The organism is Actinomycetospora aurantiaca, assembly GCF_037401875.1.
Lineage (GTDB): Bacteria > Actinomycetota > Actinomycetes > Mycobacteriales > Pseudonocardiaceae > Actinomycetospora > Actinomycetospora aurantiaca.
In genome coordinates, this window is record NZ_JBBEGN010000009.1 from 1 (window position 1) to 57671 (window position 57671).

The 57671-nt window shown below is 73.8% G+C and carries 46 protein-coding genes, 1 tRNA gene and 3 pseudogenes (1 of these 50 running past the window's edge); 20 read left to right on the plus strand and 30 right to left on the minus strand.

Annotation, left to right across the window (positions count from 1 at the left end; all coding sequences use genetic code 11):
* Positions 1–40: 40 nt before the first annotated feature.
* From WCD74_RS18105 to WCD74_RS18125, 5 genes are read right to left on the minus strand one after another with little or no spacing between them, the layout of a single operon-like run.
* Positions 41–796 (minus strand): maleylpyruvate isomerase family mycothiol-dependent enzyme, encoded by a 756-nt coding sequence (locus WCD74_RS18105; protein ID WP_337696269.1) that lies wholly within the window; start codon positions 794–796, stop codon positions 41–43.
* 16 nt (positions 797–812) lie between these two features.
* Entirely contained in the window at positions 813–1139 is a 327-nt protein-coding gene (locus WCD74_RS18110; RefSeq protein ID WP_337696270.1) for a Rieske (2Fe-2S) protein, read from the minus strand.
* Entirely contained in the window at positions 1136–3697 is a 2562-nt protein-coding gene (nirB, locus tag WCD74_RS18115) for a nitrite reductase large subunit NirB (protein WP_337696271.1), read from the minus strand. The genes WCD74_RS18110 and nirB overlap by 4 nt, the downstream gene beginning before the upstream one ends.
* Positions 3697–4044: a molybdopterin oxidoreductase gene (locus WCD74_RS18120; protein WP_337696272.1), complete on the minus strand. Its 348-nt coding sequence runs from the start codon at positions 4042–4044 to the stop codon at positions 3697–3699. The genes nirB and WCD74_RS18120 overlap by 1 nt, the downstream gene beginning before the upstream one ends.
* Complete coding sequence (locus tag WCD74_RS18125; protein WP_337696273.1) at positions 4041–6143, minus strand: molybdopterin oxidoreductase family protein; 2103 nt, start codon at positions 6141–6143, stop codon at positions 4041–4043. The genes WCD74_RS18120 and WCD74_RS18125 overlap by 4 nt, the downstream gene beginning before the upstream one ends.
* Before the next feature lie 244 nt (positions 6144–6387).
* Between WCD74_RS18125 and WCD74_RS18130 the strand changes: the two genes are divergently transcribed.
* A complete protein-coding gene (locus WCD74_RS18130; RefSeq protein ID WP_337696274.1) occupies positions 6388–7923 on the plus strand; it encodes a Re/Si-specific NAD(P)(+) transhydrogenase subunit alpha in 1536 nt (511 codons plus the stop codon).
* Positions 7920–9323 carry a Re/Si-specific NAD(P)(+) transhydrogenase subunit beta gene (pntB, locus tag WCD74_RS18135; RefSeq protein WP_337696275.1) on the plus strand — a complete coding sequence of 468 codons (1404 nt, stop codon included), beginning with the start codon at positions 7920–7922 and terminating at the stop codon, positions 9321–9323. The genes WCD74_RS18130 and pntB overlap by 4 nt, the downstream gene beginning before the upstream one ends.
* A gap of 49 nt (positions 9324–9372) precedes the next feature.
* On the opposite strand, the gene WCD74_RS18140 is transcribed toward pntB, so the two are convergent.
* From WCD74_RS18140 to WCD74_RS18185, 10 genes are all read right to left on the minus strand, one after another.
* Positions 9373–10398: an LLM class flavin-dependent oxidoreductase gene (locus WCD74_RS18140; protein WP_337696276.1), complete on the minus strand. Its 1026-nt coding sequence runs from the start codon at positions 10396–10398 to the stop codon at positions 9373–9375.
* 135 nt (positions 10399–10533) lie between these two features.
* Positions 10534–10929, minus strand: a complete 396-nt coding sequence (locus tag WCD74_RS18145) for an ankyrin repeat domain-containing protein (protein WP_337696277.1) — start codon at positions 10927–10929, stop codon at positions 10534–10536.
* On the minus strand, positions 10926–11495 hold the full coding sequence (locus tag WCD74_RS18150) for a hypothetical protein (RefSeq protein WP_337696278.1): 570 nt from the start codon (positions 11493–11495) through the stop codon (positions 10926–10928). Before WCD74_RS18150 ends, WCD74_RS18145 begins: the two co-directional genes overlap by 4 nt.
* A 73-nt stretch (positions 11496–11568) precedes the next feature.
* The gene (locus tag WCD74_RS18155; RefSeq protein ID WP_337696279.1) at positions 11569–12786 is read right to left on the minus strand and encodes an alkaline phosphatase family protein; all 1218 of its coding nucleotides are present in this window, start codon (positions 12784–12786) and stop codon (positions 11569–11571) included.
* 33 nt (positions 12787–12819) lie between these two features.
* Positions 12820–14481 carry a monocarboxylate uptake permease MctP gene (gene mctP / locus WCD74_RS18160; RefSeq protein WP_373696098.1) on the minus strand — a complete coding sequence of 554 codons (1662 nt, stop codon included), beginning with the start codon at positions 14479–14481 and terminating at the stop codon, positions 12820–12822.
* Entirely contained in the window at positions 14478–14735 is a 258-nt protein-coding gene (locus WCD74_RS18165; RefSeq protein WP_337696280.1) for a DUF3311 domain-containing protein, read from the minus strand. Before WCD74_RS18165 ends, mctP begins: the two co-directional genes overlap by 4 nt.
* Positions 14736–14802: 67 nt before the next feature.
* Positions 14803–15441 (minus strand): DedA family protein, encoded by a 639-nt coding sequence (locus tag WCD74_RS18170; protein ID WP_337696281.1) that lies wholly within the window; start codon positions 15439–15441, stop codon positions 14803–14805.
* A gap of 115 nt (positions 15442–15556) precedes the next feature.
* Entirely contained in the window at positions 15557–17383 is a 1827-nt protein-coding gene (locus tag WCD74_RS18175; RefSeq protein WP_337696282.1) for a phosphoenolpyruvate carboxykinase (GTP), read from the minus strand.
* A 221-nt stretch (positions 17384–17604) separates the two neighbouring features.
* Positions 17605–18498 carry an NAD-dependent protein deacetylase gene (locus tag WCD74_RS18180; RefSeq protein WP_373696100.1) on the minus strand — a complete coding sequence of 298 codons (894 nt, stop codon included), beginning with the start codon at positions 18496–18498 and terminating at the stop codon, positions 17605–17607.
* A 53-nt stretch (positions 18499–18551) separates the two neighbouring features.
* Positions 18552–18902 (minus strand): hypothetical protein, encoded by a 351-nt coding sequence (locus WCD74_RS18185; protein ID WP_337696284.1) that lies wholly within the window; start codon positions 18900–18902, stop codon positions 18552–18554.
* Positions 18903–18973: 71 nt separating this feature from the next.
* Here WCD74_RS18185 and WCD74_RS18190 point away from each other — a divergent pair, with 71 nt between their 5' ends.
* The gene (locus WCD74_RS18190; protein WP_337696285.1) at positions 18974–20572 is read left to right on the plus strand and encodes an FAD-dependent oxidoreductase; all 1599 of its coding nucleotides are present in this window, start codon (positions 18974–18976) and stop codon (positions 20570–20572) included.
* Between the two features lie 22 nt (positions 20573–20594).
* Here the strand turns inward: WCD74_RS18190 and WCD74_RS18195 are convergent, their stop codons facing one another.
* Genes WCD74_RS18195 through WCD74_RS18215 form a run of 5 tightly spaced genes read right to left on the minus strand, consistent with a single transcriptional unit; the run spans position 20595 to position 26952 of the window.
* Positions 20595–21992, minus strand: coding sequence for a metallopeptidase TldD-related protein (locus WCD74_RS18195; RefSeq protein ID WP_337696286.1), 1398 nt, complete (start codon positions 21990–21992; stop codon positions 20595–20597).
* Positions 21989–23560 (minus strand): TldD/PmbA family protein, encoded by a 1572-nt coding sequence (locus WCD74_RS18200; protein WP_337696287.1) that lies wholly within the window; start codon positions 23558–23560, stop codon positions 21989–21991. The genes WCD74_RS18195 and WCD74_RS18200 overlap by 4 nt, the downstream gene beginning before the upstream one ends.
* Before the next feature lie 22 nt (positions 23561–23582).
* Entirely contained in the window at positions 23583–23933 is a 351-nt protein-coding gene (locus tag WCD74_RS18205) for a DUF6802 family protein (protein WP_337696288.1), read from the minus strand.
* Positions 23930–25516 carry a hypothetical protein gene (locus WCD74_RS18210; RefSeq protein WP_337696289.1) on the minus strand — a complete coding sequence of 529 codons (1587 nt, stop codon included), beginning with the start codon at positions 25514–25516 and terminating at the stop codon, positions 23930–23932. The genes WCD74_RS18205 and WCD74_RS18210 overlap by 4 nt, the downstream gene beginning before the upstream one ends.
* Positions 25513–26952 carry a dynamin family protein gene (locus WCD74_RS18215; RefSeq protein WP_337696290.1) on the minus strand — a complete coding sequence of 480 codons (1440 nt, stop codon included), beginning with the start codon at positions 26950–26952 and terminating at the stop codon, positions 25513–25515. Before WCD74_RS18215 ends, WCD74_RS18210 begins: the two co-directional genes overlap by 4 nt.
* Before the next feature lie 169 nt (positions 26953–27121).
* Between WCD74_RS18215 and WCD74_RS18220 the strand changes: the two genes are divergently transcribed.
* The 5 genes from WCD74_RS18220 (at position 27122) to WCD74_RS18240 (ending at position 32433) form a co-directional block, all read left to right on the plus strand.
* Positions 27122–27559 (plus strand): hypothetical protein, encoded by a 438-nt coding sequence (locus WCD74_RS18220; RefSeq protein WP_337696291.1) that lies wholly within the window; start codon positions 27122–27124, stop codon positions 27557–27559.
* 46 nt (positions 27560–27605) lie between these two features.
* Positions 27606–28334, plus strand: coding sequence for a tRNA (guanosine(46)-N7)-methyltransferase TrmB (gene trmB, locus WCD74_RS18225; protein ID WP_337696292.1), 729 nt, complete (start codon positions 27606–27608; stop codon positions 28332–28334).
* A gap of 65 nt (positions 28335–28399) precedes the next feature.
* Positions 28400–29095: an NYN domain-containing protein gene (locus tag WCD74_RS18230; protein ID WP_337696293.1), complete on the plus strand. Its 696-nt coding sequence runs from the start codon at positions 28400–28402 to the stop codon at positions 29093–29095.
* Between the two features lie 48 nt (positions 29096–29143).
* Positions 29144–30454, plus strand: coding sequence for an amidohydrolase family protein (locus WCD74_RS18235; protein ID WP_337696294.1), 1311 nt, complete (start codon positions 29144–29146; stop codon positions 30452–30454).
* A gap of 83 nt (positions 30455–30537) precedes the next feature.
* On the plus strand, positions 30538–32433 hold the full coding sequence (locus WCD74_RS18240) for a propionyl-CoA synthetase (RefSeq protein WP_337696295.1): 1896 nt from the start codon (positions 30538–30540) through the stop codon (positions 32431–32433).
* Between the two features lie 79 nt (positions 32434–32512).
* Here WCD74_RS18240 and WCD74_RS18245 read toward each other — a convergent pair whose 3' ends face one another.
* The 5 genes from WCD74_RS18245 to WCD74_RS18265 all read right to left on the minus strand — a co-directional run bounded on the left by WCD74_RS18245 (position 32513) and on the right by WCD74_RS18265 (position 37393).
* Positions 32513–32683 carry a YbdD/YjiX family protein gene (locus WCD74_RS18245; protein ID WP_337696296.1) on the minus strand — a complete coding sequence of 57 codons (171 nt, stop codon included), beginning with the start codon at positions 32681–32683 and terminating at the stop codon, positions 32513–32515.
* Positions 32683–34938, minus strand: a complete 2256-nt coding sequence (locus WCD74_RS18250; RefSeq protein ID WP_337696297.1) for a carbon starvation CstA family protein — start codon at positions 34936–34938, stop codon at positions 32683–32685. Before WCD74_RS18250 ends, WCD74_RS18245 begins: the two co-directional genes overlap by 1 nt.
* 66 nt (positions 34939–35004) lie before the next feature.
* A complete protein-coding gene (locus tag WCD74_RS18255; RefSeq protein ID WP_337696298.1) occupies positions 35005–35808 on the minus strand; it encodes a transglycosylase SLT domain-containing protein in 804 nt (267 codons plus the stop codon).
* Between the two features lie 490 nt (positions 35809–36298).
* A complete protein-coding gene (locus WCD74_RS18260; RefSeq protein ID WP_337696299.1) occupies positions 36299–37240 on the minus strand; it encodes an alpha/beta hydrolase in 942 nt (313 codons plus the stop codon).
* A gap of 79 nt (positions 37241–37319) precedes the next feature.
* Positions 37320–37393, minus strand: a tRNA-Gly gene (locus WCD74_RS18265).
* A 265-nt stretch (positions 37394–37658) separates the two neighbouring features.
* On the opposite strand from WCD74_RS18265, the gene WCD74_RS18270 reads away from it, so the two are divergent.
* The 3 genes from WCD74_RS18270 to WCD74_RS18280 all read left to right on the plus strand — a co-directional run bounded on the left by WCD74_RS18270 (position 37659) and on the right by WCD74_RS18280 (position 40614).
* A complete protein-coding gene (locus WCD74_RS18270) occupies positions 37659–38279 on the plus strand; it encodes a glycosyltransferase family protein (RefSeq protein WP_337696300.1) in 621 nt (206 codons plus the stop codon).
* 266 nt (positions 38280–38545) lie between these two features.
* Positions 38546–40255, plus strand: a complete 1710-nt coding sequence (locus tag WCD74_RS18275; protein WP_337696301.1) for a GGDEF domain-containing protein — start codon at positions 38546–38548, stop codon at positions 40253–40255.
* Between the two features lie 8 nt (positions 40256–40263).
* Complete coding sequence (locus WCD74_RS18280; RefSeq protein ID WP_337696302.1) at positions 40264–40614, plus strand: nuclear transport factor 2 family protein; 351 nt, start codon at positions 40264–40266, stop codon at positions 40612–40614.
* Here WCD74_RS18280 and WCD74_RS18285 read toward each other — a convergent pair.
* From WCD74_RS18285 to WCD74_RS18305, 5 genes and pseudogenes are all read right to left on the minus strand, one after another.
* On the minus strand, positions 40611–41555 hold the full coding sequence (locus tag WCD74_RS18285) for a PGN_0703 family putative restriction endonuclease (RefSeq protein WP_337696303.1): 945 nt from the start codon (positions 41553–41555) through the stop codon (positions 40611–40613). The two genes, WCD74_RS18280 and WCD74_RS18285, sit on opposite strands and share 4 nt — an antisense overlap.
* Positions 41556–41558: 3 nt before the next feature.
* Positions 41559–41843, minus strand: a pseudogene (dcd, locus tag WCD74_RS18290) (dCTP deaminase); the annotation flags it as partial.
* 249 nt (positions 41844–42092) lie between these two features.
* Positions 42093–42836 (minus strand): annotated as a pseudogene (locus tag WCD74_RS18295) (replicative DNA helicase); the annotation flags it as partial.
* A gap of 45 nt (positions 42837–42881) precedes the next feature.
* Positions 42882–43187 (minus strand): annotated as a pseudogene (gene dcd / locus WCD74_RS18300) (dCTP deaminase); the annotation flags it as partial.
* Between the two features lie 121 nt (positions 43188–43308).
* A complete protein-coding gene (locus WCD74_RS18305; RefSeq protein WP_337696304.1) occupies positions 43309–45771 on the minus strand; it encodes a heterodisulfide reductase-related iron-sulfur binding cluster in 2463 nt (820 codons plus the stop codon).
* Between the two features lie 430 nt (positions 45772–46201).
* Between WCD74_RS18305 and WCD74_RS18310 the strand changes: the two genes are divergently transcribed.
* The 9 genes from WCD74_RS18310 to WCD74_RS18350 all read left to right on the plus strand — a co-directional run.
* Positions 46202–46477, plus strand: a complete 276-nt coding sequence (locus tag WCD74_RS18310; protein WP_337696305.1) for a hypothetical protein — start codon at positions 46202–46204, stop codon at positions 46475–46477.
* 5 nt (positions 46478–46482) lie between these two features.
* Positions 46483–47187: a hypothetical protein gene (locus tag WCD74_RS18315; RefSeq protein WP_337696306.1), complete on the plus strand. Its 705-nt coding sequence runs from the start codon at positions 46483–46485 to the stop codon at positions 47185–47187.
* Positions 47168–50236 (plus strand): ATP-binding protein, encoded by a 3069-nt coding sequence (locus tag WCD74_RS18320; protein ID WP_337696307.1) that lies wholly within the window; start codon positions 47168–47170, stop codon positions 50234–50236. The genes WCD74_RS18315 and WCD74_RS18320 overlap by 20 nt, the downstream gene beginning before the upstream one ends.
* Positions 50233–52110 (plus strand): hypothetical protein, encoded by a 1878-nt coding sequence (locus WCD74_RS18325; protein WP_337696308.1) that lies wholly within the window; start codon positions 50233–50235, stop codon positions 52108–52110. The genes WCD74_RS18320 and WCD74_RS18325 overlap by 4 nt, the downstream gene beginning before the upstream one ends.
* Before the next feature lie 6 nt (positions 52111–52116).
* Positions 52117–52698 (plus strand): hypothetical protein, encoded by a 582-nt coding sequence (locus tag WCD74_RS18330; RefSeq protein ID WP_337696309.1) that lies wholly within the window; start codon positions 52117–52119, stop codon positions 52696–52698.
* A gap of 139 nt (positions 52699–52837) precedes the next feature.
* Positions 52838–53791: a C40 family peptidase gene (locus tag WCD74_RS18335; protein WP_444876345.1), complete on the plus strand. Its 954-nt coding sequence runs from the start codon at positions 52838–52840 to the stop codon at positions 53789–53791.
* Between the two features lie 167 nt (positions 53792–53958).
* The gene (dnaK, locus tag WCD74_RS18340) at positions 53959–55812 is read left to right on the plus strand and encodes a molecular chaperone DnaK (protein ID WP_337696311.1); all 1854 of its coding nucleotides are present in this window, start codon (positions 53959–53961) and stop codon (positions 55810–55812) included.
* 82 nt (positions 55813–55894) lie between these two features.
* The gene (gene grpE / locus WCD74_RS18345; protein WP_337696312.1) at positions 55895–56599 is read left to right on the plus strand and encodes a nucleotide exchange factor GrpE; all 705 of its coding nucleotides are present in this window, start codon (positions 55895–55897) and stop codon (positions 56597–56599) included.
* Between the two features lie 61 nt (positions 56600–56660).
* Positions 56661–57671: the 5' portion of a DnaJ C-terminal domain-containing protein gene (locus WCD74_RS18350; protein WP_337696313.1), read on the plus strand. The gene runs 246 nt beyond the window's last position; the window shows 1011 of its 1257 coding nt (coding positions 1–1011); its start codon is at positions 56661–56663; its stop codon lies off the right edge, out of view.

Below are 57671 nucleotides of genomic sequence, written 5' to 3' on the forward strand. Positions count from 1 at the left end.
CTGGCTGCACGAACGAGTCGTTCGTTCCGGCCGGGCGACGTCAGCCCAGGGCGGAGACGGCGAACCAGTCCCGGGCCACCGCGGGCTCGCCGATCACCTCGGCGTGCCCGAGCTCCGCGCGTCCGGTGACGACCGCCAGCAGGTCGACGGCCCGTCCGCGCACGGCCACGTCGGCCTTGACGTGCTCGCGCGTGATCGCCACACCCTCGGGTCCCCGCCGGATCAGCCACTCGCCGTCGGGGGCGTCCGTGACGTGCAGGTGGATCGTCTCGCCGGAGCCGCGCACGCGCCGGGACCCGCTGCGGTAGGCGGTGAGCAGGTCGTACCACTCCGCGATGCCGTCGACGGCGAGCTCGGGGGCGACGTCGGCGAGCGGCTCGAACCCGACCGCGAGCTCGGCGTCGAGCCGGTGCACGAGCGTCTCGTGGAGCTGGCGCCGCTCCCAGAACGCGAGGTCCACGGAGCCGGTGAAGCCGCCGTACTCCCGGTCGCGGTCGGCGCCGGCGAACGTCGCGACCAGCGCCGCCGCCCCACGGAGCAGCCACGTGGCGACCTCGTCCCGGGACTCCGGCGGCACCCCGTCCGGGACCTCGGCGTCGCGGGCGAGCATCTGCTCGGCGCCCGTCGTGATCGTCGCGGTCACGCGACGGTGCACGCGCCCGAGGTGGGTGGCGAGGTCGCGCACGGTCCAGTCGCCGCAGGTCGGCACCGGCGCCGCGAGGTGGTCCCCGGCGGCCGGGGCGCTCACCGCGTCGGCGAACGCGGTGGCCTGGAGGAGCAGCTCGTCGCCGGTCACGGGAGCAGAGCCTGCCCTACGGGGCCACGAGACTCACCACGAGTTCGCCGTCCTCGTCGCTCGCGCTGTACACCGCGACGTCGTCGACCCCGCCCCCGGAGACGCACGCCCCCGTGGTCAGCCGGAACTGGTGGTTGTGCAACGGGCACATCACCACCTCCGCGTCGACGAGCCCGTCGGCCAGCGGCCCGCCCCGGTGCGGGCAGGTCGCCCGCAGCGCGTGCAGCCCGCCCGACCGCGGCCGGAACACCGCCACGGGCTCGTCCCCGACCAGGAACGCCCGCCCCTCTCCGAGCGGGATCTGGGCGACCGGCCCGAGCCGTACCGACAGCGCCCCGGTCACGACCGCACCGGGACCTGCGGCAGCGGCACCATCGGCAACGCGTCGTGGAACTGGCCCGGCGTCGCCTCCCGCTGGTCGGCGGCCCAGGGGTCGACGTAGGCGTCGACCGCCTGCTGCATCCGCGCGTCGAGCTCCGCCGCGATGCCCTCCGTGTCGTCGACGACCACGGCGATCAGGTGGTCCAGACCCACTCGCGGCACGAAGTCGTACGTCCGCTCGAGCCAGTTGGCGTTCTCCCGGTAGTACTGCAGGAACCGGCCGGTGATGCGCACGGCCTCGTCGTGCGAGTCCACGGTCGCGAGCACGTCGCCCTTCCGGATCGTCGCGCCCGCCGCCCCGCCGACGTAGATCTGCCACTGCCCCCCGTCGACCGCGACGAGCCCGACGTCCTTGACCATCGACTCCGCGCAGTTCCGCGGGCAGCCGGACACCGCGAGCTTCATCTTCGCCGGGCCCTCGATGCCCTTGTAGCGCTCCTCGAGGTCGATCCCGAGCTTCGTGGAGTCCCCGAGCCCGAAGCGGCAGAAGTCGGTGCCGACGCAGGTCTTCACCGTCCGGAACGACTTCCCGTAGGCCCACCCCGACGGCATGTCCAGGTCCGCCCACACCTCCTGCAGCTTCTCCTTCGGCACGCCGAGCAGGTCGATGCGCTGCCCGCCGGTCAGCTTGACCATCGGGATGTCGTGCTTCTCGGCGACGTCGGCGATCCGGCGGAGCTGCTCCGGCGTGGTCACCCCGCCCGACATCCGTGGCACCACCGAGAACGTGCCGTCGCGCTGGATGTTGGCGTGCACCCGGTCGTTGATGAACCGGCCGTCGCGCTCGTCGACGAACTCGTCCGGCCACATCATCCGCAGCAGCGCCGTCAGGCCCATCTTCGAGCCGACGTGGTCCCTCCCCTCCGGGGCGAGCGCCTCGAACACCGCCGAGACGGACCGGAGGCCCCGCGACCGGATCTCCGCCATCAGCGTCGGCTTGTCCAGCGGGATGGCCGGCACGTAGTACGAGTCGGCGGGATCCTCGGCCCCCGCCCCGCCCAGCGCCGCCTCGACGACCTCCGTGACGAGCCCTTTGCACGACCCGCAGCCCTTGCCGGCACGGGTCGCCGTCATGCACGCCGACACCGACTCCGCGCCGCCGTGCACGCACGCCACCAGGTCGCCCTTGGAGACGCCGTTGCAATGGCAGATCTGGGTGTCGTCGGGCAGGTCGGCGGCCGAGGCCGAGCCGCCCGCCGCGCCCAGGTCGAACAACAGCTTGACCCGCTCCTCCGGGAGCGCCGAGCGGGAGTCGAACGCCTGGGTCAGCGCCGCGACCTTCGAGACGTCGCCGACCAGCGTCGCCCCGATCAGCGTGCCGTCGCGGATGATCACGGTCTGGTAGACCCCGCGGCCGGTCTCGGAGAACTGCACGAACTCGTCGGTCGCACGCTCCGGGGTCTTCAGGCCCATCTGCGCGACGTCGACCCCGGCCACCTTGAGCTTCGTCGCGAGCCGCGACCCGTGGTACTCCGCGTCCGGGTTCGCCCCGGTGACGACGTCGGCGAGCACCTCCGCCTGCTCCCACAGTGGCCCGACGACGCCGTAGACCTCGCCGCGGTGCTGCGCGCACTCGCCGACGACGAAGATCGACTCGTCGTCCACCGAGCGCATCCGGTCGTCCACCACGATCGCGCGCTGCGTCTCGAGCCCGCTCACCATCGCCAGCCCGATGTTGGGGCGGATGCCCGCGGTGACGACGACCATGTCGCACGCCAGGTCCGACCCGTCGCTGAACCGCACCCCGGACACGGCCCCGTCGGAGACGAGGAGCTCCGAGGTCCGCACCCCGAGGTGCATGTGCATCCCCAGGTCCTCGAGCTTCGAGCGCAGCACCTTCGACGCCTCGGCCTCGAGCTGCTGGTTCATCAGCACCTCGGTCGGGTGCACGACGTGCACGGCCACCCCGTGCGCCTGCAGGCCCGCGGCCGCCTCCAGCCCGAGCAGACCGCCCCCGATGACGACGGCCGTCCGGTGCTCCCGGACGTGCGCGAGCATCCCCTGGGCGTCGTCGAGCGACCGGAACCCGAACACGCCCGGCGTCAGGGCCGTCCGCGACGCCCACATCCCCTCGACGGGCGGGAAGAACGAGCGCGAGCCGGTCGCCAGGATCAACGTGTCGTAGGCGGTGACCGACCCGTCGTCGCCGAGCACCACCTTGGCGTGCCGGTCGATGCGCACGATCCGGACGCCGGCGTGCAGCGTGATGCCGTTCTCGGCGTACCAGTCGACGGGGTTGAGGAACAGCTCGTCGTCCTCCCCGCCCGAGGCCGCGTTCGCCAGCACCTCGGAGAGCAGGATGCGGTTGTAGTTGCCGTACGGCTCCTCGCCGAAGACCGTGATGTCGAACAGGTCCCCGCCGCCACGCGCGAGGATCTCCTCCAGCGCCCGGGCCCCCGACATCCCGTTCCCGACGACGACGAGCCGCGCGCGGGCGGGCTCCGGGGTCCCGGCCCCGGCGGGTCGCTCCTCCAGGGCCGTCCCCGAGGGTCGAGCTCCGCTCCGCTGCGTCTCCGTCATCAGACCTCCACCAGACCGCAGTCGACGACGAGCGTCCCGGACACCCCGGTGGGCGCGGAGAAGTGGATCTCCACCGTGCTGCCGGCGAGCAGGTCCTCCACCACCCGCAGCGAGACGTGCATGTCCGCCGTCGCGCCCACCGGCAGCCACCGGGCGGGAGCGCCGTCGAAGACGAGCACCACTGTCGCGAGCTCGTCGGAGGAGTTGCCGGCCCGCACGTAGAGCACCTGGCCGGTGACGCCCTCGGGCACGGTGTAGGTCAGCGACGGGTGCAGCAGCGCCGGCTTGTCCAGCCCCTGCCCCTCGAAGGCGAACGCGCCCTGCAGGAAGCGCGGTGTGGTCATCATCGGGCGTCCTCCGTGGTGGTGGGTTCCAGCGCGACCGCGCAGACCTTGAACTCCGGCATCCGGGAGGCCGGGTCAAGCGCGGGGTTGGTCAGGTCGTTGACCGTCTGCTCGCCGCCCCAGTGGAACGGGGCGAACACGGTGTCGCTCCGGATCTCCCGCGACAGCCGGACCCGCATCCGCGCGGTGCCGCGCCGCGTCCGCAGCCGCAGGTCGCCCCCGTCGGCGACCCCGACGCGCGCCGCGAGGTCGGGGTGGATCTCGACGACGGGTTCGGGCTCGGCCTCGAGCAGCGTCTTGGTCCGCCGGGTCTGGGTGCCGGACTGGTAGTGGGCGCGCGAGCGGCCCGTCGTCAGGCGGTAGGGGTACTCGGCGTCCGGGGTCTCGGCCGATGCGCGGTGGTGGACGACGTGGAAGCGGGCCCGACCGTCGGGAGTGGCGAAGCGGTCGGTGAACAGCCGCGGGGTGCCGGCGTGGTCGTCGTCCGGGCAGGGCCAGAAGACGCCGCGCTCGGCCTCGATGCGCTCGTAGGAGATGCCCGCGTAGTCCGCCTTCCCGCCCGACGAGGCGCGGCGCAGCTCGTCGAACACCGTGCGCGGGTCGTCGGAGAAGAACGCGCCACGCCCGAGACGACCGGCCAGGTCGTGCAGGACCTGCAGGTCCGAACGCACGCCTGTCGGGGCCGCCACCGCCCGTCGCCGGCGCAGCACCCGGCCCTCGAGGTTCGTCATCGTCCCCTCCTCCTCCGCCCACTGGGTGACGGGCAGGACGACGTCGGCGAGCTCGGCGGTCTCGGAGAGGAAGAGGTCGGAGACGGCGAGGAAGTCCAGGGCCGCCAGCCGCTCGCGGACGTGGGCGGCCCGGGGCGCGCTCACGGCGACGTTCGAGGCCATGACCAGCAGCGCCCGCACGCCACCGGACGTCCCGAGACGGTCGAGCATCTCGTAGGCGGACACGCCGGGCCGCGGCAGCTCGTCGGGGTCCACCCCCCAGATCCCGGCCACGTGGGCGCGCGCCGCGGGATCGGCGAGCATCCGGTAGCCGGGGAGCTGGTCGGCCTTCTGCCCGTGCTCGCGACCGCCCTGCCCGTTGCCCTGGCCGGTCAGCGTCGCCCACCCCGAGGACGGGCGGCCGGGCAGCCCGAGGGCGAGGGCCAGGTTGATCCACGCCAGCGCGGTGTCCGACCCCGTGGCGTGCTGCTCGGCGCCCCGGGCGGAGAGGATCATCGTGGCGCGGGACTCCGCCAGCATCCGCACCGTGCGCTCCATGACCCGCACCGGGACGCCGGTGATCCGCTCGACGCGGTCCGGCCAGTACTGCCGCGCCGCCCGCCGGACCGCGTCCCACCCGGTCGTCCGGTCCGCGACGTAGGCGGTGTCGACGAGCCGGAGCTTGATCGCGAGGTGCAGCAGCCCGTTCGCGAGCGCGAGGTCGGTGCCCGGCACCGGCTGGAGGTGCACGTCCGCCGCCGCGGCGGTCGCGGTGTACCGCGGGTCGACGACCAGATGGCGGGCCCCGCGCTCGCGCCCGGCGGCGAACCAGCGCATCGCGGGCGGCATCGTGTCGGCGGGATTGGACCCCACGAGCAGGACGGTGTCCGCCCGGGCGACGTCCGCGAGCGGGAACGGCATGCCGCGGTCGATCCCGAACGCGCGGGTCGACGCCGACGCGGCGCTGGACATGCAGAACCGGCCGTTGTAGTCGATCGAGGCGCTGCGCAGCGCCACCCGCACGAACTTGCCGGCCTGGTAGGCCTTCTCGTTGGTCAGGCCGCCCCCGCCGAACAGCCCGGCCGCGTCCGGCCCGAACCGCTCCTGCGCGACCGTCAGCCCCGCTGCGACCCGGTCCAGCGCCTCGTCCCAGGTCGCCCCCCGGAACGGCTCGTCGCGGTGGTCGCGCACCAGCGGCGTCGTCAGCCGGTCGGGGTGGACGAGGAGCTCGGCGGCGCTGAGGCCCTTCTCGCAGAGCCCGCCGCGGTTCGTCGGGAAGTTCGCGCCGGCCACTGCGTACCCGCCGCCCGCGGACTCCGGCCGCGCCGTGATCGTCATGCCGCACTGCAGGGAGCAGTAGGGGCAGTGCGTGTCGATCGGACCGGCAGCCACGACGACCCACGGTGCGTGCCGGCCATTGCACCGCCGTTACGCGGGCGCTACGGCTGCGCGAGCGCCCCGTGAGCTCCCCGAGCCCGGTGCGACGGTGATCACCTCGATCGTTCAGCCTGCCCCGAAGCGAGACAGGTCACATCCTGGGGCCAGGCCCAGGTCTACTGTCCGCCGCACGGCGGTCGGTGGACCCGGCAGCCGGAGCAGGCCCCCCGAGCGGGGCCCGACGAGAAGGGGCGCGAGCGTGCGCATCGGTGTCCCCCGGGAGACCCGGGAACGCGAGACCCGTGTGGCGGCGACGCCGGCGACGGTGATCGGGCTGCAGAACCTCGGCTGGACGGTCACCGTCGAGCCGGGCGCCGGCGCCCGGTCCGACGTCCCCGACGAGGCCTACGTCGCCGCCGGGGCCGAGCTCGGCGATCCGTGGTCGGCCGACGTGGTCCTCGCCGTGAACACTCCGGCACCGGACGACCTGGCGCGCCTGCGCGCGCGGGCGACGCTGGTCTGTCGCGTCGCGCCCGCCCAGCACGCCGAGCTGGTCGCCGACCTCGCCGCCCGGGGCATCACGGTGCTGGCCACCGACGCGGTGCCCCGCATCTCGCGGGCCCAGTCGCTGGACGTGCTCAGCTCCATGGCCAACATCGCGGGCTACCGCGCGGTGATCGAGGCGGCCAACCGGTTCGGGCGCTTCTTCACCGGACAGGTCACCGCCGCGGGCAAGGTGCCGCCGGCCAAGGTGCTCGTGGCGGGCGCCGGCGTGGCCGGGCTCGCGGCGATCGGGGCGGCGTCGTCGCTGGGCGCGATCGTCCGGGCCACCGACCCCCGCCCCGAGGTCGCCGAGCAGGTCAGCTCGCTGGGCGGGGAGTTCCTGACGGTGGACGTGGAGCAGGAGCGCTCCACCGACGGCTATGCCCGCGCCACCTCGGAGGCCTACGACCGACGCGCCGCGGAGATCTACTCCGAGCAGGCGGCGGACGTCGACATCGTCATCACGACCGCGCTCATCCCCGGCCGCGCCGCCCCCCGCCTGCTGACCGCGGCCGACGTCGCGTCGATGAAGCCCGGCAGCGTCGTCGTGGACATGGCCGCGGGGATGGGCGGCAATGTCGAGGGCTCCGTGCCCGACGAGGTCGTCGTCACCTCGAACGGCGTCACGATCATCGGCGACACCGACCTCGCCGCCCGGCTGCCCGCCCAGGCCTCGCAGCTCTACGGCACGAACCTGGTCAACCTGATGAAGCTGCTCACGCCCGAGAAGGACGGCGAGCTCGTCCTGGACCTCGACGACGTCGTCGTGCGCGGGATGACGGTGGCGAAGGACGGCGAGGTGATGTGGCCGCCGCCCCCGGTGTCGGTCTCGGCCGCGCCCGCCGCGGCGCCCGCGATCGAGGAGTCCACGCCCGTCGTCGAGCCGGCGAAGCCCCGCTCGCCCGCGTGGCGCTACGGGGCGATCGCCGCCGGGCTGGCCCTGCTCTTCCTGGCGACCGCGTTCGCGCCCGCCGAGCTCGCCACGAACCTGACGGTCTTCGTGCTCGCCGTCGTCATCGGCTACTACGTCATCGGCAAGGTGCACCACGCCCTGCACACGCCGCTGATGTCGGTGACCAACGCGATCTCCGGCGTGGTCGTCGTCGGCGCGCTCCTGCAGTTCGGGCAGCACGGCCCCGTCGTGTCGGTCCTCGCGTTCGTCGCGATCGTGCTCGCCAGCATCAACATCGTCGGCGGCTTCGCGGTGACCCGCCGCATGCTCGCCATGTTCACGAAGGGTCCGGCCGCATGAGCCCCGAGACCGCGGCCACCGCCGCGTACATCGTCGCCGCCCTGCTCACCGTGATGAGCCTCGCGGGCCTCTCGCGCCACGAGACCGCCCGCAACGGCGTCGTCTACGGCATCGCCGGCATGACGGTGGCCCTGGTCGCCACCGTCGTCCTCGCCGCCGGCTCCCTGGAGGCCGGCGCGGTCGCCCTGCTCGTCGCGGGCTTCGTCATCGGCGGCGGCATCGGGCTGTGGCGGGCCCGCGTGGTCGAGATGACCGGCATGCCCGAGCTGATCGCGCTGCTGCACAGCTTCGTCGGACTCGCCGCGGTGCTCGTCGGGTGGAACGGCTACCTGGAGGTCGAGGCCCTCGGCGCGGCGCAGACCACGGTGGCGCCGGAGCTGCTCGGCATCCACTCGGTCGAGGTCGGCGTCGGCGTGTTCATCGGCGCGGTGACCTTCACCGGCTCGATCGTCGCCTACGGCAAGCTCTCCGGGCGGATGAAGTCCCGGCCGCTGACCCTGCCGGGCAAGAACGCCCTGAACCTCGGCGCCCTCGTGGCCTTCGCCGGGCTGACCGTGGCGTTCGTCGTGACGCCGTCGCTCGGCGTCATGATCGCGATCACCGCCGTGGCCCTCGTGCTCGGCTGGCACCTGGTGGCCTCGATCGGCGGCGGCGACATGCCGGTCGTGGTGTCGATGCTGAACAGCTACTCCGGCTGGGCCGCGGCCGCGTCGGGCTTCCTGCTCGACAACACGCTGCTGATCGTCACCGGCGCGCTCGTCGGCTCGTCGGGTGCGTACCTGTCGTACGTGATGTGCCAGGCGATGAACCGGTCGTTCCTGTCGGTGATCGCCGGAGGGTTCGGGGTGGAGTCCGGGACGGCGGCGGCGGTCGAGGGCGAGCACCGGGAGGTCGGCGCCGAGGAGGTGGCCGAGATGCTCCGCGAGGCGTCGTCGGTGGTGATCACCCCGGGCTACGGCATGGCGGTGGCGCAGGCGCAGTACCCGGTGGCGGACCTGACGCGGCGCCTGCGGGACAAGGGCGTCGAGGTCCGCTTCGGCATCCACCCGGTCGCGGGCCGCCTCCCCGGGCACATGAACGTGCTGCTCGCCGAGGCCAAGGTGCCCTACGACATCGTGCTCGAGATGGACGAGATCAACGACGACCTCGCGTCCACCTCCGTCGTCCTCGTCATCGGCGCCAACGACACGGTCAACCCGGCCGCCATGGAGGACCCGGGCAGCCCGATCGCCGGGATGCCGGTCCTGCGGGTCTGGGAGGCCAAGAACGTCGTCGTGTTCAAGCGCTCCATGGCGGTCGGCTACGCCGGCGTGCAGAACCCGCTGTTCTTCCGCGAGAACACGTCGATGATCTTCGGCGACGCGAAGAACCGGGTGGAGGACATCGTCGCGGCGCTGTAGGTGGCTTCGCCTCGTGAGTACTTGTGGCGGTCATGACCGCCACAAGTGCTCACAGGCCGACAGGCACCCTGGTCCCCAGCGCCTCGGCGACGAGCCGCACCGAGTCGCGGCGCTCCGCCGGGTCGTGGATCGCCGTGGTGATCATGAGCTCGTCGGCGTCCGCCTCGCGGGCCTTGCGCTCCAGGTCCTCGGCGACCTGCTCGGGGGTGCCGACGGAGACCTTGGACGCCATCGAGCGGGCGACGTGCTCCTCGGCGGCCGACCAGTCGTGGGCGAGCGCCTCCTCCGGGCTGGGCAGCGGGCCCGGGTTGCCGGTGCGCAGGCGGGCCATCGACAGCGCGTTGGCCCGGCCCAGGGCGTACGCCCGCTCGGGGTCCGGGTGGGCGATCGCCGCGGCACCGAGGATCACGTGCGGCCCCTGTGCTCCGGCGGCGTCGCTGGGCCGGAACGACTGCCGGTAGATGCGGGTGGCCTCGCCCGCGTCGGCGCCGCCGAAGTGGCCGGCGTAGGCATAGCCGGTGCCGAAGGCGGCGGCGGCCTGCGCGCCGTAGTAGCTGGACCCGAGGATCCAGACCGGCGGCAGCGGCACGTCGTCCGGCGCGGCCACGATGCCCGCGAACGGGTGGTCGGCGTCGAAGCCGTCGACGTAGCCGCGGAGCTCCGAGAACTGGTCCGGGAAGTCGTCGGCGGTCAGCGCCTCGTGCGAGCGGCGCAGTGCGATCGCCGTGCGCGGATCCGTGCCGGGAGCGCGGCCGATCCCGAGGTCGACCCGCCCGGGGAACAGCCCCGCGAGCGCGCGGAACGTCTCCGCCACCTTCAGCGGGCTGTGGTTCGGCAGCATGATCCCGCCGGAGCCGACGCGGATCGTGCTGGTGGCGCTCCCGACGGCGGCGATCATCACCTCGGGCGCGGAGCTGGCCACGCTGGCGATCCCGTGGTGCTCGGCGAGCCAGTACCGGCGGTACCCGGCGGCCTCCGCGGTACGCGCCAGCTCCACGGTGTCGTGCAGGGCCTGCGAGGCGGGCGCACCGGAGGGGACCGGGGAGAGGTCGAGGATCGAGATCGGGATGCGCATACCGGGGCAACGCCGCGATGCGACAGCGTCATCCCGGATCCGCCGCCGTGCACCTGTCCGAGTGCGACATGGTGCAGGTCGGCGGGCGCCGGAAGGTGCGTGACGTCGCACTCGCGGCCGAACGCCCGCCTCCGGTCACGACGGAGGAAGGAGCACGGCCAGCAGGTCCTCGCGGCCGAACATCCGGGCGGTGTCGACGGCGGTGGGGTGCCCGCCCAGCGGGTCCGCCCCACCGTCGAGCAGGGCGCGCACCACGTCGTCCTCGCCCTTGAACACCGCGCCCGCCAGGGGCGCCTGGCCCCGGTCGTTGACCCGGTCGACGTCGGCGTCGCGGGCGATCAGCACGCGGACCGCGTCGGCGTGGCCGTGGTACGCGGCGAGCATGAGCAGGGTGTCGCCGGAGCCGTTGGTGAGGTTCACGGGCACGCCCGCGTCGACGTAGGCCGCCAGGGCCTCGGCGTCGCCGCCGCGGGCCAGGTCGAACAGGCGGCCCGCGAGCTCGGCGACCTCGGCGGGCGCGTCGTCGGTCACGAACGGGTCAGCGGCGCGGCGACGTCGGGGTCCGGCGTGGGGTCCGGGGTGTCCTCGCCGTCGTCGTCGCGGCCCCACCCGCAGTACGGGCACCAGGGCTCCACGCGGCGGTGCAGCACGGTCAGCGCCATCGTGCCCAGCGGCAGCAGCAGCACCAGATCGCCCCAGCCCGGGCGGATGAACAGGCCGGCGGCCACCCCGACGGCGGCCGCGGCGATCAGCACCGTGATCCCGGCCGTCGTCGTCGCGGAGTGGAAGAGGCGCAGCCAGTGCCGGCGCCGCTCGACGACCCGCGCCGGGTCGGACGGGCTGTCGGCGATGCAGCGCAGGCACAGCCGGTCGTCGTGGGCGAGGGTGAACAGCTGCACGACGATGAACACCAGCACCGCGCCGAGGGAGACCAGGGTGGCGTCGCGGACGTCGGAGAACCCGGCGACGATCGCCACCGCGATCAGCGGACCCCCGACCAGCAGCGGGTGGTGCGCGACGGACGCGCGGACCCGGACCAGCAGCGAATCGGGAGCCTCGTCCCGGCTCCCCGCGTCGTCGTGCACGTGCCGGCTCACGGGCCACCCCTTCCCACGTGCGCTCGTGAAGGCAGCGTATGGGCCGCACCGGCATCGCGCGACCACGGGTGGGTCATCCGCGGACGACCACGAGGGGGATCCGCTGCTCCGCGGGTGTCAACGAGCCGTGGTGGCCGACGAGCGCGGTCTCCCGGGGCTCGTTGCGGGAGCGGACGAGGGTCCAGTGGCCGCGCGCGGCCGCGACGACGTCGCCGATGCGGCCGCGGGCCACGTCGGTGACCTGCGGGCCGAACCAGCCCGCCTCGACCGCCTCCTCGCGGGACACCACCCAGGCCGCGTCGCCGAGCTCGGAGCGCCAGGCCGCCAGGACGTCGTCGGCGGCGCCCGCCACGGCGTGGACGTGGCGGACGCGCGTCTCGCCCGCGAGACGCCGCACCCCCGCGAGCAGCATCGGGGAGTGGTCGAGGTCGACCTGCCAGCCGCGGTCGGTGGCGACCATGCCGTGGTCCGCGACGACCAGGAGCACCGTTCCCGGCCGCAGGCACTCCGCCAGCGCGGCGACCAGGCGGTCGACGACCTGCAGCTGCATCCGCCACGGGAGCGACCCCGGTCCGTGCTGGTGGCCGATCATGTCCAGGTCGCCGTGGTATGCGTAGACCAGCGCCCGTTCCTCCGGCTCGACCGCCATCCCGTGCAGGAACTCCGCCGCGAGGTCGCCGAGCGCGGACACGCCGTGGAAGCGCCCGCCGCGCAACGCCGCCCGGGTCAGCCCGGAGCGTCGCTGGACCTCCGGGGCGACCTGGGTGACGGCGACGCCGTGGCGCAGCGCCTGCTGGAGCACGGTGGGCCGTGGCTGGATCTCCTCGGGCGGGAGCTCGGTGAGCAGGTCGACCGGGTCGGTCGCGCCGTGCGAGCACCAGCGCAGGGTGTTCAGGACGACGTCCGGGGCCGCCTCGGGCTCGTCGAGGGCCGGGACCCCCATCGAGTAGCCCTCGATGCCGTGCGTGCCGGGCGTGAGCCCGGTCCCCAGCGAGGTGATGCTGACCGCCGTCGTCGCGGGGAAGCACGAGGTCAGCTCCCGCGAGTCCGCGGACCGGGCCAGTTCCAGCAGGGCCGGCGCGTCGTGCGGGTGCGCCGCCAGCAGGTCCGCGCCGAGCCCGTCCACGAGCAGGACCCCGGCGGCGTGCACGTCCCCCGCGTGCCGGGCGACCCCGAGCGTGTCCGCGAACCCGGGCACCCCGAGCGCGGCCGCCATCGACGGCATCACCTCGGTGATGGTGCCGTGCCCGTAGGCCGGGAGGAACGGCTCCTCCGTCGGCCCCCTGGTCATGCCGCGCGATCGTAGGGGGCCCGGCGCGGACCGTCAGACGCTGGACACCGCGTCCGGCGTCGTCGACTCCGGCACGCGGGTGGCGTGGTAGTCGCCCGAGCGGGTGTGGTCGGCGCCCTCGCGGGTCTTCGCGGCCCGCAATACGAACGTGACGACCACGGCCACGACCAGGTTGCCCACCAGCGCCACCGCCCCGACGTAGATCTGCACCCGCGAGCCGCCGAAGGGCGTCCACCCGAAGATGTCCAGCCCGCCGAGCGCGAGCGCCGAGCCGCCGAAGTGCTGCTTGCCGTTGGCCGGGTTGGGGATGCCGTAGAGCATGATCATCCCCCAGATCAGGCCGACCGCCCAGCCTGCGAGCAGCGCCCACCGGTGGAACCACCGGGTGTAGAGCGCGATCGCGACGGCGGGCAGCGTCTGCAGGATGATCACGCCGCCGATCAGCTGCAGGTCGACCGAGAACTGCGGGTCGACCACGACGATGAACAGCACCGCCCCCACCTTGACCACGAGCGAGGCGAGCTTGGCCTGGCGGGCCTCGTCGCCGGGGGTCGCGTCGCGGCGCAGGAACTCCTTGTAGATGTTGCGGGTCCAGAGGTTGGCCGCCGCGATCGACATGATCGCGGCCGGCACCAGGGCACCGATCCCGATCGCCGCGAACGCGACACCCGCGAACCATGCCGGGAACTGGCCCGCGAACAGGGCGGGGACGATCGTGTTCGAGTCCGGGCGCCCGGTGGAGCCGTTGACGATCGGCCTGGTGCCCGCCGCGATCGCGACGTAGCCGAGCAGGGCCAGCAGGGCGAGCAGGAACGAGTACGCCGGCAGCGCGGTCATGTTCCGCCGGATCGTCGCGCGGCTGGAGCTGGACAGCACCCCGGTCACCGAGTGCGGGTAGAGGAACAGGGCCAGCGCCGAGCCGAGGGCCAGCGTGGCGTACTGGAGCTGGTTGTTCGCCGTCAGCAGGGTCGAACCCGTGGGCTGCCCGGTGGAGGGCGAGGGCTGTGCGAGCTTCGCGGACCCGGCGTCGAAGATCGCGCCGAAGCCGCCGAGCTTCAGCGGCAGGTAGATGATCGCGACCAGGATGACGATGTAGATCAGGACATCCTTGACCACCGCGATCAGTGCCGGCGCCCGCAGCCCGGACTGGTAGGTGTAGGCCGCGAGCACGACGAAGGCGACGAACAGCGGGGCGTGGCCCCAGAACCCGGAGCCGTTCAGCCCGATGGTCCGCAGCACCGCCTCGAGGCCCGCGAGCTGCAGGGCGATGTAGGGCATCGTCGCGACGATCCCGGTGACCGCGATCGCGAGCGCCAGCAGCGGCGAGTCGTAGCGCCCGCGGACGAAGTCGGCCGGGGTCACGTATCCGTGCACCCGCGAGACCGACCACAGACGCAGCAGCGGCAGCATGACCAGCGGGAACGCGATGATCGTGTAGGGCACCGCGTAGAAGCCCAGCGCGCCGGAGGAGAACAGCAGCGCCGGGATCGCGACGAACGTGTAGGCCGTGTAGAGGTCACCGCCGAGCAGGAACCAGGTCACCCACGACCCGAACCTCCGCCCGCCGAGTCCCCACTCGTCGAGGTGGTTCAGGTCGTCCGCGCGCCGCCACCGGCTGGCCATGAAGCCCATGACCGCCACGGCGAGGAACAGCAGCAGGAAGACCACCAGCTGCACGACCTGTGCCCCGGTCACCGCTGCCCCTCCTCGTCGTCGTGCCGCGTCACGAGGTGGACGGTCAGCGTGCAGACGATCCCGATCGGGATGACCGCGATCTGGAACCAGTAGAAGAACGGGAGCCCGACGAGCGTGGGCTCGCGGACGTTGAACAGCGGCGTGATCAGGCTGACGAGCGGGACGAGCAGCAGCAGGTTCCACGCGCGGAACCGGAACGACGGCTGCGCGGGCGCCGGATCCGGGGTATGCGGATCCAGGGTGGATGACGACATCGGCGGTCCTTCACTCCTCGGCGGACGCGCGGATGTTAGGCGTGCGAACAGGTACGCACCAGAGTGTCTACTGCTCGGTAACCCCTTCCGTCCCCGATGCCCGATTTCTTTTCCGACGACGGGTCTCACGCCACACCAGGACGCCCGCGACGAGCACGACGACGGGCACCGGTCCCCAGGCGAGGTAGCGCGCGACGGTCTCCAGCGACAGGGCGAAGACGAAGCCGAGGAGCACGCAGCCGCCTCCCCAGAGGACGCCGCCGACGGCGTTCCACGGCAGGAACGTGCGCAGGTAGGGCATCCGGGCCATGCCGGCGAGGCCCGGCACGAGCGCGCGCAGCAGGGCGGTGCCCCGGCCGAGCAGCACGGCCTTGCCGCCGTGGCGGCGCAGGAACTCCTCGCCGGCCCGCCACCGGCGCTCGCCGACGAACCGTCCGGCGCGGGAGGCCTGCAGGCGGGGCCCGACGAGGCGGCCGACCTCGTAGCCTACGGAGTCACCCGCGATCGCGCACCCGATCGCCACGATCATCATCGGGACGAGGGCGATGATCCGTTCGTGCGCGGCGAAGCCGGCCACGAGCAGTGCCGTCTCGCCCGGCAGCACCACCCCGACCATGACGGCGGCCTCGGCGAAGGCGAGCCCCCCGGCGATGACGTAGAGCCAGGGGCCGACCGATTCACCGAGGCCGCGGAGGAACTCCAGCACGGTGTCCCATCGTGCCGGAGCCGCGCGACCCGGCGTCAGGAACCGTTCCGTGGACGAGCGAAGGGCCCCTCCGGTCGATCTACTCGATCGAAGGGGCCCTTCGCTCAGTGCAGGGTCAGGCGCCGAGCCGCTGCTTCAGGGCCGCGAGCTCGTCCCGCATCGAAGTCGGCAGGGCGTCGCCGATCTTGTCGAACCACTCGTCGATCAGCGGCAGCTCCTCGCGCCACTCGTCGAGGTCGACCCGCAGCGAGGCCTCGATGTCCTCGATCGGCTCGGAGAGCCCGTCGATGTCGATCTGATCGGCGGTCGGCACGTGTCCGATCGGCGTCTCGGTGGCGGCGGCCGTGCCCTCGAGCCGCTGGATGATCCACTTCAGGACGCGGCTGTTCTCGCCGAACCCGGGCCACAGGAAGCGGTTGTCCTCGCCCCGGCGGAACCAGTTGACGTAGAAGATCGACGGCAGCTTGGTCACGTCGGCGCTCTTGCCCACGTTCACCCAGTGCGCGAAGTAGTCGCCGACGTTGTAGCCGAGGAACGGCAGCATCGCCATCGGGTCGCGGCGGACCTGGCCCTTGCCGCCCTTGGCCGCGGCGGTCATCTCGGACGACATCGTGGCGCCCATGAAGGTGCCGTGCTGCCAGTCGAACGACTCGGTGACCAGCGGGATCGTCGTCTTGCGGCGCCCGCCGAACAGGATCGCCGAGATCGGCACGCCCTGCGGGTCGTCCCACTCGGTGGCGACGACGGGGCACTGCGAGATCGGCACGGTGTAGCGCGAGTTCGGGTGCGCGGCCGGCTTGGCCGAGCCCGGCGTCCAGTCGTCGCCGGTCCACGAGGTGAGGTGCTGGGGGTCGCCCTCCAGGCCCTCCCACCAGACGTCACCGTCGTCGGTCAGCGCGACGTTGGTGAACAGCGCGTTCCCGTGCTCGATGGTCCGCATCGCGTTCGGGTTCGTGCTCCAGTTGGTGCCCGGGGCGACGCCGAAGAACCCGAACTCGGGGTTGACCGCGTACAGCCGGCCGTCCTCACCGAAGCGCATCCAGGCGATGTCGTCGCCGACGGTCTCCGCGCGCCAGCCCGGGATGGTCGGCTGCAGCATCGCGAGGTTGGTCTTGCCGCAGGCCGAGGGGAAGGCGGCCGCGACGTAGTAGGCCTTGTCCTCCGGGCTGATCAGCTTGAGGATCAGCATGTGCTCGGCGAGCCAGCCCTCGTCGCGCGCCATCACCGAGGCGATGCGCAGCGAGTAGCACTTCTTGCCCAGCAGGGCGTTGCCGCCGTACCCGGACCCGAAGCTCCAGATCTCGCGGGTCTCCGGGAAGTGGCTGATGTACTTCGTCTCGTTGCAGGGCCACACGACGTCGGCCTGGCCCGGCTCGAGCGGGGCGCCGAGCGAGTGCAGCGCCGGCACCCACTCCGTGCCGGACTCCTCCAGGCGCGCCTGCACGGCCGCACCCATGCGGGTCATGATGTGCATCGAGACCACGACGTAGGGGCTGTCGGAGATCTCGACTCCGAGCTTGGGCTGCTCCGCGTTCGTCGGGCCCATGCAGAACGGGATGACGAACATCGTCCGGCCGCGCATGCACCCGCGGTACAGCTCGGTCATGGTGGCCTTCATCTCGGCCGGGTCCATCCAGTTGTTCGTGACCCCGGCGTCCTTGGGGTCGACCGAACAGATGAAGGTCCGCTCCTCGACGCGGGCGACGTCGTCGGGGTCCGAGGCGGCGTGGAAGGAGTTCGGCTTCTTCGCCGGGTCGAGGCGCGTGAAGGTGCCGGCCTCGACCAGCTCGTCGGTGAGGCGCGTCCACTCCTCCGGCGACCCGTCGCACCACACCACCCGGTCGGGCGTCGTGAGCTCGGCGACCTCCGCCACCCAGTCCAGCACCTCGCGGCGCTGCAGCGGCGGGTTCTCGAGCCCGGGGATGGTCGGTGCGGCCGTCATGCCTCGTGTCACTCCTCGTTCGCCGGTCAGTGTCGAGCGACGACCAGGGGGTCGCCACGCAACGGGGTCACGGCCTGAGTGCACCGGCGTGCGGGCAGTCGGGCGGCCGATACACATCGCCGTGCGGCCCCGTCGGAGTACTTCGACGTTAACGACAGATGTTGCACACGGAACCGCCCGCAGGTGTTCGAGGCACCACTTCCACGATCAAGCTGAACGATTCAGGCTCTCAGGGCGCTGACCAGCGCCGGAAGGACCTCACCGAGAGGTGACGAGAGCCGCACGTCCGCCAGGTCGTCGGCGCGGCTCGGACCCGCCGTCACGACCGCGACCGGGGTCCCCGCCCGGGCGGCGGCCCGGGCGAACCGCAGGCCGGACATCACGGCGAGTGACGATCCCAGGACCACCAGGGCCCGCGCCTGCTCTACCCGGCGGAAGCACGTCTCGACCCGCGGCCGGGGCACCGACTCGCCGAAGAACACCACGTCCGGCTTCAGCGGACCGGCGCCGCAGGCCGGGCAGTCCACCATCGTGAAGGCGTCCTCGAGCTCGGGCGGCAGCTCGACGTCGCCGTCGGGGTTCACCTGCGTGTCCCGCAGCCCGGCCACGGCCGCGTCGAACTGCGGGTTGACCCGCGTGAGCTCGGCCTGGACCGCGGCCCGGTCGGACTCCGCCCGGCACGCCAGGCACACCACGCGGGACAGCGCCCCGTGCAGCTCCACCACGTCGGTGGCGCCTCCGGCCTGGTGCAGCCCGTCGACGTTCTGGGTGATCACGTCGGTGACCAGCCCGCAGCGCTGCAGCGCGGCGACCGCCTCGTGCGCCGGGTTCGGCCGGGCCCGCCCGATCTGCGGCCACCCGACGTGGCTGCGCGCCCAGTACCGGTGGCGGGCCGCCGGGTCGTGCACGAAGGCCTCGTAGGTCATCGGGGTGTGCTTCCGCGCCGCACTCGACGGCCCGCGGTAGTCCGGGATGCCGGAGTCGGTGGACATCCCGGCCCCGGAGAGCACGCAGACCCCGCCGGCCCCGACCAGCGCCGCGAGGTCGTTGACGTCGCCGCGCAGCGGGGTCTCGGCGGCCCAGCTCTCCTGCAGGACCGTGCCCGGGTAGCGCATGACGACCTTGCCCACGGCCTCCATGGTGCCCGCGCCGGGCCGGTGCCGTCGGATCAGGCGAGACCGGAGCGGGGACGGCCGAGCAGGCGCAGGATCCCGACGACCACGGCCCCGATCACCAGCCACGCCAGCGCCGGGATGCCGTAGGACAGCAGCACCTGCGCGGTCGGGTTGCCGACCAGGAACAGGTCGCGCAGCCCGAGCGTCAGCGCGTCCGCGGCGGCGGCCACCAGCCGGGCGGCGGTGTTCTCCGGGTTCGCCCCGAGGATCACGAGCACGACGTGGACCACGAGGATCGCGGCGAACAGGCCGGTGATCAGGCGGACGACGCCGCCGACGAGGCCGAGCACGCCGCGCACGGCGCCCCCGGCACGGCTGCCGCGACGGCCGTCCAGTTCGGTCATGTGAGCCGGGTTCCCGTTCCGGCGTGCCGTCCCGCACCCGGGCGGTCACGACTGGGTCACGGCACGACGCCGTGTGCGAGCGGCGGCGCAGCGGCTACTCCTCCGGGGTGCCCACCACCACACCCGTGCTGCCCGCCCACCACGCCTCGCTCTGGCTCGACCGCGACCGTTCGACCCACGCGCCCCTGCGCGGCGACCTGCGGGTCGACGTCGCCGTGGTGGGCGGGGGCATCGCCGGCCTGACGACGGCCGTGGCGCTGCACCGCGCCGGGGTCTCGGTCGCGGTGCTCGAGGCCCGCCACCTCGGCGCCGTGGCCACGGGCAACACCACCGCCAAGATCTCGCTGCTGCAGGGCACCCGGGCCTCGACGCTCGCGCAGCACCACCCGCGGGAGGTCGTCGAGGCCTACCTGGCCGCGCACGGGGCCGGGTTCGACTGGCTCGCCGCCCGCGCCGTGGGCGTCGACTGCGGCTTCGAGCGCGCGCCGGCCGCCACCTTCTCGACGGCGGGTCGCGACAGCGAGGGCGCGCGGACGGTCCGCGCGGAGGCCGACGTCCTGCGTGCCGCCGGGCTGCCCGCCACTCTCGACGCCGACCTGGACCTGCCGTTCGCGGTGTCCGAGGCGGTGACCCTCGCCGACCAGGCCCAGTTCGACCCGGTGCCCTACCTGCAGGACCTCGCCCGGGAGCTGGTGGCGGCCGGCCAGGCGGTCCACGAACGCACCCGGGTCCGCTCGGTGTCGCTGGCCGCCTCGCTCGGCGCGGCCCCGGAGCTGCGGACCGACCACGGCACCGTCCGCGCCGACCGGGTCGTCCTCGCGACCGGCTCCCCGGTGCTCGACCGCGGCCTCTACTTCGCGCGCCTGGAACCCGCCCGCTCGTACGCCCAGGCCGTGCGGGTGCGCGACCAGGACACCCTGCCGCGTGGGATGTACCTCTCCGCGGACTCGCCGACGGTCTCGATCCGCACCGTCGTCGCCGACGGCGAGCGCCGGCTGCTGACCGGCGGGTTCGGTCACCGGGTGGGCACGGAGACGCCGATGTCGGAGCACGAGCGGCAGCTCGCGGACTGGGCCGCGGCCCGCTGGCCGGTCGAGGAGATCACCCACCGCTGGTCGGCGCAGGACTACGAGCCCGAGGACGGCCTGCCGTTCGTCGGGCCGATGCCGCTGCAGCCGCGGGTGCTGGTCGCGACCGGGTTCGCCAAGTGGGGCATGACCGGCGGCACCGCGGCCGGTCTGGCGCTCGCCGACCACGTGCTCGGGCGCGACAACCCCTGGGCCGCGCCCCTCGCCGCCGACCGGCGGCCCCGGGCGAACGCCGTCCCGTCGCTCGCGAGCTACAACGGCCAGGTCGCCCGCTACCTGGCCACCGGGTGGGCCCGCCCCGACCTGCCGTCGCGGACGCCGCTCGCGGAGGGCGAGGGCCGCGTGGAGACGACCCTGCGCGGCAAGGTCGGCCGGTGCCGCGTCGGCGGGGTGGAGCACGAGGTGGGCGCGGTCTGCCCGCATCTGGGCGGCGTCCTGGCGTGGAACGACGCCGCCGCGAGCTGGGACTGCCCGCTGCACGGGTCGCGCTTCGCCCCCGACGGCGCCGTCCTCGAGGGCCCGGTCACCGAGGGGCTGGGCGCACCGCCCGGGTTGAGCCGCATCGTGACCCCGCGGTCGTGAGCGGTCGTGGGCTACTCGTGGGCTACGAGGCCTGCGACACCGAGGACATGTTGAAGTCCGGGATCCGCAGCGGCGGCATCGCGGCGCGGGTGAACCAGTCCTTCCACTCGCGCGGCAGCGTCCGCTCGGTGGCCCCGGCCCCGGTCGCGCGGCGCACGAGGTCCAGCGGCGACTCGTTGAACCGGAAGTTGTTCACCTCGCCGACCACCTCGCCGTCCTCCACGAGGTAGACGCCGTCCCGGGTCAGCCCGGTCAGCAGCATCGTCTCCGGGTCGACCTCGCGCATGTACCAGAGGCAGGTCAGCAGCAGGCCCCGGCGCGTGTCCGCGACCATGTCCGCCGTCGACGCCGACGACCCGCCGGTGAGCAGCAGGTTCTCCGCCGGCGGGGCGAACCGCGTCCCGAACTCGGCGGCCGCCGCGCGCGGGTAGGCCAGCTCGCCGACGTGCCCGTCGCGCAGCCAGTCCACCCGGCGGGTCGCCGCGCCGTTGTCGAACACCGACACCTCGTCGCCGGACGACGTCGTAGCGAGCACCGGTTCGTAGGCCAGGGTCGGGAAGCCCGGTGCGTCCGGGTCCCCGGCGAGGGTCAGCGGCAGGTCGGTGAGGCGCTCGCCGACGCGGGTGCCGCCCGGCCGGGACAGCGCGCTGCGCCCCTCCTGGGCCGGTCGGCCGCCCATGGACCACGCGAGGTAGATCATGAAGTCGCTGACCGCGGACGGCGGCAGGATCGTCTCGTAGCGGCCGGGGTCGAGGGCCACCCGGCGACGGCCCCAGGCGAGCCGCGAGCGCAGATCGCCGAGCAGGGCCGGCAGGTCCACGTCGGTGAAGTCGCGCGTCGAGGTCCCGCCCCAGACCGAGCTGCCGGACTCCTTGAGGTTCACCTCGACCGCGCCGGCGGGCTCGACCCAGCGCCGCCGCACCCCGGCCGACGTCGCGAGCCACGTCGTGGTCACGTGGTGGTCGGCGAAGCCGGCGCTGTGGTCGGCCCCGAAGGAATCGCCGAGGGCGGCGGCGAGGTCGGCGAACACGCCGATCGAGGTCTCGGCGGCCGGGTCGTCGACGGGGTCGGCCGGCCCGGTCGGCGGCGGGAGCTCGGCCGCGTCGCGGGCGGCCCCGGAGTCCTCCGCGGCACGGATCGCGGCGCGCACCGCGTCGGTGAGGCGGGCGTCGGCCTCCGCCCCGCCCGCGAGCAGCGAGTCCGGCGCCGACGTCCGGACCACCCCGGCCCCCGTCCCGCCGCTCGGGAGCGGGACGAGGAGGACCAGGCCGAGCGTGCGGTCGGTGGTCGCCCCGTTCGTCGTCATCGTGGAGTTCGCCCACCGGAGCACGACCTCGCTGGTCTCGCGCAGGATCACCGCCGCCCCGGCGTCGGACCGGACGCGTCCGGCGATCTCCAGCGCGCGCTCGACGAGACTCACCGGCCGCCCTCCGCCTCGTCCGGTCGAGCTCCGCTGCGCTCCGTCTCCTGACGCGTGTTGAGGACGTTGATGCCGCGGAACAGCGCGGACGGGCAGCCGTGGCTGACCGGGGCGACCTGACCGGGCTGCGCCTTGCCGCAGGTGAAGGCGCCGCCGAGCCGCCACGTCGACGGCCCGCCGACCGCCTCCAGCGCGCCCCAGAAGTCCGTGGTCGTGGCCTGGTAGGCGACGTCGCGGACCTGCCCGGCGAGCTCGCCGTCACGAATCCGGTAGAAGCGCTGGCCGGTGAACTGGAAGTTGTAGCGCTGCATGTCGATCGACCAGGAGCGGTCGCCGACGACGTAGATTCCGTCGTCGACCCCACCGATCAGGTCGGCCGTGGAGACGTCGTCGACCGCCGGCGTGATCGACACGTTCGCCATGCGCTGCAGCGGGACGTGCTCGGCGGAGTCGGCGTAGGCGCAGCCGTTGGAGCGCTCGAGGCCCAGGCGTGGCGCGAAGGACCGGTCGACCTGGTAGCCGACGAGGACGCCGTCGCGGATCAGGTCGAACTCGGTCGTCGCGACCCCGTCGTCGTCGTAGCCCACCGACGCGAGCCCGTGGGGCACCGTCCGGTCGCCGGTGACCTGGAGGACGTCGCTGCCGTAGCGCAGGGTGCCGAGCAGGTCGGGCGTGGCGAAGCTCGTCCCGGCGTAGTTCGCCTCGTAGCCGATGGCGCGGTCGTACTCCGTCGCGTGCCCGATCGACTCGTGGATCACCAGCCACAGGTTCGTCGGGTCGATGACGAGGTCGGTGGGTCCGGCGTCGACGCTCGGTGCGCGGAGCTTCTCGGTGAGCATCTCCGGCAGCGCGGCCAGCTCCGCGTCCCAGTCCCAGCCGGTGCCGGTCAGGTACTCCCAGCCGCGGCCCGCCGGCGGCGCCACCGTGCGCAGCGACTCGAAGCCGCCGCCCGCCCGGTCGACCGCGGTCACACCCACCCCCGGGTCGACCCGCACCCGCTGCTGGGTGGTGACGGTGCCCGCGAGGTCGGCGTAGAACGTCTGCTCCTTGACCTCGAGCAGGCCCGCCTCGACGTGGTCCACGGCGGGCGCGGCGAGCAGGGCGGACGAGCGCTGCGCGAGCAGCCCGATCCGGTCGCCCTCGGCGACGTCGAACGGGTCCACCTCGTAGTCCGACACCCAGGTCACGTCCCCGTGCACCGGCTCCGGGGCGAGGGTGACGGTCTCGCGGGCGACCGCCGCGAGGGTCGTGGCGACCTCCAGCGCCCGGCGGGCGGTCGCGGCCGCGGTGGCCGGCGTGACGTCGACGTGGGCGGCGAACCCCCACACGCCCCCGCGCAGCACCCGCACCGCGAGGCCCACGCGGTCGGTGTCCGAGGAGCTCACCACGCGGGCGTCGCGCAGTTCCAGCGCCCGGCTGCGCAGCCGGTGCACGCGGACGTCGGCGTGCTCGGCGCGAGCGTCCCGCGCGACCTGCAGCGCCGCGTCGGCGACCGCCCGCAGCGGGAGGGCGAGGAAGTCCGGGTCGACGCCACGGGTGCCGGAGGTCGGGGCGGCGGGGGTCGGCACGGCGGCGACGGTAGCGCCCGGCTCAGTCCGCCACCCACTCACCGGTGCGCGGGTCGACCGTCGGCGCCGGGGGCGGCGGCGCGCCCCACGGCCGTTCCTCCACGAGCGGACCGTCGGATCCGTGCCGCGTGGTGACGACGCCCTCCGGCCCGATGCGGGTGACCACGTCGGCGAGCGCGTCGTGGTCGGTGTCCGTGGCCAGCAGCAGCGCGTCGCCCCACGGGGCGACCGTGGTGTCGGCGAGACCGTCGGCGTCGGAGTCCACGGTGGGCGCGGCGAGCTCCGGCGCGCCGGGCAGGAGCTCGCCGGTCGCGAGCCCGGGGGGCCCGGGCGGGCGGGGGAACACGGCCTCGGCGGCGCCGTCGTCGATCACGTCGTCGACGGTAGGTCGCGCGGGGCCGTCGCGGGGGCGGTTCCGGGGAAGTCGTCCCGGGCCGCCGCGAGCCGGTCGAGTGCCGTCTCGGCTCGGGCGACGGCCGCGGCCGCCCGCACACCCGACCCGGTGCCGGGGGACAGGGCGTTGAGTTCCCCGTCGAGCCGCCGGGCCCGCTCGTCGAGCGCCCGGTCCAGGGCCAGCGTGATCTCGCGCTCGGCGACGATCAGCGCCTCGGAGAGCACCCGCTCGAGGTCGGTCCGGGCCTGGCCGAGCGCCTCGGCGAGCCACGCCCGCGCGTGCGCCCGGTCGGCGGCGCGCCGCCGGACCCGGGCCAGCCACCCCGCGGCGCCCAGCCCGAGGCCCACCGACACCGGGACCAGGGCGGCCCCGACCACCGGGGCCACGGGCACGGCGAGCAGCGGCAGCAGCGCGAGCCGCGACAGGCCCAGTCCGCTGCTCGCCCCGGCCACCACCAGCATCCGGTCGGTCGGCCGCGGGCCGTCGTCGGGCAGCTCGGGCCGCGGGGTCGGCACGGGGATGCGGACCTCGGCCAGGTCGTCCGGGGACAGCAGGTCCGCGAGGGTGCCGACGACGAGCGCGCGCAGCCGGTCCCCGAGTCCGGCCACGACCGCGTCCGCGACCTGCTCGAGGTCGCGGGCGAGATCGGCGCCGAGGCGGTCCAGCTCGGACCGGCCCGCGCGCTCGATGCGGTCGCGGTGGTGCGCCGCGAGCGCGCGGACCCGCCGTCCGAGGTCGTCGAGCACCGCGACCCGCGCCGCGGCGATCCCGGACCGCCAGCGGACGTGGTGCTCGCGCCGCAGCCCGGCCCGGGCGGCCTCGAGCGCGGCGCGGCGGGCCCGGAGGTCGTCGGGGTCGTGGGCGGGCCCGAGCGCGCGGACCGCGGTGAGCGCGCGGCGCAGGCCGTTCGCCTCGTCGAGCATGCGCCGGCGGCGGGCGACGAGGTGGTGCAGGTGGCGCTGCAGCGGGGCGATCCCGGCCCGCCGGCGCAGCTCCTCGCCCGCGGTCCCGGTCCCGCGGGCCGCGGCGGCGAGCACCGGTGACACCGGGAACCACGCCGCGCGGCCGAGCCGGGCCACGTGCTCGGCGACGAGCTCGCGGTCGGCGTCGAGGACCGTCCGCCACCCGCGGTGCGCCTCCGTCCCGACCAGCGCGAACGTCACCGTGTCGACCGTCCCCGCCGCGTCGGCGAGGTGCTCCAGCTCGTCGCGGTCCAGCGGCGCGCCGGCCCCGGCGACGACGACGAGCGCCGAGGCCGTACCCGCGAGCCACGCCCCGTCCGGAGCCCGCGCGGGCAGCAGGAGGTCCAGTTCGGCCAGCCACGGCACGTCCGGGTCGGGGGCCGCCAGCCGCGCGCGGTCGCGCGCGCCGTCGGCGGGCAGGTCGAGCAGGGCCGCGGCGAGCGCCCGGCGCCCGCGCCCCGGCGCTCCGACGAGCGCGACCGACGGCTTCCCCGTGCCGGCGGCGACGCCCGCCGTCGGGTGACCGTGCTCGGCGAGGACCCGCTCGAGACCCCGCCGGGCGGCGGTGACCTCGTCCGGCAGCCCCGCCGCGTCGCTCACCCCGTCAGCTCCCCCCACACGCGGGCCCAGCCCCGGTGCACCGCGTCGGCGACGTCCGCCTGCGCCGGCGGCGTCCCCCAGGTCGCGACGGCGCGCCACGCGGCCGCGCGGCGGGCCGCGTGCCCGGCGAGCTCGGTCGGGGGCACGCCGAGCCGGGCGGGCAGCGGGCCGGGGGCGACGAGGAGGTCGAGCTCGCCCGCGAGCTCGTCGGGGAGGGCCAGTGCCCCGCTGCGGTGCCGGGTGGCGGCCTCGACCAGCGCGAGGTCGAGGTGCAGCGGGCGGGCCCGCAGGTCCTCGACGAGGTCGGTCAGCCGCGTCAGGTCCGGGCCGGCCTCCCGTCCCGGCGCCCGTCGGCGCTCGGCCCGGACCGCGGCCCGCTCGGCGTCCGCGAGCGCCGCGACCCGGCGTTCCGCGGCGCGGGCGGCGAGCAGGTCCGCCCGGCCGCGGACCTCGACGCGCAGCCGCTCGACGACCCGGTCGAGCCCCGACGCCGCGAGCAGCGCGGCGCAGACGTCACCGACCCCGGCGTCCGGCCGCTCGCGCAGCAGGGCGAGGGCGAGGGCGATCCCGCGCCGGTCGAGCAGCTCCAGCAGCCGCGTCCGCGTGGCCGGGTCCGCCGACAGGGGCGCGGTGACGAACAGCTCCGGGTCGAGCAGGGCCCCGTCGACCCCGGGGTCGGCCGCGAGGACGCGCAGCGCCGCGAGGTCCGCGGTCCGCAGCGCACCGGTCGTCGCGGTCTCGGCGAGCAGCCCGACGACGGGCGTGACCGGTCCGAGACGGTCCCCGAGCCGTCGGGACAGCACCTCGGCCACCCCGGCCGCGTCGGGCTCCGACCCGACGGTGTCCGCCCGGCCCAGCACCGCCACGACCCCGGCCGGCCCGTGCCGCGCCGCCCCGGCGAACCCGGCGATCTCGTCGGGCCGCGCAGTCGGCGGCAGCACCACCAGCGCCGACTCGGCGGCGTCGGTGGACCCGCGGGCGGGCCCGCGCGGGCGGCGGGCGGACCCCGCCCCCGGGGTGTCCACCACGGTCAGGCCGTCGAGGGCGTCGCTGGTGAGCGAGACGAGCAGGTGGTCGACGTCGGCGGGGTCGACGCCGAGCCGGTCGCCGACCGCCGCCGGCACCCGCCCGCCCTCGGCCAACGGCAGCGGGCGCCGGGACCCGTCCGCGAGCACGACGTCGAGCCGGTCCACCGGGCCGCGCACGTAGCGCGCCGTCAGCCGGGTGCACTCGCCCGCGCCGGTGGGTGCCACCCGCCGTCCGACCAGGGCGTTGACGAGGGTCGACTTGCCCGACGAGACCGGCCCCGTCACGACGATGGCCGGCGTGGCGACCGCGCGGGCCGCGATCGCGTCGAGCGCGTCCGCGATCGGCAGCCCGACCGACGGCGCGAGCGCCCGGCACGCCTGCGCGGTGTCCTGCGCCCACCGACCCATGGCGGGCAGGGTAGGCACCGCCGCAGGCCGGCGGGGGCGGAACGCGACACCTCACGCGCCACATCCGTCCCGAGATCACGCGCGCGTCGGGTTTCGCCCGATCGGGATCGCGGGGATGCTGGTCGCTGCCGAGGACACCCCTCGACCGAGGAAGAAAGGGCGCGTCACCGTGACCACCAGCGCCAGCACCGGGACGTACCTGCTCATCGTCGTGATCGGCCTCGTGGCGACGGTCGTCGTCGGCCAGGTCCTCATGCGGACCGGCGTGGGCTTCCTGCGCGACGTCTTCGGCAGCAACGACACCGCCGCCTCGGTGACGCGCCTGCTGTCCGTCGGGTTCCACCTCGTGGCGCTCGGCTTCCTCGCCCTGGTGTCCACGTGGGACCCGTTCGAGATCCAGGGCACGGTGCAGTACGTCGTCACGAAGACCGGGGCGGTGCTGCTCTTCCTCGGCGTCCTGCACGTGATCACGCTGCTCGTCCTGGCCCGCGTCCGGAACAACCGCCGGGTGCAGAGCGCGGCCGCCTCGCTGCGCGGCGGGGGCGGCGGTCGACGGCAGCCCTCCGACGGCACGGCGGCCCTCGAGACCCGGCCGGGCAACTCCTGACGACGGGCCGCGCCGCCCGTCGGGGCGGGATGTGAGGATCGACGGCGTGGCAGCAGGAGACGTCGCGACCGACCCGCGGCGGGGCATCGTCAGCTTCGCCGACCGCGGCGGGCGCGTCACCCCGGGCCAGCAGCGGGCGTGGGAGCGCTCCTGGCCCCAGTACGGGCGGGAGCTCGCCGAGCTCGGCGACGTCACCGACGCCGCCGGGCACCTCGACGGGCCGCGCTGGTTCGGCCGCAGCGCGCCGCTGCGTCTCGAGATCGGCTCCGGGATGGGCGAGACGACGGCCGCGCTGGCGGCCGCCGAGCCGGACACCGACCACGTCGCGATCGAGGTCTACCCGCCCGGGCTCGCCCAGCTGCTGATGCGTATCGAGGCCGCGGAGCTGGAGAACCTGCGCCTGCTGCGGGGGGACGCGGTCGTCGTGCTGCGCGAGCACGTGGCGCCGGACTCCCTCGCCGGCCTGCGGATCTACTACCCCGACCCGTGGCCCAAGCGCCGCCACCACAAGCGCCGCCTGATCCAGCCGTCGACCGTGTCGCTGATGGCGTCCCGGCTGCGACCCGGCGCGACGCTGCACCTCGCGACCGACGTCGCCGACTACGCCGAGTGGATGCTCGAGGTCACCGACGCCGAGCCGAGGCTGGAGAACCCGCACGGGGGCTTCGCGCCGCGCCCGGACTGGCGGCCCCGCACGAAGTTCGAGAGCCGGGCCGAGCGTGAGGGCCGGCCGAGCCGGGATCTGCTGCTGGTCCGGGCGGGGGACGCCGCGTGACCGCCCCCCGGGGCGAGGGGGGAACGAGACGGACGCGTCGTCGGCGGGCCGTTAGAGTCGAGCCCGTGTCACCCTCCCCCGCGCCGTCCCCGGCCGATCTCGCGCATCCGGCCTCGATCGCGGGCGGCCAGGGCGACGTGAACGGGGTGCTCGAGACCGAGCCCACGCCCGCGCGGACCCTGCTGGTCTGGGACGCCCCGAACATGGACATGAGCCTCGGCTCCCTGCTCGGCGCGCGCCCCACCTCGGCGTTCCGGCCGCGCTTCGACGCGGTCGGACGCTGGCTGCTGGGGCTCGCCGGCCCGGAGGGCGTGGCCGAGGCGACGGTGTTCACCAACGTCGTCCCCGGGTCCACCGAGATCGTGCGTCCCTGGGTCGAGGCGCTGCGCAACGTCGGGTTCGCGGTCTTCGCCAAGCCGAAGACCACCGAGGACTCCGACGTCGACGACGACATGCTCGCCCACATCGAGGCCCGGCACGCCGAGGGCGACCTCGCGCACGTCGTGGTGGCCTCCGGCGACGGGCGCGCCTTCCGTGAGCCGCTCGAGGCCCTCGTCGAGCAGGGCATCCGCGTCACCGTCATCGGGTTCCGCGAGTACGCCGCGTTCGCGGTGGCCTCCGAGGTGGTCGGCTTCCTCGACCTCGAGGAGATCGAGGGCGTGTTCCGCGAGCCCCTCCCGCGGGTCAGCCTCGACACCCTGCCCGCGGGCGGTGCGTGGCTGCAGCCGCTGCGTTCGCTGCGGTCGCTGCTGGAGCGGTAGGCGCGACCCGTCTCTGCGCCCTCGCCGCGCGGTGACGACACTGGCCCCATGCGCCGACTCGCCGCCCCGCTCGTCCTGACCTGCGACGGGCCGCCGGTCCCGCTGCGCGACGCGGTGGTCGACGTCGACGACGACGGGCGCATCACCTTCGTCGGGCCGGCCGCCGACGCCCCGCCCAGCGGGGCGCCGACCACGCACTGCTCCGGGCTGCTCATGCCGGGCCTGGTGAACACGCACGCCCACACCCCCCTGGCGCTGCTGCGCGGGATGGGCGGCGACCTGCCGCTGATGCGCTGGCTGACCGAGGTGGTGTGGCCCGCCGAGGCGCGGCTCGACGCGGCGGACGTCCGGGTCGGCATGCTCGCGGGCGGCGCGGAGATGCTGCGCCACGGCGTCACGACCTCCACCGAGATGTACTTCTGGGCCGACACCGTCGTCGACGCGGTCCTCGAGCTCGGGTCCCGCGTCGTGATGACGCCGGGGATCATCACGGCGCCCGGGATGGACCGGCTGGGCACGTGGGAGCAGATGCGGGACGCGATCTCGGCGTGGATCGACGCCGACGGCCTGCGGTTCGGCCCGGGCGGGCGCGTCGAGCTCGGCTACGGCGCGCACTCGGCGTACACGCTGTCGGCCGAGGCGGTCGCGACGACGGCCGCGGCGGCCCGCGAGCGCGGCGCCCTGCTGCACATCCACGTCGCGGAAGCGGTCGGGGAGGACGACGAGGTCCGCGCGGCCTACGGCTCCGTCCCGGCGATGCTCGAGACGACGGGCAGCCTGGGCGGCCGGGTGCTCGCGGCGCACTCCATCCAGATGTCCGACCAGGACCTCGAGATCTTCGCCCGACACGACGTGGCCGTGGCCCACTGCCCGGGCTCCAACGCGAAGCTCGCCGCCGGCGTGGCCCGGATCGGGGAGATGCTGACGGCGGGCCTGCGGATCGGGCTGGGCACGGACTCCCCGGCGTCCAACGACGACCTCGACCTCTGGGAGGAGCAGCGCCTCGCCTCGCTGTTCGCCCGCCAGCGCCACGCGGACGCGACCGCCCTGACCGCGGCGGACGTCCTCCTGCTCGCGACGGCGGGCGGCGCCGAGGCCCTCGGCCGCGACGACCTCGGGCGGCTGCGTCCCGGGGCCTGGGCCGACGTCGTCCACGTCGACCTGGACGACCCGGCCTTCGTCGACCCCGACGACGCCGCCCAGCTCGTCTCCAACCTCGTCTGGTCGGCGGGGTCGCGCTCGGTGCGGGACGTGTGGGTCGCGGGGGAGCCGGTGCTCGCCGACCGCACCCCGACGCGCGTCGACCCCGCGGAGATCCTCGGGGCCGCGCGCGCCGCCGGACGGCGGATCAAGGGCTGATCGACTTCCTGGGGGATCTCCTGGGGGATCCCTACTCCGACCGGACGGGTGCGCTGGGTCACCCGTCGTGGCAGCCTCGCCGCATGAGCGGCGAGTACCGGCAGGCCTACGAACGCAGCATGACCGACCCCGACGGCTTCTGGCGCGAGGCGGCCTCGCTGATCGACTGGTCCACCGAGCCGCAGACGATCGTCGACGACTCGGCGCTGCCGTTCTCCCGCTGGTTCGTCGGCGGCGAGCTGAACACCTGCCACAACGCGCTGGACCGCCACGTCGACGCCGGCCGGGGCGACCAGGTCGCACTGATCCACGACTCCCCGGTGACCGACTCGCAGCAGCGGTTCACCTACTCCGAGCTCCGTGACCTCGTGGCCCGGTTCGCCGGTGTGCTGCGCTCGTCCGGTGTCGAGCGGGGCGACCGGGTGATCATCTACATGCCGATGGTGCCCGAGGCCGCCATCGCGATGCTGGCCTGCGCCCGGCTCGGCGCGGTGCACAGCGTGGTGTTCGGCGGCTTCGCGGCGCGCGAGCTCGCCGTCCGGATCGACGACGCCCGACCCTCGGCGATCGTCTCCGCCTCGTGCGGCATCGAGGGCAAGCGGGTCGTCGAGTACAAGCCCCTGCTGGACAAGGCCATCGAGCTCGCCGAGCACGACCCGGGCCGCTCGATCGTGCTCCAGCGCCCGCAGTACGAGGCGACGATGACCGACCGCGACCTCGACTGGGCGGAGGCCATGGCGGACGCCGAGCCCGCCGAGTGCGTCCCCGTCGCGGCCACCGACCCGCTCTACGTCCTCTACACCTCGGGCACCACCGGCAAGCCCAAGGGCGTGCAGCGCGACAACGGCGGGCACGCGGTCGCCCTGCGGTGGTCGATGGAGGCGATCTACGACGTCGGCCCGGGCGAGGTCATGTTCACGGCCTCCGACGTCGGGTGGGTCGTCGGCCACTCCTACATCGTCTACGCGCCGCTGCTGACCGGGGCGACGACGGTGCTCTACGAGGGCAAGCCGATCGGCACCCCCGACGCGGGCGCGTTCTGGCGGGTCATCCAGGACCACGGCGTCAAGGCGCTGTTCACCGCGCCCACGGCGTTCCGCGGGATCAAGAAGGAGGACCCGGACGCGGCGCTCCTGCGCGACTACGACATCTCCTCGCTGCAGACCCTCTTCCTCGCCGGCGAGCGCCTGGACCCGGAGACCTGGACGTGGGCCTCGGAGAAGCTCGGCGTCCCCGTCGTCGACCACTGGTGGCAGACCGAGACCGGCTGGCCCATCGCGGCGAACCTGCGCGGGCTCGAGCCGATGGAACTCAAGGCCGGCTCCCCGTCGGTCCCGGTGCCCGGGTACCAGGTGGACGTCCTCGACGTCGACGGGTCGGTGCTCCCGCACGGTGAGGAGGGGGCCATCGTCATCAAGCTCCCGATGCCGCCGGGCTGCCTGCAGACGCTCTGGGACGACGACGAGCGCTTCCGCGAGTCGTACATGTCGCGCTACGAGGGCTACTACCTCACCGGCGACGGCGGCTTCGTCGACGACGACGGCTACGTCTTCGTCATGGGCCGCACCGACGACGTCATCAACGTCGCCGGCCACCGCCTCTCCACGGGGTCGATGGAGGAGGTCCTCGCGGGCCATCCGGACGTCGCCGAGTGCGCGGTGATCGGCGTGCACGACGCCATGAAGGGCCAGGTGCCGCGCGGGTTCGTCGTGCTCAAGGCGGGCGTGACCCGTGGCGAGGACGAGATCGCGCCCGAGCTCGTCGCCCTGGTGCGCAGCGAGGTCGGCGCGGTGGCGTCGTTCAAGAACGTCGCCGTCGTGCCCGCGCTGCCGAAGACCCGCTCCGGCAAGGTGCTGCGCAAGACGATGCGCCAGATCGCGGACGGCCAGGACGCGATGGTCCCGTCGACCATCGACGACGCCTCGGTGCTCGACACCCTGCGCCCGGTCCTGCAGAAGGGTCCGCAGGCGGGCGGCTGACGCCCGTGCCCGCCCTGTCCGAGCGAAGGGCCCCTCCGGTCGACTGTTCGACCGGAGGGGCCCATCGCTGCGTCCGGGCTCAGCAGCACCGGCCCTGCGGGTTGCGCTCCTGGGCGTCCACCTTCGCCCGCCAGAACTCGCGCTCGCCCATCGGCGCGTGGGTGTGCCCCCGCCGGTGGTGCGACTCCAGGTAGCGCTCGTAGGCGTCGGCGCCGATCACGCCCCGCCACCAGCGCACGAGGCCGCGCATCAGTGGTGGCTCCGGGCCGGCGGCCCCACCTCGGCCAGCCACCGCGCCTCGAGCTCCTTCTCCGAGGGCTGCGACACCAGGCCGGACGGCGCGTAGAGCCGGGAGGGCACGGGGTCGTCCTCGAAGCTCGGCCGGCCGCCCTCGCGCAGCGACCGCAGGGTCGCGAGCACCGCCGCGACGATCACCACGAGGGCGAGCACGAGGAAGAGGATCGACAGCGTCCCCTGGATGAAGGTGTTCCGGACGACGGCCTCCATCGCCTCCGGGGTCCGCGCCGCCCCCATGCTGGTGCGGCCCGCCGCGAGGGCGTCGCGGTAGGCGTTGTGCTGGGCCCAGTAGCCCACGGCCGGCACCGAGGAGAAGATCTTGTAGAGCGAGGCCGTGACGGTGATGACCGTGACCGCCACGAGCGGCACCAGGACGATCCACAGCGCGCCGACCGATCCCCGGCGCGCGACGATCGCCAGGCACACCGCGAGGGCGATCGCGGCCAGCAGCTGGTTCGCGATCCCGAACAGCGGGAAGAGCGTGTTGATCCCGCCCAGTGGATCGGTGACGCCCATGATCAGGATGCCGCCCCAGGCGCCGCACATGATCAGCGTGCCGATCCAGACCCCGGGCCGCCACGACATGTCCTTGAACTTCGGCACGAAGCTCCCGACCGCGTCCTGGAGCATGAACCGCGCCACCCGCGTCCCGGCGTCCACCGCGGTGAGGATGAACAGCGCCTCGAACATGATCGCGAAGTGGTACCAGAAGCTCATCAGCGCGGCCCCGCCGAACAGGCCGGACAGGATGTTGGCGAGCCCGAGCGCGAGGGTGGGCGCACCACCGGTCCGCGAGACCACGGTCTGCTCGCCGACCGACTGCGCGGTGCCCGCGAGCAGCTCCGGGGTCACGTTCACCCCGGCCAGCCCGAGCGAGTTGACGAACATCGCCGCCGAGTCGACCGCCCCGCCGGTCATGGCCGCGGGCGAGTTCATCGCGAAGTAGATGCCGCGGTCGATCGAGACGGCCGCGACCAGTGCCATGATCGCGACGAACGACTCCATGAGCATGCCGCCGTAGCCGATGAAGCGGGTCTGCCGCTCCTTCTGCAGGAGCTTCGGCGTGGTCCCCGACGAGATCAACGCGTGGAAGCCGGACAGCGCGCCGCACGCGATCGTCACGAACAGGAACGGGAAGAGCGGGCCGGGGACGACCGGCCCACCCGCCGGGTCGCCGGCGAACTCGCTGATCGCGGGCGCCATGACGTCGGGCCGGACCACGACGACGGCGACGGCCAGCAGCACGATCGTGCCGATCTTCATGAACGTCGACAGGTAGTCGCGCGGCGCGAGCAGCATCCAGACCGGGAGGATCGCCGCGATCACGCCGTAGACCACGACGCCCCACGCCAGGGTGGTGCGGTCGAAGGTGAAGAACGCGGCGGCGCCGCTCTCGGAGATCCAGCCGCCGGCCACGATCGCCAGCAGCAGCAGGGCGACCCCGATGACGGAGACCTCGCCGACCTTGCCGGGTCGCAGGTAGCGCAGGTAGAAGCCCATGAACAGCGCGATCGGGATCGTCATGGCCACCGAGAACACGCCCCACGGGCTCTCGCCGAGCGCCTGCACGACGACCAGCGCCAGCACCGCGATCAGGATGATCATGATCGCGAGCGTGGCCAGGACCGCGGCCGCGCCCCCGACCCGCCCCAGCTCGTCCCGCGCCATGCCGGCCAGCGAGCGGCCGCCGCGGCGCATCGAGAAGAACAGCACCAGGTAGTCCTGCACCGCCCCGGCGAGGACGACGCCGACGATGATCCAGATCGTGCCCGGGAGGTAGCCCATCTGCGCCGCGAGGACCGGGCCGACGAGCGGGCCGGCGCCGGCGATCGCGGCGAAGTGGTGCCCGTAGAGGACCCGGCGGTCGGTCGGCAGGTAGTCCTGCCCGTTCTCGGAGTGCTCCGCGGGCGTGGCCCGCCGGTCGTCGGGCTTGAGGAGCTTGCGCTCGATGTACCCCGAGTAGAAGCGGTAGGCGATCAGGTACGTGGCGACGGCCGCGAAGACGAACCAGATCGCGTTGACGGTCTCACCGCGGACCAGGGCCAGCATCACCCAGCCCAGGCCACCGACCAGCGCGATCGCACTCCACACGGCGATGCGCAGGGGCGTCCACCGCCGGCGCTCGGACTCCAGGACCTCGTCGTCGACCGCGGCCGGTGGGCCCTCGTCCACCTCGGCCGCCGAGCCGCCCGATGACACCGTCGTCATGTCGTCCTCCTCCGCCCCAACCGGACAGAGGGAACATACGGGTCGGGTCCGACGGTGTCAGGAGCCTCAGTCGGCCCGGCCGAGCCCGTCGCTGGGGAGCTTGGCCCCGCCGTATCCGATGTAGTTGCCCGAGGAGTTCTTGAGGCCGCCGTCGGTCACCGCGTCCAGGCCGTGGTTCGCGACCATCGTGCGGATGCCCGCGGTGATGTTGGCGACCGGGTCGTAGATGCCCTTGTCGGCCAGCGACGGCAGCACGGCGTTGCGGAACGTGGTGTCGATGAGCTGCATCAGGCCCTTCGACGGGGTGCCCGCGGCAGCGTTGGAGTCCCAGTTGTTGATCGCGTCCGGGTTGCCGGTGGACTCCCGCATGATGATCTTCTTGACGCCCGGCGCCAGCTTCTGCGGGAGGCCCAGCAGCCCCAGGGCCTTCGAGATCTGGCCGTTGAGGGTCTCCTCGTTCCCCGCGGAGTAGGGCCGCCCGAACTCCACCGGCCCGTTCTCCCGGGCGACGGAGATCGCCTTCTGCAGGTCGTCGGCGCCGGTGTCGGAGGCCTTGGCGGCGGCGTCGAGGTCCGCGGCGGACATGCCGACGGTGGTGACGTCGCTGATGGCCGTCGTGGCGCTCGCGGCCGGCCGCGCGGTCGGGCCGTGCTGGGCGGCCAGGGCCATCTGCGTGGCATCGAGCTGCGTGGTGCCCGGGTCGGCGTCCGCGGTGTGGCTGGTGTCCAGCGTCTGCACCGCCGGGACGACGGCGCCCGCGGCGACGGCCGCCACGAGGATCTTGCCGGAGGTGGCGGTCGAGAGGCCGCGGGCGGGGCGCGGGCGGGCCGGTGCGGCCGGCGGGTTCCAGACGGTCGCGCGGGAGGGCATCGGACGCAGGGGGACGGGAGCGGCGAACGCGGGGGTGTAACCCGGGACGGGGCGGGTAGCCCGTAGTCCACGAGGAGGTGTCCCGTGTCTCGCCACGTGTCGTCACCCTTCGCCGCAGGGAATCGCGCGACGAGGCCGCTGGGGAGCGATGACACCGGCGTGATGCCGTGACCTCGTCGTGATCCGGACCGCCGGAACATAGCGGGGATCGGGACGCCTGCGGGGCGGGGGTGGCGCTCCTGCGGCGCTTCAGCGGCGGACGTGTCCACAAACGTGTCCGGTGAGCGGCTCTCGTCGACCGATGAGGGGGTCGAGCGGCGCCGACCGGCCCGCCGGGCCGGGGTGAGCGGTCGACCTCCCACACGTCGAGCGGGCGGACGGGTGGGCGGGCCGACGGACGGCGGGCCGTGACCTCCCGGCGAGCGGAACCGACGTCTCGTCGTGGTCGGGCGCGTCCGGCGGGGTGCCCCCGGCGTCCGGCCCAGGGTTCTCAGGTCCCGTTCAGCCCCAGGAGTCCGGCCAGCGCGTCGAGGGCCCGGTCGCCCTCGGCCCGGGCGGCTCGCGACACCGCGCCCAGCCCGAAGTACCCGTGGACGAGCCCCTCGCCCCGCAGGAGCCGCACGTCGACGCCGGCCGCGGCCATCGCCGCCGCGTGGGCGAGGCCCTCGTCGCGCAGGGGGTCGAACTCCGCCACGGCCACGACCGCCGGGGCGAGGTCGGCGAGCTCGCCGAGGCGGGCCGCCTCCCCGAGGTTCACCGACGGGTCGGCGTGTGCGACGGGGTCGGGCAGGTAGCGCGCGTAGAACCAGCGCATGTCACCCGCCGTCAGGAAGGGGCCGTCCGCGTTGGTGGCGACGCTCTCCGACGACATGGTTGGGTCGATCGGGGGATAGAGCAGGAGCTGCGCCTCCAGGCGCGGTCCCCAGTCGCGCGCCAGCAGGGCGAGCCCGGCCGCGAGCCCGGCCCCGGCGGAGTCGCCGCCGACGACCAGACGCCCGACGACGTGCGTGGCCGCCCACCGCAGCGCGGCGTGCGCGTCCTGCAGCGGCGCGGGGTGCGGGTGCTCGGGGGCGAGGCGGTAGTCGGCGGACACGACCCGCGCGCCGAGGTGCCGGCAGACCCGGCGGGCCGCGGCGTCGGCGGTGTCCAGGTCGCCGAGCACCCAGCCGCCACCGTGGAGCCAGACGACGGTGATCCCGCTCGCGTGCTCGGGCTCGTACACACGGACGACGACGTCGGTGTCGGTCGTCGGGTCGGTGAGGACGTCGTCGTGGACGCCGGCCACGGGGAGGTCCGCGGCGCCGCGGCGGATCAGGGCCAGGTCGCGGTAGTTGCGGCGCGCCTCCTCCGGGGTCTCCCGCGTGATCGGCAGCCAGCCGTCCGCGGCGAGCTTCTCCATCCCGGCGGCGAGTTCGGGGTCCAGGGCGCTCACAGCGGAAGACCTTCGCACGAACGACGACGGCCCGCCGTCGGATGCCGACGAGCGGGCCGCTGACCTGCGGATACCTACCTGGAGCGAGTGACGGGAATCGAACCCGCGTTCTCAGCTTGGGAAGCTGATGTTCTACCATTGAACTACACTCGCCTGCTGCGCTCATCACGATACACCGACCGCGCACACCGACGATCAGGCACCCCGAGCTCCTCGAACGGAGCACGCGGAACGCAACGACATCGATGTAACTCACTCGCATCACGGTGCGGTCTCGGGTCGGTTGCAGCCGAAACGGTGACACTGAGTCGATCTGATTGCGCCCTATCGGTATTCATGGAGCACTCGTCTGTCGTGCAGACACGATGTGGTGTGTGCTGTCTCCGTGGGCAGGACGACCGACGGCGGGGAGGTGCCCATGACTCTCGGTGAGCACACGGACGACGAACCGGTCGTGGACGTGCCCGACCTGCTCGTGATCGTGCCCTCCGTCCAGGACGCGCACGCGCTGGCGCCACTCGGCCGACCGGGTCACGACGGCGACGCCGATCCGGTGCGGCCGGTCCTCGTCGCCACCGGGCCCGACCCGCTCGAGGTCGACGCGGCGCTCGACGACCTCGGCGCGCCCGCCGGACGCCTGCTCCTGCTCGACGGTCCCAGCGCGACGTGGGCCGAGGAGGCCGCGCGGCTGGTCGTGCGCCTCGACGCGCTGATCGCAGGGGAGCCGCCCGCGGGCGTCGTCGTGCGCGGGGGATCGGAGGCCGCCCTGGCCGCGGTCCGCAGCGCCCTGGGTGTCGGTGTGCCCGTCCTGCACCTCGCCGTCGAGGCCGACGACCCGCGCAGCGCGGCGACCGGCGCCGCCGTCGCCGAGCTCGCCGCGTGGCAGACCTCCCCGGCCGGCGGACTGCCCTACCCCTCCGAGCTCGACCTGCTCGTGCACCGGCGGCTCGCGCCGGTGGCTCCGCGCCCCCGGCACGCGGGTGACCAGACCGTGGTCCGCATGCCCTCCGGGCGCGGCTCCCGCCCGATGTCGGCCTGACGAGTTCCCGGACGGGCGCTGCTCCGATCAGCCCTAGACGCTAGGCCGGTCGCAGTGATCTCTGCTGCGCTTGCCACGACCTCGTCGCGAAAGCTGCGTCCAGTACCCGCGAACGGCTAACGTCATGCCGCCGGTGGGGGATGTCCAGGAGAGAGCCCGCTCGTCAGGAGCGGCCGACGGACGCCCCGGGGGACATCGGGCCGGGAGGGTGGGCGGTGAGACGGGCACCGAGGTTGACCACGGAGGTCCAGCGCCTCGGAGTCACCGTGTCCGTCGCGGCGCTCGTGATCGTCCTGCTCGTGGTGTTCCGCGCGCTCTACAGCGCCGCCGTCACCGCGCCGGCGGCCGACCGGCTCCAGGCGGGCCTGCTCGCCGTGGAGGACTCCCACCAGGCGATGCTCGCGATGGACTCGTCGTTGCGCGGCTACCTCGCGACGGGTGACCCCTTCTTCGCCGACGAGGCCACCAAGGCCAGCCCCGAGCTGGCCGTGGCCAACGGCCAGATGATCAACATGCTCGAGGAGCCGGCGCTGCGGCAGAGCGTGCTCCAGCTCGTGGTCGCCCAGCAGCGCTGGCGCACCGAGTGGGCCGAGCGGGCCCGGCAGGTCCCGCCGCCCGGAGGCGTCGAGGCGTTCCTGCTGCAGGGGAAGGCGATCTTCGACAACTACCAGGGCCGCAAGGACGACACGCGGGCCGTGACGCTCACCGCCATCGAGGACAACCAGCAGTCGGCCCTGCGCATGCAGTGGGGGATCGCCGTCCTCCTCGTGCTCGTCGGCCTCGGGACGCTCGCGGTCGCGCTGCGTGGCCGGCGGCGGCTGGAGCGGCACGTGGTGGCGCCCGTCGACGGGCTGCTCGCCTCCGTGCGCGGGATCTCCGAGGGGCGCCTGCACCCGCCGGAACCGGTCGCCGGCTCCGCCGAGCTGGTCGCCCTGCGTGACGGTCTCGCGGACATGACGGTGGCCCTGCGCCACCAGCGCGAGGAGACGATGGCCCAGGCCGAGCGCCTGCAGGCCCAGACCGACCGGCTGCGGACGATCCTGATCATGACCCGCGAGATCGCCGGGTCGCTGAACACCCGCTACGTCGTCGACTCGACCGTGCAGGCTGCCGTCGCCGTGACCGACGGCCGCGTGCTGCTGTGGCTGCTCGACGACGACGGGTCCGGCCTCGAGCTGGCCTACGACTCCGAGCGCGGCGCCATCCCGCCCCTGGAGCGGCAGTGCAGCCTCGGGGTCGGCGTGGTCGGTCGCTCGGCGCGCTACGGGCAGATCTCCCGCGGCGACCCGGACACCGACGACGAGGCCGCGGTAGCCGTCCCGCTGGTCGTCGGGGCCCGGGTCATCGGCGTCCTGGAGTGCTTCGACGGCAGCGAGGGCGAGGTGGACGGGCAGTCGCTGTCGGCGGTCGAGATGCTCGCGACCCTGGCCGGCTCGGCGATCGAGGCCAGCCGCCTGCACGCCGCCACGGAGCGGCTCTCGCAGTTCGACCCGCTCACCCAGCTCGCGAACCGGCGCCGGCTCGGCGCCGACCTGGACACCGCCGTCGCGAACGCGAAGCGGCACGGGCACCCGATGTCGGTGATCATGCTCGACCTGGACCACTTCAAGGAGCTCAACGACCGCTACGGCCACCAGCAGGGCGACGTCGTGCTGCAGGAGGTCGCGAGCACCCTGCGGGCGTCGATGCGCGACGGCGAGACGGCCTACCGCTACGGCGGCGAGGAGTTCGCCATCCTCGTCACCCAGGGCGGCCCGGACGACGCCGCCGCCCTCGCGGAGCGGCTCCGCGAGCGGGTGGAGACCGACTTCAAGCGCGGCGGCCGCCAGCTGGTCACCGCGTCGTTCGGGATCGCGACCCTGCCCGAGCACGCCGGCGACGGCGAGGGCCTCGTGTCGGAGGCCGACCGGGCGCTGTACTCGGCGAAGAACTCCGGCCGCAACCGGGTGCACCGGGCGGGCCAGCTCGTCGGTTAGATGTCCTCGTGGCGACGATCGAGGCGTTGATGCACGCGAACCTGCTCGAGGTCTTCGGGGAGCGCGACCCGGACCGGCGGGCAGCGGCCATCGCCCGGACCTACGCGCCGGACGTCGTGTTCTCCGACCCGGAGGAGTCGCTGACCGGCCACGACGCGCTCGGCGCGAAGGCGCAGTCGCTGCTCGACCAGGCGCCCGGCTTCGTCTTCGCGGCGGACGGCCCGGTCCACGTCGTCGACGACCTCGGCCACCTGAGCTGGACCCTCGGTCCGGAGGGCGGCGACCCGGTCGTGCGGGGGACCGACATCGCGCTGGTCCGCGACGGCGTGATCGCCCGGCTCTACACGTTCCTGCGCTAGAGCACGGCGATCGGACCCGTGAGGTAGCGCTGGCGCATGGTGTCGGCCCAGTACGCGAGCGCAGGCTCCGCACCGGCGTGATCCAGGAACTTCTCGAGCGACCAGAAGACGGGCTGGACGCGTGAGGTTCCCAGCGCAGCGTGCACCTGACTGACGCCCTCTCGGGCCGATGCGTCGCGGTCCAGGGCCAGTACGGCGGCGATCGCGCCATCCAGATGGTCGTCGCCGCGAATACCTCGCCGCACCAGTGAGTCGGTGATCATCACCGATCGCAGGAACTGACTCGTCGTCCTGGCGTGGAGCAGTTCGCGCCCACGGTGCGTGTCGATGTCGAGCTCCGCGAGATGCGGGCGGTGTTGAACGACCTTGCGGGCCAGCTCGTCGTTCCGAAAGCCCGGTGAGAAGTAATCGGTGTACTTGACCTCGACGGAGAGGAGGAGTCGCCGTCCGTCGCCGAGTCGGAGGAGCGCGGCGATGTCGAAGCCCGACTGATCGCCGGTGTGGAACTCCTTCGGCGGTGCCCACTCCGCGTCGAGGCCATCGAGCGCGAACCGGTCGTGGTCGGGGTCGCCCAGGCTCACCAGCGCCACGACTTCGAGACCGGTCAGGGTGGCCAACACCGAGGCTGCGGCGACAGGGTGAGTCCGGAGTTCCCCGACGACGTTGAAGGCCAGGGGCTGACTGGAGAGCATGTTCCGCCAGAGGCGGTCCTCGGCCACCAGGCCCGGACCGTCCTTGCGCCGTCGCGCATAGTCGCGCGCCGCAGCAGAGAGGAAGTTCCACCCTGCTTCGGCGGCCGTCACCCCGCCCATCGCCCTGGGCAGGCACCAACCGACGGTCGGGCGCCGACTACCCGGGTGTGTGGGTGGACCGGCCGGGAGCCCGAGGACCTCGCTGCGCCATCGAGCCTGCAGCTCCTCGTACCGGCGCGCTGCTACCACCGGTCAGTCCGACCGGGGCGGCAGACCACGGCGGAAGTTCACATAGGAGCGGGATGGTGTGGGCCCGCGCTGGTCCTGATACCGCGAGCCGTAGACCGGCGAGCCGTAGGGGTGCTCCGAGTGCGACGACAGCCGGAACAGGCAGAGCTGCCCGACCTTCATCCCGGGCCAGAGTCGGATCGGCAGGTTCGCAACATTCGACAGCTCCAGCGTCACGTGCCCCGAGAAGCCGGGGTCGATGAAACCTGCCGTCGAGTGCGTCAACAGACCCAGACGCCCGAGGCTCGAGTTGTGGGTCGGGATGAAGCTCCGGCCGGCCAGGAACATGCCGTCCGCCGCGCCGACCTGGATGCACCGCACGGGTCGGCTCTCGACCGGTCGGACGTCCATCACTCCTCGACGCAGGTGGTACCGCCCCGCGGTCTTGATCCGGGCGATCTTGCGGGGGAGGCGGAAGACCTCGAACCACGGGACGAACTTGACCTGGTGCGCGACACCGGTCTCGACGCCGTAGAGACTCGCCACCTTCTTCCGTCTCTTGGGACGAAGTCCCAGGCCCGCGGCGAGCTCGAAGACGGCGTCGGCGAGTTCCTCCCGCATGTTGACGAACTCGCAGCGTCCGACCTCGTCGATGTAGCCGTCGGAGTCCATCAGACCCTGCAGGAGAGCCAGTCGCTGGCCGATGCTCGCCCGGAGGTACTTCGGAGGCACGTGCTTGTGCCCGAGCAACCCCAGGCGGCGCAGTGAACTCGAGAGGGATCCATCGGCGCTGTACCGGCCTCCCGCGTCACGGAGCCGGCCCTCGCGACCGCGACTCAGCCCGCCGACCCGGTATGCCACCCGGCCTGATGCCGGCCAGACGTCATGGCCGATCGCCCGAATCTCCTCGAGGACGTGCTCGTCCCCGTTCCCGCAAGTGATCTCGGCCTTTGTGCTCGTCCCATCGCCCAACCAGACGCCGAGGACGTAGGGGTCGATCGGGAGGTCGGCCTCGGGGCAACGGAGCGCGGCGGTGAGGTCGACGTGATGGTTGACCTCATCGCGCACGCGAAGGCTCGTGGCCATCTGCTCGGTCGTGACGACTGTCGACGTTCCGGAGCGCTTGCGCGCCGCCTTCGTCGTCGTCCGCCACTGGTGTGACGCGTCGGCGGTGATCGTCTCGCCGTCGGAGAAGACGACGTCATAGCACGTCCGACCGAGCATCACCTCGGACACGGCTACCACGGGGCGCGGCTTGCCGTCCGGCCCGTAGACCTCGTCGCCGACCTGAAGCTCGCCCATCGTCGTCCACCCGAGCGGCGTCGGGACCGGGGTGTCGATCGCCAGGGCCTTGCCCTCGAGCCGACCCGCGATGTCGTCCGGTAACGAGATGACTTCGTACGTCGACCCGAGGACGAACTCCCCCGGGTGCAGGACGAACGCCTCGTCCTCGGCCGGCTCGACCATGCGCGTCAGGTCGTCCTGCTGTAGCGCCGGGTCGATGTGGGTGTAGGCGTGGTTGTTGAAGGTGCGGAAGTGCCGGTCCAGGCGCAGGTCCACGCTCGAGGGCTGCAGCAGCGTCTCGTCGAACGGGTCGAGCGCGACGCGTCCGGCGGCGATCTCGGCGCGGATGTCGCGGTCGGAGAGCAGCACCGCCGCACTCTATCGGCGTAGCCGGGTCGCCCGTCGTCGGGAAGGACCCGGAACGAGCGAAGGGGCCCTCCGGTCGAGTAGATCGACCGGAGGGCCCCTTCGCTCAACAGTGCGGGACCGGCTACTCCGCCGGGTTCTGCACGTTCGCCGAGGTGGCGGTGGTCGCCGGGTCGGACTCGCCCGGCCGGTCGCCGTCCGCCGGCTCGCCGCGCTTCACGGCCGCCAGGAGCATCTGGGAGACGTCCATGACCTCGGTGCCGACCGCCTTCGCCTCGCTCTGGCGCTCGGTGAGGCCGTCGGTGAGCATCACGCGGCAGAACGGGCAGCCGGTGGCGATGGTGTCGGGCTCGGTGGAGATGGCCTCGTCGACGCGCTCCATGTTGATGCGCTTGCCGATGTTCTCCTCCATCCACATGCGCGCACCACCGGCGCCGCAGCACAGCGCCCGGTCGGCGTGGCGCGGCATCTCCTTGAGCACCGCGCCCGCGGCCTCCACCAGCTCGCGCGGCGGGGTGTAGACCTCGTTGTGCCGCCCCAGGTAGCAGGGGTCGTGGTAGGTCACCGTCTTCGGGCCGTGCCCGTTCGACGACCCGTGCCCGTTGGTCGTGACGACCTCCGAGGCCGGCGCCGCCTGGTCCTCGGGGTGCCCGCCCGTCGAGTGCCCGTTCGCCGAGATCAGCCCGCGCTCGGTGCCGTCCGCGTGCGGCCCGTGGTACTGCAGGTTGGTCGCCGGGTTGACGTCCAGCTTGGCCTGCGGCACCGGCGAGGACTCCGGCGCGACCGGGATGAGCTTCTTCTCCCGGACCAGCTGGTTGAGCAGCTGGGTGTGGTGGACGACCTCGTAGTGGCCGTCGAGCTGCGGGTACTCGCGCCCGAGGGTGTTCATGCAGTGCGGGCAGGTGGTGACGATCTTGCGCGTGCCCGGCTCGCGGCCCTCGAAGACCGTGTCCAGCATCTCCTTGGTCTGCATCGCCATCATCTGGAAGAGGAACTCGTTGCCCGAGCGCCGCGCCGGGTCACCGGTGCAGCTCTCCTCCTTGCCGAGCACGACGTAGTCGACGCCCGCGATGTGCAGCAGCTCCGCGGTGGCGCGCACCGTCTTCTTGGCGTTGTCGTCGAACGCGCCGGCGCAGCCGATGAAGAAGAGGTACTCGGTCTCGGGAGACAGCTCGCCGTCGAACTCGGGGACCTCGAAGGGCAGGTCCTTCGCCCAGTCCATGCGGGCGGAGTTGTTCTGGCCCCAGGGGTTGCCCTTGTTCTCCAGGTTGCGGAACAGCACGCCGAGCTCGCCGGGGAACTCGGACTCGATCATCACCTGGTTGCGGCGCATGTCGACGATGTGGTCGACGTGCTCGATGTCCACCGGGCACTGCTCGACGCAGGCGCCGCAGGTGGTGCAGGACCAGAGGACCTCGGGGTCGATGACGCCGAGCTGCTGGGCCGTGCCGACCAGCGGGCGCGCGGCCTGGATGTCGTCGGTCCCGCGGTGGCGCTCGTAGCCGGACTCGGGGACGCCGTGCCCGCCGTGCTCGTTCTTCGCGAGCCCCGCGTCCCAGTCGATCCCGCCCTCGTCGGGCATGTCCTTGCCGCCGATCATGTACGGCGCCTTCGCGAGCATGTGGTCGCGGAGGTCCATGATCAGCAGCTTCGGCGACAGCGGCTTGCCGGTGTTCCACGCGGGGCACTGCGACTGGCAGCGGCCGCACTCGGTGCACGTCTCGAAGTCGAGCATGCCCTTCCACGTGAAGTCCTCGATCTTGCCGCGACCGAACGAGGCCTCCTCGGGCGGGTCCTCGAAGTCGATCGGCTTGCCGTCGTACTCGATCGGCTGCAGCGGGCCGAGGGCCTTGGGCAGGCGCTTCGCCGCGACGTTGATCGGCGCGATGAAGATGTGGAGGTGCTTGGAGTAGAGCACCTGCACGAGGAAGACCAGGGCGACGCCGATGTGCAGCAGCAGGAAGATCGTCTCGAGGACGAACAGCGTCGTCGGGGAGAGGCTCGTGAACAGCTGACCGACGGCGATCGAGACGTAGGCCCCGGACTCGTAGGGCAGGTTCCCCGCCGCGGACGACACGCCGCGGAAGGCGAACAGCGTCCAGACGACGTTGAAGATCAGGAAGAGCACGATCCAGGCGCCGGAGGTGTGCGAGCCGTAGAAGCGCGAGGACCGCTCTTTGCGCTCCGGGTCCTGCTGCACGCGCATGATCCCGAACGTGATGATCGAGAGCAGCACCATCACGGCGATGAAGTCCTGGAGGAAGCCCAGGATCGGCGAGCGCCCGATCAGCGGGATGTGGAAGTCCTCGACGAACAGCGCGCCGTAGGCCTCGATGTAGACCGTCAGCAGGATGACGAAGCCCCACATCGTGAACAGGTGGGCCAGACCGGGGATCGACCAGCGGAGCAGCTTGCGCTGGCCGGCGACCTCCACGATCTGCGTGCGCAGCCGGGCGCCGAGGCCCTCGGAGCGCTTCGCGTCGGGCTGCCCGGACTTGATGAGGGTGAACAGCCAGTACGCCCGGCGGGCGGCGATCACCCCCACGGCGACCGTCAGGGCGAGGCCCAGGATCAATCGGACGAGCACTGTTCGACCTCCCAGCGGACCTCTGCGCGGTGGGCAGCGGTCGTGAACCGTCAGGCGGGCCCGTCGCGCGGTGTGTGGTGGACGCGCCGTGGACCCGGATCACGGCGACTGTAACGGCTGGTTCCGGCTCCCGTCCGCGTGAGAGGGGTGACGTGCTACTCATCGGTAACCGCCAGCGGAGTCGTCACTCTCCGGAGGACCGGTGGCGACACGGAGGACCGACCTCCCCGTGCGCCTCCCCCCGTTGCCGGTACGGGCGCGCCACGATGGGCTAGGCCGTCCGGGGAAGGCACCGACCCCCACGGCGCAGTGTGCGCGCGGCGGCGCCCTGACCGGGGGTACCGACCCGCTCGCTCGACGTGTTTACTCAACCGGTCGAGAGACCGGCCGAGCGCCTGACGATCGCGACCTGTCCGGGAGGACCACCGCCATGAGCCTCACGACCCTGGCGCACGCCCTCGACACCCAGATCATGGCGCAGGGTCTGGGGACGAACGGGCTGCAGGGCTGGATTCGTGACAACATCGTGCCGCTCCTGCTGCTCGGCATCGCCGTGATCATGCTGTGGATCGGTGGTCGCGGGGACAACGCCGGGGTGGCGCGCCGTGGGGTCGGCCTGCTCGTGGGCCTGGTGGCCCTGGGGATCGCGGTCTCCGGCAACGGCCCGGCGGTCGGGCAGTTCCTGGCGCAGCTGATCACGGGGTGACGCGGGTGCAGATCCGCACCGACGACGACGTGTACCGCGTCGACGCCGTCTGGCTCGGTCCGCCGCGGGCGACCTTCCCGTGGCGGGCGCGCTACTCCAGCTACGGCGTCGGCCTGATCGTCATGATCGTCGTGATGTTCGTGCAGCGGCGGCTCGGCATCCCGATCGGGTTCTTCTCGGTGGCCTGGGCGCTGCTGATCACGGTCGTGGTGGTGCGGTTCGTCAGCAAGCGGATCAACGAGGACCGTCCGCTGCTCGAGTGGCTGACGCTGTTCTGGCACGAGGTGCGCGGGCCGCGCCGCCGGACCCGCGGGGCGGGGAGCACGGTCGGCACCGGCCACGTGGCGATCGAGCCCGTGCGGCCGCGAGCGGCCCTGCCGCCCGGGCGCAGCGACCCGCACGCCGCGATGGCCGTGCGGACGGACGAGCCGACGGCCCGACAGCCCCGGCGCCCGCGCCGCCGCCCGCGGCGTTCCTGGACCACCCGGGCCGGCGTCCCCGGCGCCCGGCGCGGCGTGCCCGCGGGGGCGGCCCGCACCCCGGCGAGCGACACCGACCCCGACGGCGTCCTGCGCGTCCGTGCCCGCCGCGCCGACCGTCCGCCGCGCGGCACCGCCGCGTCCTCCGGGGCGGCCCGCCGTTACGGTCCGGGCGCAGGCGGCGAGATGGGGCGGAGCGAGGAGGGCGACGGTGCGCCGGGGAGGTCCTGACGGCGGGTGGGGGCGTCGCTCGCCCTGGCCCGAGCCCCGCGACTCCCCCGACCCGACCGTTCCCGACGACGGGTGGGGCACGTTCCCGGGCGGGTTCGCGGCCGCCCCGGCCGAGGTGGTCCCGGTCGACCGTCCGGCGGCGTCGGACGACCCGTCCGCCGACCCCGACCCTCCGACGCCCGGGTCCGCCGCCACGGAGCCCACGGAACCGGTCGGACGCACCGAGCCCGCCGACCCGTCGTCGGGGACGACCGGGGTGCGCCGCCCGCGCCGGACGCGCCGCGGACGGGCCCTCGCGGGGGCCGCGGCGACTCCCGGGTACCGCTCCGCGATCGCGCTGCGCTCCATCGACGGCAACATCGCACGGACCGGGTCGACGGTCACCGCGTGGTACCGGCTGGCGGCGCAGCCGTGGAGCTTCCGCTCCGATCCGCAGCGCGAGGCCCTGATCCGCCGGATCGCGAACCAGCTCGGCGAGCTCCAGGGCCGCTGGGTGCACCTGCGCGTCACGAGCCGCCCCTTCCCGGTGGCGCGGTGGGCGGAGGCGTTCGACCACAACTCGCCCGGGCGGCTGCCGGACGTGCCCGGCGGGCTGTCGTGGGAGGACTTCGTCACCGGCGAGCAGGAACACCTCATGGGCCTGTCGATGGCCGACAAGGAGGTGTTCCTCGGGGTCGAGGTGTCCGGCCGCTCCGTGGTCGACCGGTGGCTGGAGTCGGCCGCGCCGGTGCTGCACCGGGTCCTGCCGAGTGCCGCGTCCGCGGAGCTGACCGCGCTCGAGACCGAGATCGCGCACGTGGACGCGCTGGTCGGCGGTCCCGGGCTGGACGGCGTGCCGTGCTCGCCCGAGGACATGGCGTGGTTGATGCACCGCTCGTGCGCGCTCGGGCTGCCCGCCCCGCAGCACGTCCACGCCGCCACCGGGGCCATGTGGGAGAGCGAGGACCTGGCCGCGTTCACCGACGGCGTCGCGATGCACCAGGAGCCCTACGCGCCGACCGTCCAGGTCGAGGGGCGGCAGGGACTGCACCCGGTGTCCCGGCACGTCGCCGTGCTCTCGGTCGGGCTGATGGACTCGCTGCGCATCCCCGAGGCCGACGACCCGTGGATGCAGCGCTCGGACCGGCTGCCCTTCCCGGTGGAGTGGTCGGCCCGGATCTACGTCCGGCGCCCGGAGGAGGTCTCGGGTGAGCTGCAGCGCCAGATGGGCAAGGTGCGCAGCCAGATCCGGCACTACACGCACGACCACGACCTCGACCCGCCGATGTCCCTGGAGCGCCAGGCCGACCGCGTGCTGCAGATCGAGGACGAGCTCTCCGGCGGGCTGACGCAGCTGAACACCCGCGTCTACGGCTGGTGGCGGGTCGCCGTGGCCGGTCGCGACGAGTCCGAGGCCCTGACGCGCGCCCAGCAGCTGCTCGACCTCTACCGCCCGCGGGTCGCCCTCGAGCACCCGGAGGCGCAGTACGCCTACGCCCGCGAGTTCATCCCGGGCGAGCCGCTGGCCTCGACCGCCTACCGCCGCCGCGGGTCGGTGACGTGGGTGGCGGCCGGCGTGCCGGCGGCCTCGGCGAGCGTCGGTGACCGGCGCGGGGTACTGCTGGGCGAGACCTGCACCGCCACCCGCCGTCCGGTCGCCTGGGACCCGTGGATGGCGCAGGAGGTCCGTCGGGCCTCGGGCCTGACGGCGGTCGTCGGCGGGCTGGGGTCGGGGAAGTCGTTCCTGACGGGGCTGATGGTCTACAAGACCCTGCGCGCCGGGGCCCGGTGGACGGTGCTCGACCCGTCCGGGCCGCTGGCCGCGCTGACCCGGCTGCCCGAGCTCGCCCCGTTCTCCCGGCACATCCACCTGCTCGGCGCCGACCCGGGCATCCTCAACCCGTACCGCGTGGTCGCCGAGCCGCGGCGCGAGCACTTCCTCGACGAGGACGACCCGGAGAAGGCGTGGCGCCGGGAACGCTCGCTGGCCGCCGCGACCCGCCGCCGCCTCGTGCTCGACGTGCTCACCGGCCTGCTGCCCTACGACGTCGCGCGCCTGCCGCACACCCGGATCGTGCTGCTGCGCGCGGTCCGCGAGGTCGGCGGCGGGCAGCACCGCGACCCGGGCCAGGTCATCGCCACCCTGCGCCGCCACGCCCGGGAGGGCGAGGAGCACGCCGACGTCGTCGCGGACTTCCTCGAGGAGCGCCGCGAGCTCCCGCAGGCCGCGCTGCTCTTCCCCGAGCGCACGCACGACCCGGAGGACCCGCGGGGCCCGGACGAGGGCCCGATCGGGGACCCGGGCGTGCTCGACGAGGACTACCGGCTCACGGTCCTGACGATGCAGGGGATGTCGCTGCCGCGCCCCGGCAGCCCGCGCGAGGAGTGGACCGACGGCGAGTCGCTCGCCGTGGAGCTGCTCAACCTCGCGTCCTGGCTCACCCAGCGCACCGTCTACACCGCCGACCGCGACCTGCGGAAGGGCGTCGCGCTCGACGAGACGCACTTCCTGTCCCAGATCCCCACCGGCAAGGTGCTGATCGACCGGCTCGCGCGCGACTCCCGCAAGTTCAACGTCCGCGCGCTGTTCGCCTCGCAGCTCGCCGGCGACCTGCTGCGGGTGCCCGGCTTCGCGTCCCTGGTCGACGCGGTGTTCGTCGGGCGCACCGACGACGCCGAGGCCCAGGCCGAGGCGCTGCGGCTGCTGCGGGTGCCCACCGAGGTCGGCTACGAGGAGATGCTCGGCACCCTGTCGCCGCGCCCCACCGGCGGCGCCTCCGGACGCGGCGACGGCGACGACCGCCCGGACGACACCCCGCGCCAGTTCGTCTTCTCCGACGGCCACGGCGGCGTCGAGAAGATCCGGGTCGACCTCGAGGGCGGGCACCTCGGCCACCTGCGGACGGCCCTGGACACCAACCCGAACGCGCAGCGCGCCCACCTGCCACCGGCCCCGGCCGGGCCGCCGCCGCGCACCCCCGCGGCCCGGGCACCGGCGGACGACCGGTCCCCGGCCCCGGCGGAGGACGGCGTGCCCGTCCACACCCCGGAACGGGGTGGCGACGGGTGATCCTGGTCATCGGCATCGTGGCGGCGGCGCTGGTGATCGGGTGGCGGCGGGGCCGCTCCCGCGGCGACGACGGCCCCTTCCTGACGTCGGGTGTGCTTGCGACGCCGCTCGCGCGCCGGCCCCGGCTGCGCGCCCTGCTCGTCGTCGGCTCGCTGGTCGCCGGGCTCGTCGCGATCGGCGGGACCGCCACGGCCCAGGCGTTCGACTGCAAGGCCCCGCCGGACCCGGACCGCCCCGGGACCGGGCTCGTCGGCTCCCTGGACCCGGCGCCGATCGGGGTCGGCGTGCCCGGCAGCGTCTACGACGAGGTCGGCTACGCGGGCCAGGTGTGGTGGACCTACGACCTGGGCTGCGGACCTGGCGGGGCGCGCGACCCGGCGGCGGCCACGGACACGTGGCTGGGCAACCAGGTGTTCAACGTCGCGAAGCTCGTCGTCGGCGGCGTGAACTGGGCGCACTACCTGATCGCCCGCGGCTCCAGCCTGCTCACCCCGCTCGACCAGGTCATCCAGACCGGGACGCGGGCGATGTACGAGGCCGTCTTCACGACGTGGGTGGGGATCGCGCTGGCGGCCCTGGCGGCGATCCTGCTGCTGCTCGCGATGCGCGGGGAGCTCTCCCAGCAGGCACGTCGCGGCTTCGTCGCGGTGCTCGCCCTCGGGCTCGCCGCCGCGGCCTACGCGGCGCCGATCCAGTGGTCGCGGGCGCTGGACGGGGTGCTGCTCGACGGCGTGACCGCGATGCAGCAGGGGTTCCTGAGCCAGGTCGGGGTCGGCGACCAGAACACGCTGCCGACGGTGCTCTCCGACCAGATCGTCTACTCGACCTGGTTGCGGGGCGAGTTCGGGTCGGCCGACGTGCCGCAGGCCCGCGACCTCGGGCGGCCGCTGCTGGACGCGCAGACGTTCTCCAAGGTGGAGGTCGCCACCGGGCAGGACGGCCAGGCGCAGGCGGACGCCAAGAAGCAGCAGTTCACCGACGTCGCCAACCGCGTCGGCGACCGCTACTCCTACTTCCAGGGCCGCTCCGGGTCCCGCGTCGGCGCCGGGGTGCTGGCGCTGGTCCAGGCGGCCTGCATCGGGCTGTTCCAGCTGATGAGCAAGGTCCTGATCCTCGTCTCGATGCTGATGATCCGGCTGCTGGTGATGGTGGCGCCCGCCCTCGCGGTGGTCGCGCTGCTGCGCCCGGAGGTGCTGCCCGCGATGCTGCGGGTCGGCGGGGCGGCCCTGGTCAACACGCTGCTCGTGGGCGCGCTCGCGGGACTGCACTCGCTGCTGGTGATCTCGCTCTTCCGGCCCGGCTCCGGGGTGGACACGTGGCTGGCCCTGCTGGTCACCGGGGTCGTCACCGTGATCCTCTGGGCGGTGTCACGCCCGTTCCGCCGCCTGACCTCGATGGTGTCGCTGACCCGCGAACAGGTCGGCGGGATGCTGCCCGCGAGCGGCTCCGGCGCGCTGGGCCGCTTCCTGGGGCGCGGCGGGTCGGGCGGCCGCGAGGACTCGTGGTGGGGAGAACGAGCCGAGCGGGTCACCGGGGGCGCTCGGATACGCCCCGAGGAGACCGACCCCGTCACCGACCGGGCCACCCGGTCGCGGACGGTGCACGTCGACTCCGAGGTGGTGCGCCCGGACCCCTCGACGACGGCGGCGCCGCGCCGCGAGATCGACGCGCCGCGACCCGCCCTGCCCTCCGGCGCCCCCCGGGTGGTGGAGGTCGACGGGGCGCCCGCGCAGCGCATCTACCGGCCGTCCGCGCGGCGCGGGACCGAGGCGGCCCGCGGACCCGTCGTCGAGGGCCGGGTGCTCGAGAGCCGCACCACGCCCGACCCCACCCCGCCGCTGCGCTCGCCCGACCCCCGCGGCGACCGGGGGTAGCGCGCCGTGCCCATCCGTACCCGACGCGGCCGCTCGGGCGCCTACCGCGCGCTGTGGGAGTGGCCGCTGCACAGCCCGGTGCGCCTGGCGCTCGTCGCCGCCGTCCTCGCGCTCGTCGTCGTCGGCATCACCGCGGTGTCCGGCTGGCTCGCGCCGCGGTCGTCGACGACGGGGGGCGCGCTCGGCCCGGTCCCGGAGGCCCCGACGGTGACGGTCGGGCCCTCGGCGCCGCAGGCCCCGCCGGAGCTCACCCCGACGACGTTGCCGCTCGCCGCGGCCCCGCAGGCCGCCCTCGGCGTCGCGCAGCGCTGGACCGCCGCGTGGGTGGACCACCCGGCGGGCACCAGCGGCCGGGACTGGAGCGAGCGCCTGCGGCCCTACACCACCGACGAGTACCTCCCGACCCTCGCCGACGTCGACCCCGCCAACGTCCCGGCGACCCGGGTGACGGGACCGCCGCGGGCCGTGGAGGTGCGCCCGGACTCGGTGCGCGTGGAGGTCCCGACGGACACGCTCACCCTCCAGCTGCTCCTGGTGCAGGTCGGCCCGGGGGACTGGCGGGTGTCCGGCTACGACCGGGCGGGGTGAGATGACGACGCTCCTGCGCCCACCCGACCAGGGTGGTCCACCGCGCCCACCGAGGCTCCCGAGGCTCCCGGTCCGCCTGCGCTTCCTGCGCCTGCTGATCCCGGTCGGCGTGCTCGCGCTCGGCCTCGTCGTCGTGCTGATGATGGGCCTGCTGGTCGTCGGGCAGTTCACCGGCGGCGGCGACCCCGAGGCGGCCGGGACGTGCGACGCCGGCGCGGGCCGCGCGGCGGTCGGCGTGCCCCGCACCGGGGCGGACCTGAACCAGACCCAGCGCGACACGGCGGGCACGATCATCGGGGTCGCCAAGGGGATGGACGCCCCGCCGCGGGCGTGGGTGGTCGCGCTCGCCACCGCGATGCAGGAGTCGCGGATGGGCCTCGCCGGTATCGACGTCGCCGTCGACCACGACTCCCTGGGGGTCTTCCAGCAGCGCCCGAGCCAGGGCTGGGGCAGCCCGGACGAGGTCCGCGACCCGGTCTACGCGACCCGCACCTTCCTCACCCGGCTGCTCGCCGTCCCCGGCTGGGCCGACCTGCCCGTCACCCGGGCCGCGCAGATCGTGCAGCGCTCGGCGTTCCCGAACGCCTACGCGAAGTGGGAGCCGCTCGCCGCGTCGCTCGTGGGCGACCTGTCCGGCGTCCAGGGCGCGATCCGGCCGTGCGCGGAGGGCCCGGTCGCGGGCGTCGCCACCGCCCTGCCGCCCGGGGTGGCCCGGACCGCGATCGAGTTCGCCACCCGCGAGACCGGCAAGCCCTACGTGTGGGGGGCGACGGGGCCGAACAGCTACGACTGCTCGGGGCTGATGCTGCGCGCCTTCCAGTCCGCCGGGATCGTGCTGCCGCGGGTGTCCCGCGACCAGTACGGCGCGGGCGCGCACCTCCCGGTGGACCAGGCGCAGCCCGGTGACCTGCTGTTCTGGGCCTACGACACCTCCGACCCGGACTCGATCCACCACGTGGCCCTCTACCTCGGCGACGGGAAGATGATGGAGGCCCAGCAGACCGGGGTCCCGCTCGGCGTGCGGTCGGTGTCGTGGTCGGAGAAGGGCCTGGTGCGCCTGGCGACCCGCCCGGGCACCGCCCCACGTTCGTGAGTTGAGCCGACCGGGAACAAGTCCGTGGACCCACTCGTTGGGACGGTCGAGAGCAAGTTGAGCGACTCACACTCACCCTCCTGCTCGCCCCCGACGGGCAGTGTCGGTAGAGTTGAGCGCGACGGGCTCACGGACACTCCACGTACTCCCGGAAGGAGTCATCACCCATGGCGCGAGCGGTCGGCATCGACCTCGGCACCACCAACTCCGTGGTCGCGGTCCTCGAGGGCGGCGAGCCCACGGTCATCGCCAACTCCGAGGGCAGCCGGACCACCCCGTCGGTGGTCGCCTTCGCCCGCAACGGCGACGTCCTCGTCGGACAGTCGGCCAAGAACCAGGCCGTCACGAACGTCGACCGCACGATCCGGTCGGTCAAGCGGCACATGGGCACCGACTGGACCACCGAGATCGACGGCAAGAAGTACACCGCGCAGGAGATCAGCGCCCGCACGCTGATGAAGCTCAAGCGCGACGCCGAGTCCTACCTCGGCGAGGAGGTCACCGACGCGGTGATCACCGTCCCCGCCTACTTCGAGGACGCGCAGCGCCAGGCCACCAAGGAGGCCGGCCAGATCGCGGGTCTGAACGTGCTGCGGATCGTGAACGAGCCGACCGCGGCCGCCCTCGCCTACGGGCTGGAGAAGGGCTCGGACGAGCAGACGATCCTCGTCTTCGACCTCGGTGGCGGCACGTTCGACGTGTCGCTGCTCGACATCGGCGACGGCGTCGTCGAGGTGCGCGCCACCAACGGTGACAACAACCTCGGTGGCGACGACTGGGACGAGAAGATCATCAGCTGGCTCGTCGACCGGTTCAAGAGCTCGCAGGGCATCGACCTGTCCAAGGACAAGATGGCCATGCAGCGGCTCCGCGAGGCCGCCGAGAAGGCGAAGATCGAGCTGTCCAGCTCGTCCTCGACCAGCATCAACCTGCCCTACATCACCGTCGACGCCGAGAAGAACCCGCTGTTCCTCGACGAGACGCTGTCGCGCTCGGAGTTCCAGCGGATCACCTCCGACCTGCTCGAGCGCTGCCGCAAGCCGTTCAACCAGGTCGTGAAGGACGCCGGCATCTCGGTCGGGCAGATCAGCCACGTGGTCATGGTCGGCGGGTCGACCCGCATGCCCGCCGTCACCGAGCTGGTCAAGGAGCTCACCGGCGGCAAGGACCCCAACAAGGGCGTCAACCCGGACGAGGTCGTCGCCGTCGGCGCCACGCTGCAGGCCGGCGTGCTGCGCGGTGACGTCAAGGACGTCTTGCTGCTCGACGTCACGCCGCTGTCCCTCGGCATCGAGACCAAGGGCGGCGTCATGACCAAGCTGATCGAGAAGAACACCACGATCCCCACCAAGAAGTCCGAGGTCTTCACGACGGCGGAGAACAACCAGCCGTCCGTCCAGATCCAGGTCTTCCAGGGCGAGCGCGAGATCGCGGCGTACAACAAGAAGCTCGGCATGTTCGAGCTGACCGGGCTGCCCCCGGCCCCGCAGGGCGTGCCGCAGATCGAGGTCACCTTCGACATCGACGCCAACGGCATCGTCAACGTCTCCGCGGTCGACAAGGGCACCGGCAAGTCGCAGGCGATGACCATCACCGGCGGGTCGGCCCTGTCCAAGGAGGAGATCGACCGCATGGTCTCCGACGCGGAGGCCCACGCCGACGAGGACCGGCAGCGCCGCGAGGCCGCCGAGACCCGCAACCAGGCGGAGTCGCTGGTCCACCAGACCGAGAAGGTCCTGGAGGAGAACGGCGACAAGGTCCCGGCCGAGACCAAGGACAAGGTCCAGGGCTCGCTCGACGACCTGAAGAAGGCTCTCCAGGGCGACGACACCGAGGCGATCAAGTCCGCGGTGGAGAAGCTCGCGACCGACTCGCAGGAGCTCGGCCAGGCCATCTACGCCCAGCAGGGCGAGGGCGGCGCCGCGGGTGCCGCCGGTGGCGCGGCGGGTGCCGGTGCCGCCGACGGCTCGGCCGACGACGACGTCGTCGACGCCGAGATCGTCGACGACGACAAGAAGTAGGTCCCAGACCGACGGGTGCCGTGGCCCGGCCGCAGCACGGCCGGGCCACGGCCACGTGACGACGCTCCGGGAGGAGATCATCGTGCAGGACCCGACGGACGTCCGCGAGGACGTGTCGGTGGAGGACCACAAGGAGGAGTTCGGGGTGGGCTCCGACGGCCCCGGCGGCGACCCCGTCGTGACCGTCGAGGGCACCGTCGAGGGCACGGGCGAGGACGACCGCGTCGACGTGCCGGACGCGGCGGTGGGCGGCACGCCCACCTCGGCCGAGCCCGGCACCGACGAGTCCCCGGGCGCCGCCGACCCCGAGCTGACGCGGCTGCGCACCGATCTCGACGAGCGCACCGAGGACCTCAAGCGGCTCTCCGCGGAGTACGCGAACTACCGCCGGCGCGTCGACCGCGACCGCGAGGCCACGGTCAGCGGCGCCAAGGCGCAGATCGCCGGCGAGCTGCTCACCGTGCTCGACGACGTCGAGCGCGCGCGCCAGCACGGCGACCTCACCGGTGCGTTCAAGGTGGTGGCCGACCGGCTGACCGAGACCCTGAACCGCGCCGGGCTGGGCGGCTTCGGCGAGGTCGGGGACGCGTTCGACCCCGCGGTGCACGAGGCCGTCGCCCACGGCACGTCCGCCGAGGTCGACGGACCGACCGTCACCACCGTCATGCGTCGCGGCTACCGCTTCGGTGAGAAGGTCCTGCGGCCGGCGATGGTCGAGGTGACCGACCACGACCCGGACGCGGTGGCCGCCGGGGCGGGCGGAACCGGCGGTTCCGAGACCGCCTGACGATGCAGGAGAGTAGGGACGTCCCGGCCGACGCCGGGTTCACGGGAGGAGGGATGTGCCGATGAGCAATCGCGACTGGCTCGAGAAGGACTTCTACCGTGAGCTCGGCGTCGCGAAGGACGCCTCCGCCGACGAGATCAAGAAGGCCTACCGGAAGATCGCGCGGGAGAACCACCCCGACGCGAAGCCGGGTGACGCCAAGGCCGAAGCCCGCTTCAAGGCGGCCGGCGAGGCCTACGGGGTGCTCTCCGACCCCGCCAAGCGCTCGGAGTACGACGAGGCTCGCACCCTGTTCTCCGGCGGCGGCCGGTTCGGCGGGTTCGGCGGCGGCGGAGGCCGCTCCGCCGGCGGCCAGACCGGCTTCGAGGACCTGTTCGCCGGGGGCCGCGGCGGCGGGGGCGGCGCCGGCGGGCTCGGCGACCTCCTCGGCGGGATCTTCGGGGGCATGGGCGGGGCGGGTGGCACCGCCACCGACCCCACCGGGGCGAGCGGTCCGCTGGGCGGCTTCGGCGGCGTCCCGCGGCAGCGACGCGGGGCCGACGTCGAGACCGAGGTCCGGATCGACTTCTCCGAGGCCGTCAACGGCGCCACCCTGCCGCTGCGGCTGACCTCGCCGATGACCTGCGGCACCTGCGACGGGTCCGGCGCCAAGCCCGGCACGACGCCGCGCACCTGCGTGCGCTGCGGCGGGGCCGGCCTGGTCTCCCGCAGCCAGGGGGCGTTCGCGTTCAGTGAGCCCTGCCCGGACTGCCGCGGCACCGGGCACCTCGTCGACGACCCGTGCCCGGAGTGCGGCGGCGACGGCGTGAGCTCCCGGCCCCGCACGCTGACCATCCGCATCCCCGCGGGGGTCGAGGACGGCCAGCGCATCCGGCTGACCGGCAAGGGCCAGCCCGGGCCCGCCGGCGGACCGGCCGGCGACCTGTTCGTGATCGTCCACGTGGGCGCCGACGCCGTCTTCGGGCGGTCGGCGAAGAACCCGGACGACGTCACGCTCGCGCTGCCGGTGACGTTCCCGGAACTGGTGCGGGGCGCGACCGTCACGGTGCCGACCCTCGAGGGCCGGATCTCG

What these genes read in the sequence shown, in the direction of transcription:
- pntB (WP_337696275.1), top strand. Translation starts at nt 7,920, where the DNA reads ATGAGCCCCGAGACCGCGGCCACCGCCGCGTACATCGTCGCCGCCCTG.
- WCD74_RS18185 (WP_337696284.1), bottom strand. Translation starts at nt 18,902, where the DNA reads ATGACCGAACTGGACGGCCGTCGCGGCAGCCGTGCCGGGGGCGCCGTG.
- WCD74_RS18310 (WP_337696305.1), top strand. Translation starts at nt 46,202, where the DNA reads ATGAGCCTCACGACCCTGGCGCACGCCCTCGACACCCAGATCATGGCG.
- WCD74_RS18240 (WP_337696295.1), top strand. Translation starts at nt 30,538, where the DNA reads ATGAGCGGCGAGTACCGGCAGGCCTACGAACGCAGCATGACCGACCCC.
- nirB (WP_337696271.1), bottom strand. Translation starts at nt 3,697, where the DNA reads ATGACGGAGACGCAGCGGAGCGGAGCTCGACCCTCGGGGACGGCCCTG.
- WCD74_RS18255 (WP_337696298.1), bottom strand. Translation starts at nt 35,808, where the DNA reads ATGCCCTCCCGCGCGACCGTCTGGAACCCGCCGGCCGCACCGGCCCGC.
- dnaK (WP_337696311.1), top strand. Translation starts at nt 53,959, where the DNA reads ATGGCGCGAGCGGTCGGCATCGACCTCGGCACCACCAACTCCGTGGTC.
- WCD74_RS18120 (WP_337696272.1), bottom strand. Translation starts at nt 4,044, where the DNA reads ATGATGACCACACCGCGCTTCCTGCAGGGCGCGTTCGCCTTCGAGGGG.
- WCD74_RS18165 (WP_337696280.1), bottom strand. Translation starts at nt 14,735, where the DNA reads ATGTCGTCATCCACCCTGGATCCGCATACCCCGGATCCGGCGCCCGCG.
- WCD74_RS18235 (WP_337696294.1), top strand. Translation starts at nt 29,144, where the DNA reads ATGCGCCGACTCGCCGCCCCGCTCGTCCTGACCTGCGACGGGCCGCCG.
- WCD74_RS18215 (WP_337696290.1), bottom strand. Translation starts at nt 26,952, where the DNA reads ATGGGTCGGTGGGCGCAGGACACCGCGCAGGCGTGCCGGGCGCTCGCG.
- WCD74_RS18245 (WP_337696296.1), bottom strand. Translation starts at nt 32,683, where the DNA reads ATGCGCGGCCTCGTGCGCTGGTGGCGGGGCGTGATCGGCGCCGACGCC.
- WCD74_RS18175 (WP_337696282.1), bottom strand. Translation starts at nt 17,383, where the DNA reads ATGACGGCCGCACCGACCATCCCCGGGCTCGAGAACCCGCCGCTGCAG.
- WCD74_RS18180 (WP_373696100.1), bottom strand. Translation starts at nt 18,498, where the DNA reads ATGCGCTACCCGGGCACGGTCCTGCAGGAGAGCTGGGCCGCCGAGACC.
- WCD74_RS18250 (WP_337696297.1), bottom strand. Translation starts at nt 34,938, where the DNA reads ATGACGACGGTGTCATCGGGCGGCTCGGCGGCCGAGGTGGACGAGGGC.
- WCD74_RS18335 (WP_444876345.1), top strand. Translation starts at nt 52,838, where the DNA reads ATGATGGGCCTGCTGGTCGTCGGGCAGTTCACCGGCGGCGGCGACCCC.
- WCD74_RS18155 (WP_337696279.1), bottom strand. Translation starts at nt 12,786, where the DNA reads ATGACCAGGGGGCCGACGGAGGAGCCGTTCCTCCCGGCCTACGGGCAC.
- WCD74_RS18140 (WP_337696276.1), bottom strand. Translation starts at nt 10,398, where the DNA reads ATGCGCATCCCGATCTCGATCCTCGACCTCTCCCCGGTCCCCTCCGGT.
- WCD74_RS18270 (WP_337696300.1), top strand. Translation starts at nt 37,659, where the DNA reads ATGACTCTCGGTGAGCACACGGACGACGAACCGGTCGTGGACGTGCCC.